Raw genomic sequence first — 55,912 nt, 5'->3', positions numbered from 1 at the left:
TGGCCCGACGCAACCCCGATCGCGTACGCGGTGATCGTCGCGGTGGCGGTCGCGCTGACGACGTTCTCGCTGCTCGGTACGGCGCGCCGTACCGTCCGGGGCCCGGCCGTCGCGGGCCTGTGACCGGCGCGCTCGGCCCCGCCGGGAGACCGGCGGGGCCCGGGCCGTCTACCAGGAGCCCGCGGTGGGGCCGGCGGAGCCGCCGCGGCGGCGCAGGTACTTCTCGAATTCGCTGGCTATCTCGTCGCCGGTCAGCGGCTTGATCCCCTCGTCGCCGACCCGTTCCTCCAGCTCACGCACGTAGTCGCCCAGCTCGGAATCCTGCTCGGCGGCGGCGCGGACCCGCTTCTCCCACTCGTCCGCCTCCTCGGCGAGGTCGGCCAGGGGCACGGGCAGGTCGAGGACGTCCTCGAGGCGGCTGAGCAGCGCAAGTGTCGCCTTCGGACACGGCGGGTTGTTCGCATAGTGCGGGACGTGCACCCAGAACGAGAGGGCGTCGACGTCCGCGCGGCCCGCCGCCTCCTGCAGCACGCCGACGATGCCGGTCGGGCCGTCGTAGCGGGTCGGGACGACCTTGTATCTCTCCGCGACCTCCTTCTCCGACGCGGTGCCGCTGATCGGCAGCGGCCGCGTGTAGGGGACGTCGGCGAGCAGGGCGCCCAGCAGCACGATCCGATTGACCTCGAGGCTGTGGCACACCTCGAGGATCTGCTCGCAGAACGTGCGCCAGCGCATGCTCGGCTCTATCCCGCGGATCAGCACCACGTCACGCTCGGTGCCGGGCGGGCTCGCCACGCTGAACCGGGTGGTCGGCCATTCGATCTTGCGGGCCTCGCCCTCGGCCATGGTGATGGTCGGCCGGCTGACCTGGAAGTCGTAGAACTCCTCCGGGTCGACGGTGGTGATCTCGCGGGCCTGCCACACCTGCTCGAGGTGCTCCACCGCGGCCGTCGACGCGTCGGCCGCGTCGTTCCACCCTTCGAAGGCGGCGATCGCCACGGGAGAGCGCAGCAGGGGAAGACCGTCGAACTCTGTCACGGTGCCAACCTTTCGTACCTCACGTACGCAAAGCCTACGTGCACGTCCGACATCGCACCCGGGGGCCGCGCCGTCGTGCGGCTTTGCGTGGAGAGCCCCGTCACAATGGGTCCACCCGCCGGATGCGGCCGCGGGGCGTCGGGGGGTGTCTGCTATTAGCCTTGGCAGGTGCTGAATTCCTTCCGTGACGCGCTGGCCCACCGCATCCTGGTCGCAGACGGGGCGATGGGGACGATGCTGCAGGCCGCGGACCTCGATGTGGACGCCGACTTCCAGGGTCTCGAGGGCTGCAACGAGATCCTCAACGTGACCCGGCCCGACGTGGTTGGCGGCGTGCACGAGGCCTACCTCGCCGCCGGCGCCGACTGCGTCGAGACGAATACGTTCGGCGCGAATCTCGGCAACCTGGGCGATTATGACATTCAAGACAGGATTCGCGAACTATCCGAGGCCGGCGCCCGGGTCGCCCGCGCCGCGGCCGACGCCCACTCGACCCCCGAGCAGCCCCGCTACGTCCTCGGCTCGATCGGCCCGGGCACCAAGCTGCCGACGCTGGGTCACACGCACTACACGACGCTGCGCGACGCCTACCACGAGAACGCGGCCGGGCTGATCCTCGGCGGCGCCGACGCGCTGATCATCGAGACCTGCCAGGACCTGCTGCAGACCAAGTCCGCGGTGGTCGGCGCGCACCGGGCGATGGCCGAGGCCGGGCGCGAAGTGCCGATCATCTGCCACGTGACCGTGGAGACCACCGGCACGATGCTGCTCGGCAGCGAGATCGGCGCCGCCCTGACCGCGCTCGAGCCGCTCGGCATCGACCTCATCGGACTGAACTGCGCCACCGGCCCCGCCGAGATGTCCGAGCACCTGCGCTACCTGTCACAGTCGGCGGGCGTCCCCGTCTCGGTCATGCCCAACGCGGGCCTGCCGGTCCTGGCCGCGGGCGGCGCCTACTACCCGCTCACCCCGGACGAGCTCGCCGAGGCCCTCGAACGCTTCGTCCGCGAATACGGCGTCTCGCTGGTCGGCGGCTGCTGCGGCACTACGCCCGCGCACATCGAGGCGGTCGTCGGCCGGCTCCGCGGCCTGCGGGCGGCACCGCGTACGGTCGCGCACGCCCCGGCCGTCGCCTCGATCTACCACGAGGTGCCGCTGCGGCAGGACGCCGGCGTGCTGATGGTCGGCGAGCGTACGAACGCGAACGGCTCGAAGGCCTTCCGCGAGCCGATGCTGGCCGGCGACTGGCAGGCCTGCGTGGAGATCGCCCGCGGCCAGGCCCGCGACGGCTCCCACCTGCTCGACCTCTGCGTCGACTACGTGGGCCGCGACGGCACCCAGGACATGCGGGAACTGGCCGGCCGCTTCGCCACCGCGTCCACCCTGCCGATCATGCTCGACTCGACCGAGCCGCAGGTGGTCGAGGCGGGCCTCGAGATGCTCGGCGGCCGCTGCGTGGTCAACTCGGTCAACTACGAGGACGGCGACGGCCCCGGCTCCCGCTTCGCGCGGATGATGCCGATCGTCAAGGAGCACGGCGCCGCGGTGGTCGCGCTGACCATCGACGAGCAGGGCCAGGCCCGCGACGCCGGCTGGAAGGTCCGGGTCGCCTCCCGGCTGATCGACGACCTCACCGGCAACTGGGGCCTGAACCGCGCCGACATCCTGGTCGACTGCCTGACCTTCCCGATCGCCACCGGCCAGGAGGAGACCCGCCGCGACGGCCTGGAGACGATCGAGGCAATCCGGCGGATCGCCGAGCTCTACCCGGGCGTCAACTTCACCCTCGGCGTCTCGAACATCTCGTTCGGCCTCAACCCGGCCGCCCGCCAGGTGCTCAACTCGGTCTTCCTGCACGAGTGCGTCCAGGCCGGCATGACCAGCGCCATCGTGCACGCCAGCAAGATCCTGCCGATGTCCAAGATCCAGGACGAGCAGCGCCGGGTCGCCCTGGACATGGTGTACGACCGGCGTAGCGAGGGCTACGACCCGCTGCAGAAGTTCCTGCAGCTCTTCGAGGGCGTCGACGTGAGGTCGGCCCGCGAGTCCCGCGCGCAGGAACTGGCCTCGCTGCCCCTGGACGAGCGCCTCAAGCGCCGCGTCATCGACGGCGAGCGCAACGGCCTGGAGGACGACCTCCTCGAGGCGCTGCGGGCCTCGTCGGCGCTGGCGATCGTCAACGACGTGCTGCTGGACGGCATGAAGACGGTGGGCGAGCTGTTCGGCTCCGGCCAGATGCAGCTCCCGTTCGTGCTGCAGTCCGCCGAGGTGATGAAGGCGGCCGTGGCGTTCCTCGAACCGCACATGGAGAAGAACGAGGACGAGGACGGCAAGGGCCGCATCGTGCTCGCCACGGTCAAGGGCGACGTGCACGACATCGGCAAGAACCTCGTCGACATCATCCTCAGCAACAACGGCTACGAGGTCGTCAACATCGGCATCAAGCAGCCGATCAACGCCATCATCGAGGCGGCCGAGCAGCACCAGGCCGACGCGATCGGCATGTCCGGCCTGCTGGTGAAGAGCACGGTCGTGATGAGGGAGAACCTGCTCGAGATGGCCGCCCGCGGCGTCGCCGCGCGATTCCCGGTCATGCTGGGCGGCGCGGCGCTCACCCGCGCGTACGTGGAGGACGACCTGCGCTCGCAGTACGAGGGCGAGGTCCACTACGCCAGGGACGCCTTCGAGGGCCTGGCCCTGATGGACCGGGTGATGACCGCCAAGCGCGGCGGCGCCCCCGTGATCGACCCCGACCGCGAGGCCGCCCTCGCCGCCCGCCGCGCCCGCCGCGAGAAGCAGCGCGCGATGGTCTCGGAGAACCTGCCGCCCCTCGACGACACCTCGGTCCGCTCGGACGTGTCCCCGGCCGCCGACGTCCCCGCGCCGCCGTTCTTCGGCACCCGGGTCGTCCGGGGCATCCCGCTGAACGACTACGCCGCGATGCTGGACGAGCGGGCCACGTTCCTCGGCCAGTGGGGCCTGAAGCCGGCCCGCGGCGGAAGCGGCCCGTCCTACGACGAACTCGTGGAGACGGAGGGCCGCCCCCGCCTGCGCTACTGGCTCGATCGGCTCGCCGCCGACCAGGTCCTGGAGGCGGCGGTCGTCTACGGCTACTTCCCGGCGTACTCGGAAGGCAACACCCTGGTGGTGCTGGACGAGAACGGCACCTCGGAGCGGGCCCGCTTCACGTTCCCCCGCCAGCGCCAGGAACGCCGCCTGTGCCTGGCCGACTTCTTCAAGCCCCGCGACGCCGGAGAACTGGACGTGGTGGGCCTGCAACTGGTGACGGTGGGCCAGCCGATCAGCGAGCACACGGCGAAGATGTTCGCCCGCAACGAGTACCGGGACTACCTCGAGGTGCACGGCCTGTCGGTGCAGCTGACCGAGGCGCTGGCGGAGTACTGGCACCGGCGGATCCGCGCGGAGCTCACCCTGCCGAACGGGTCGAACCTCGGCGCGGGCGACCCGGCGGACCTCGCGGGCATCCTGAAGAACGACTACCGGGGATGCCGTTACGCGTTCGGCTACCCGGCCTGCCCGGACCTGGAGGACCGCGCCAAGGTCGTGGACCTGCTGGACGCGGGCCGCATCGGGGTGACCCTGTCGGAGGAGTTCCAACTGGAGCCGGAGCAGTCGACAGACGCGATCATCGTCCACCACCCCGACGCCAACTATTTCAACGCCAAGTAGTTGGTAGACCCACGCTGAGCTGCGGATACGCTCCGAGAATCGGTCGATTTTCCTGATCAGGCCGTCTCCAGGCCGTCAGGCGTATCCGTGGCGTGGCCGAGCGCCCGATCGATGGCCCGCCGGGTGCGGTCCTCGCTGCTGGGCAGCAGGTGGGTGCAGACACGCGGCGTGAAACCCGGGTCAGCGTGCTCCGACCGGTTTGCATCGTCGATGCGATCAGCGGTCGTCCTGGTTGTCGAGCTGCTCGTGTGCGCTGCGGTCGAGCGTGGCGCGTTCTTCCGAACTCAGCTCGGCATGCCACATACGGAACCTTTTGATATCCGACATCTATCGCTTTCATTTCAGGCTAGCCGAGTCCCTGAAAAGGGTTGTCACATCCTTTGCTGCCGCGATCCTTCCGGTAAATCCTGGGTCAATAAGAGTAATAATCGAAACTGCTGCTAGCAGGGATGCGACAACGTAGACAGGCACGCTTACTGGGCCTTTTAGGATATTCATCGCATCCAACGCCACCACTAGTGAGATCGGAAGAACCGCTCCGACAATGACTCGCGAGAAGGCTATCGTAGCTTTGATCAATTGATTCTTAGCAGTTGGTTCCACCTCTGCACAGGGAAGGTGGTCATACTTGCCCGTGGCGATTATATTCAGCATGTCCAGACAAAATGCGAGAAGATCGCCTGCCGTTTGTTGTGCTGGCAGCGCGACCCAAACCTGCTTCTCCCTTATGGCAGTGGCCGAGCTTCTCATCCTGTGATGGACAATTGTGTTCATGTTCGCGGAGGGAAGAGAATAGGCTGGTTCAAGTCCTCGTTCGAGGCATCGCGCCGCCTCCTCAAGGTGTTGGATAGCTGCGCGACGCGACGAGTCCTTACGAAACTCAGCCTCGTCGTGCGATATTGCTGCGGCTTGGGCAATTGCAAAGAAGGCTGTCGTTCGCGGCGACGCCCTGACCTCTGCCGCGTTCACAATCGCCGACAGGCTGGCAACCACGACGGTTAATGTAGCGAGTAGAAGCAGCCACATGAGCGCAGAAATGGTTACTGCCTGCAGTAACTCTGCACTTTCTTGTAGGTTACTTATGACATCTGATGTCGACGACCCTGAGCCATCGAACACTTCCCCCGCCCTAATCTGTCCGAATGCTCTGTCCAACGCAATCCACAGGAGGGCCGACAGGAGCCCAACTGCCGCCAGTCCGACGACAATGAAGAACGTAATAAAGATTCGTTGAGTGAATCTCTGTATGATAACTGAGAACAACAGCATGGCGAACGCGGACGAAAAAAACACTTTCGGCTCACTGAAGAGTTCCGGCAGCGTGATTATATAGAATGCGGGAAGAAGCATAAGGATGCTGACGGTGGGGTACAGCAGAAAGAGAATCCACCGTTTGCGCATCAGTCGATATGCTATGACGGTGCAGATCTTGCGGAGTTCCGAGTTGGCTTCTGTCGAACCGTTCAGAGCTCCCATCTCAGCTAAGGTCTCTCGGTGCTCGCGCGCTCGTCCAGTGATCCGCCGCCTTGTAGCCCGACCTGGACGCTTGATAGACGGCCATTGCAACCGAGGTACCTTCATCAAATATCCTCGCAGTGTATTTCGCCAGGGCCGAGTTGAGCGCCACGCCCAGCCCACCAGCCTCCGGAACAGTGACAGGGACCGGCGCGAGCGACCTTCATGTCTACCGTTGAAGTGCGTGTGATGGCTTCGACCGAACGGGTGACAGCGATGGACAGGGGAGACGCAAAAAGTCGGATCATTGAGGGTCATATCGGCGTATCGCGCGTAGTCTTCTTCGGATCCAGGCCGTGCCAACTCGTTGAAAAACGAGAACTACCGCGCCTCTCACGTGCCGCTTCACGCTCATCCCGTCACCCTCGACCAGGCCTTCGTGGGGAGCGGGCCGCCTTGAGTACACACACACACCCGAAAACGATGAGAGCCAGGGACAACGTTGCAGCACGTCAACGGCTGATCAGGCCCCGTCGTACACGTCACTGCCCACACGTGATTGGTTCGAGATGTACTACAACGACCAGTGCCGTGACTACAACCGTCCGCCGGCCTGCGGGATAGTTGATCATCGCGTCTAGGCTGGGCGGGGCGTCGGCAGGAGGGACAGGAATGGACACCGTGGTGCTGGTCTTCGTCCTGGTTGCGCTGGGTGCTGCCCTGGTTACCGGCGTGGTGGTGACGGGATTGGTCCTGACCTTCAGCAGCGGTAGCCGAAGCCCTCTGCCAGCAGATCCAGCGCAGCCGGTGACCTTGCACGCCCGGGTGTCCCGTCCGACGTCGGGCTTGCTCGTCAGAGGAAATTTCGATTCGCGGCTCTACGGGCGGTTGTCCATGGCCGACGGCAAGCTTCACTGGGATCCGGATCAGGGCGAGTCCTGGGCGACCCCGGTCGAGTCCATCACAGTGCTCCGCACCGGCAGCGCCTGGCTGAATCAGCCGCACCTCGACATCGATATCGCCGGCTCCGGCCCCTGGCGGCTGGTCGTCTCGGACCGCAAGATCAACCGGTTCCTCGGTAACGACGCAAAGAACTTCCGAGAGGCACGGCGGGCTCGAGAGCTCGCCGACCGGCTGCTGCGAAGCGGCGCCAGAGCCGCCTAGCGGGCTATATAGCCAAACATCCAAGCCTTGCCAGGATCCTCTCCTCATCCGGGACGAAGAGGCCGCCGGTTCAACCCTCCCGATGCGGGCCACCTGGATGCCTGGGTCGATTCCTGTGCGGCCCGCATGGCTCGGGACAGGGGCGGTTGAAGTGGGGGATCCGGACCGGAGGTGTGGATGACGGGATGGCGAGACCTGCGGTCTTCCGATCACCTCGCCGGTTCGCCGGCGGCATATCGAATGGACGATCTACACGGCGGGGTGATCGAGTACGGCGGTGAGCCTGAGTGTGTACGTGTTCGTCTTCGGCCGGGACGGTGAGTGGACGCTGCTGGATGCCCCGTCGATGGGGGCGGAGCTTGCGGGCTTCGAGAGCTTCCGGGTGACCGTGTGGGGCTCTGACGCGGTCCGCGCGTTGGGTGCCCGGTTTTTCCCAATGCTGGCCAGTGGCGATCTCACGGTTGCCCCTGAAGACGTCGCGGCGTTTCTCGGCGAGTGCGCCGTGTTGCGGGCCAACCTCGACGCAATCGCGCCGCAGACCGGACCCCAGCATTCCCATGAGTGGTACTCGGACACGGTGTCGGATCGATTGGCGAACGTCGAAGCGGCGGCCCAGCGGGCTCTGGAAGTGGGCGGCGGAGTGCTGATCTGGTAGGCGCCAGAACGTGCGGTGACGGGCAGGAACACGGTCGGTTCGTTCACGACATCGCGAGCACGGAGGTGACGCCGGGTCCGCTCATCGGGATGCCTCCGACACCTGCCGCCGGGCGGTGATGAGGGCGCCGAAGCCGCGGATGGACAGCGACGTCAAGTGGTCGGCACATCCTCGCCGACCGGCCGGAGACGGGCATCGACCATTCCGTCCTGAACGCCCGGCTGGAGGAGGCCATCGCAAGCGCAGCCCATCGTCTCGACGTGCCTTAAACTTGATCACGAGGCCTGCCCAACGCGCGGGATCCCGGGTAACCGCGCGTCACTGAACTCAAGGATGGCTGCACGTTCGAGTCGGGCCAGGCTCCCGGGTATATCGATGGTCGCCGACGCGGCGGACCGGAACGCCCGCGTGGTCACCGGCGATGAGGCGGTGACGATCAATGCGACGCCGGATGGTCGGCAGACCCGGCCTTACCAGGAGGCGGCAGCCCGGGACGCGAACGCCACCGCCGCGTCCACGTCGTCCAGCACGGGGCTGAACGGGTGGCCGTAGACGTGGACCCGCCACCGTTCGTCGCCGTAGGAGTAGAGGGCCAGGCCGATTCTGGTCCCGCCGATGCGGTCATCCCGGTGGAGCAGGTGCAGGGTGCCGTGGCCGACCCAGGGCCGCAACCGCCGAAGCGTCGCGTCCCCCATGGCGGCCGAGGCGATGCGGACGAGGTCGTCGCCGTCGTAGCCCAGGACCAGCCGCCACAGCACCTCGAACGCCGCGGCCACGTCTGTCTCATCGACCCTGGTGAGGTGCTGGACGACGTCGAGCGATGAGCCGGCCTGCCAGCGTTGCATGGTCTCGACGATGGCGTCCGTGCTGTCCGTGTGTCCCCACGCGACCAGATCTTGCCGGTAATCCCACACCGTGGCGTCGTAGCCGTGGTCGGTGGTCGTCCGCACGCTCACGTGTCCGGCAGGGCAGAGCAGCAGAGCGGCGAGGGGGCCGTACCGGTCATTGCCGGCGCTGAGCCCGGCCAGCGGGCGGCCCGTGCTCTCGGCCTTCCGATTCAGCGTCGACACCAAGTCCACCCGCGAACCGTACTGCTCGGGGCGGGCTCCGCCTCGCCCGGGTCAGAGGCGGACCGTGACGGTCACCCGGCCCTTGGCGTCGCGGTGGGCCAGGCCGTGGCCGGGGCGGTCGGCGCCGTCAAGGTGGACGGTGAGCGGGGCGCCGTCGCCGGTGAAGTTGCGCCACCAGCTCTTGGCGTCGGGGAAGGCCACGCCGATCGTGACGACGTCGCCCGTCCTGCGGTAGCCGACCGGGATGCTGAACGTCGTGCCGGAGCGCCGCCCGGTGTAGGTGACGACGGTGAGGCTGCGGCTGACCACCTTCCCCAACCGGGGCGACGACCTCAGGGCGAGGACGCAGGCGTTGAATCGGTCGACGGCACGACGGGCACGGGTTCGCATGCGCGTAACGCTACGGCCGCCGTGCCCCGGACCGAAGGTAGATTGTCGATCATGGCGGACGTGCGGCTGGAGCCGATGACCGAGGACCAGTACCGGCCGTGGCGGGTCGACGCCGAGGCCCACTATGCGCAGAGCGTCGCCGCGTCGGGCCAGTCGGCGCAGGACGCGGCCCGCGACGCCGCCGACACCTACGCGCGGCTGCTTCCCGACGGGTTCACCACCCCCGACCACCATTTCTGGTACGCCTACGACGGCGAGCGCCGGGTCGGTTTCCTCTGGGTCAAGGTCACCCGCGACACCGCGTTCGTCTACAACGTCGCCGTCGAACCCGACCTGCGCCGCCGGGGCTACGGACGCGCGATCATGCTGGCCGCCGAGCGCTGGTGCCACCACAACGCGCTGACCAGAATCGGTCTGCACGTCTTCGCCCACAACACCGGCGCCCGGGCGCTCTACGAGCAGTTGGGCTTCACCGAGACGGGCCGCAACATGGCCAAAGACCTGTAACCACCGCGCCCGGCTCCCCGGCAGTCGCGTTCCTCGTCGGGGCGCCAGGTCCCGGGCCTGTCACTGCGGTACAAATTGAATTCCGCCTCGTTCTCAATGATGCCCAGGAGAGTCCTCACGCCATTTCCGAGGCTACGGTCCAGTTCGTCGTAGGCCGGGTCGATGGCTCCCAGAAGCATTGGGCACGCGGGTATTTCCATACCCGATCTGCAGGATTACCGGAGCGCCCGGGAATGCGATGTGGACCCGCCGTCACCGTGCCCCCGCACCGTACAAGAAGGCATGTGTGCCGCCGGGGTTCGGACGGTTCTGACGACACGACCGGTGTCCGGACGACAGAGATCGGGTGGACGTCGCGGCATGGTCATGCGGCAGTTTTCCTAGCCCGTAACCTGGCCAAACGGCGGGGCAGCGGGCTACCTGGGATGGCCGCTGGCGGGCGATCCCTACCTTGATCGGCGGCCGATCCGGATCACTTACTGGATCGCGACCGGCCGGAGGATCATCCTGTTGACGGTTTTCCACAAGACGCGCATGCGGGACGAGCGGGAGATCGGCCGGGCGCTCAGGGTGTAGGCGCGGTGTATCGACGAGGCGCACGAAGTTGTGGACGAGGGAGGTTAGGTCATGAGTGAAGGTGGCGGTTGGGTCGCGATGCGGGAGCGACGGCTGACCGAGCCGGGTGCCGTGAGGCCTACGACGCCGCGCGGTTGGCGTTTGAGCTCGGCCGCTCCGTTCGTGAGCGCCGGGACTGGACCCAGACGCAACTGGCGAAGGCCTCGGGAATGACGCAGTCCGCGGTCGCTCGGTTCGAGGCCGGCGGGACCGTTCCGACCTTGTTGGTGTTGGAGCGGCTGGCGACGGCGCTGGATGTGAGTCTCAAAGTGGGGTTCGAGCCGCGAGGCGAGGCCGCTTGAAGCACGGCCACGGTGCCGCAGGACGGTTGCCCGGCCTCGGTGGGTCGCTCGATCATCCATGCTCCGCGGCCGTGCTTGGCTGGAGCGGGCGAGATCGTCGTTGATAGCTTGACCGGCGTGACCTTGAGTCGTGCGCTGGAGGCCTGTCGCCTCGAAGTGGAGGGCCTCACGCGGGCGGTGGCGGGTCTTTCGGAGGCCGAGTGGGATCGTCCGACGAGGTGTGAACCCTGGTCCGTCCGGGAGTTGCTGGGGCATCTGCGGGTGGGGATCGCCTGGCTGCCGGGCATGCTCGCCGCTCCCGAGCCGGGCGGGGCCGAGGTGGCCGCGGCCGGGTACTACCGGCCGGACGCCCGTTTCGACCCGCAGACCAACACGGCCCGGATCGGCCTGGCGCGGGACTACGCGGCCGGGCAGGGCAGCGGTGCCGCGGTGGTGGAGGGTTTCACCGCGACGTGGCGGCTGGTGGACCGGCTGTGCGGCGCCGAGGGCGAGGACCGCGTCGTGCGCACCCGTCACGGAGATGCGATGCTCCTGTCGCAGTTCCTGGTCACCCGGGTGGTCGAGATCGCCGTCCACGGGCTGGACCTGGCGGACGCGCTGGACCGCGAGCCGTGGCTGACCCCGGAGGCCGCTGACGTCGTGATGGAACTGCTGCTCGGCCCGGGCTGGATGTCGGCGGTCCGCGAGCTGGGCTGGGACCGGCCGGGCCTGCTGCGCAGGGCCACCGGACGGCAGTCGCTGGAATCCGCGGAAGCCGCGCGGGTGGAACGCCTCGGCATCCGCTGGCTCACCCTGGGCTGAGGTGACTGTCCCGGATCTGCGAGTAGTGGTCCGGCGATCGGCCACGATCGCATTGTGGACGTGGGTTGTTAGCTTCGGAGGTCGTGACTGGGCGAGCCAGAACACCGCACGGCGGCGCCGGCGACGAGGTGGCGCGCGGGGAGCCTAGCGGCGCGCCCGCACGCCAGTCCGAGGGCGACCCCGCCGAGAATGATCAGGACGCCCGCCAGGTAGCCGACGTTGGCCGCCGCCGGGCCGGCGGTCGGGGCCGGCTCCTCCCGGCGCGGTGACGCTCACCGAGTTTTCAGCCTGCCGTCGCCGGCACGCGCGATGGTGGCCTCCTCGGCCAGCAGCGCGAGCAGCACCTCCTGCACCACGCCCAGTTGAATCCCGTGCGACGGCTCCGCTCCGACGCGGCCACGGCTCCCGGCATTGCTCACCCCTGACGGTTAGGGACAAGCTGAACCGTTAGGTGGGCGCGGGTCAGTGCGGGGGGAGCGCCGGGCGCGTCCGTGGGTAGCCTGAGCGGCCGAGGCGAGGAAAGGTGTCGTGGTGGAACCGCAGTCACCCAGTACGGCTCGCATGATCGACTATTGGCTGGGTGGAAAGGACCATCACCCGGTCGACGTGGCGGCGGCCGACGCGTTCGAGTCCGCCTACGGGCCGTGTGCCGCGATCTTCCGTTCGCTGCGGGCCTTCTCCGGCCGCGCGGTGCGCCACGTCGCCGGCGACGGGATCGACCGGTTCCTGGTGTTCGGCGCCGGCATACCCACACAGTCCAATGTGCACGAGAACGCTCCCGCGGCACGCGTTCTGTACACCGACGTCGACCCGGAGGTCGTCGCGGCCGGCCGGCAGCTGATCGCCGGGCTGGAGCGGGTGGACTACGTCCGCGGCGACGTCACGGACCTGGACAGCATCGACCGGGCCGTCCTGGACCGGGTGCTGGCGGAGCGCGAGAGCCGCCCGCTCGGCCTGGTGTTCCTCGGCCTCGCGGCGTTCCTCGACGATGCGACGCTCGCCCGGACCCTCGACGCCATGTATGACGCCGTGCCCGCCGGCAGCCGCCTGCTGTTCGACTTCGACGCCATGGAGCTGGCCGGCTATCCGCAGGCGCTGGCGATGATGGGCCCGGCGTTCCACATGCGGGAGCCCGCCCGCTTCGCCGAGCTGCTCGGCCGGTGGACACCCACCGCCGACGGCATCACGCCGGTCGCGGACTGGCGGCCCGACGGCACCCCGGAAGACGTACCGGATGCCTTCTGGGGTGGTGTAGCCGTCCGGCAGGCCTGACGGTTGCCAGGGTTCAAGGGGGAAAGGCGGGCGAGCCGTGCCGGAGAGCCTGCTCAGATTGTGCCGCGGCCCGCTGTGGCCGCCCCGGCGTGGGTGCGCGAGGCCAGCCAGCCCGCCATCGCGCGGACGCCGTGGCCGATCGCCCGCTCGTCCGGGTCGAAGGTGCCGAAGTGCGGGTAACTGGTCTCGATCGCGGCGCCGGGAGCGCGGACGCCGAGGTAGGCGTAGCTGCCGGGGATCCGGTTGAGGAACAGCGCGAAATCCTCGCCGCTGTAAGGAATCGCGGCGTACAACCGCTGGGTGCGGTCGCGGCCGACCGTCCGGTGCAGGAACTCCTGCAGTGCCAGGCCCTCGCGCAGCGGGGTGACCATCGCGGGGAACGGGTCGTTCGGGAAGCTCGCCGCCGCGCCGCCGGCCGACCCCGCGAGCCCGTTGATCGCCTCGCGCACCTCGGCGTACCGTTCCTGCGGCCAGCAGCGGTACGAGATCTGCACCTCGGCGCGGTCCTCGAACTCGGCGGCCCGGGCCTGCATGAAGATGAACCCGGCCAGCGGGCCGTCCGGCATCTGCAGCTCGGCCACCAGCCGTTCGAGGTCCGCGGGTGTGGCCGGCCGCGACACCGTGCCGAGGGCGGAGATCTCGTCGGCGAGCCGCCGGGCCCGAGCCGCCGCGTCCGCGCCGGTGACGGTGATCGTGCCGCGGTCCTGGCCGGGCAGCCCGGTCCCCGGCATGACGACGAAGTTGCCGACAGGGAACGGCCCGCAGTGCAGGGCGTGGATCTCCGCGGGGCGGGTACGGGCGAGGACGCCGTCGGCGAGCATCGCGGCGGCCCCGGTCAGCGCCTCCTCGGCGGGCTGGAAGACGAACACCACCCGGCCGGCGAGCCGTGCCCGCAGCCGGGCCAGGACCTGGGCCACCCCGACGCCGATGGTGGTGTGCAGGTCGTGCCCGCACAGGTGTGCCGCCTCCGTGCCGCCCGCGACCTGGTCCTTCGGCGCGACCGCGTCCATGTCGGCGCGGTAGGCGACCGTCCGGCCGGCGCGGGCGCCGTCCAGGACCGCCACCACCCCGTACCCGCCGACGCCCGTGGTGACGCGGAGGCCGGCCGCGCGCAGCCGTCGCGCCACCACCGCGGCGGTCCGCCGCTCCAGGCCGGCGGTCTCCGGGTGCCGGTGAATGCTCCGGCGCAACTCGATGAGCTCACGGTCCAGCGCCGATGCCACCGCGTCCACCGCCGTGGCCGCCGCGCCGGTGCCGGCCCGCGCCGCGGTCGCCGGCGCCAGCCAGACACCGGACGCCGCGGCGGCGGCTCCACTGAGCACGGCGCGCCTGCTGACGCCACGGTTTCCCCGATTCGACACGGTTGTCCTCCATCCGAGCGCGGCCGCCCCCCGGCGAACCGATCACGCTCAGCGTGTCGCGCCCGGCCATCGCGGCGCAGCCCGGTCAGCACCCCTTCGGTTGGGGGGTTATCCCTACCGGCCGGGGTGGCGCTCTCCACTTAAGATCACGTTCGATGAGGAACTGGGTGCGCACCGCGGGCCTCGTCGTCGCGTTGGTGCTGGGCTGCTGCGGACTGATCGTGATCAAGGCGGTCTACCCGCTCTGGTGGCTGCTCGGGTTCATCCTCTTTCTCGTCGGAGGCGTCGTAAGCGACAGGATCAGCGACCGGCGGACCCGGCGCCGGCTCGGGGCCGAGGGCTGGCAGAGCGTTCCCGCCGACCAGCCCTGGCCGTGGCTGCCGCTGATCGAGCCCCCCGGCAAGGCCACCGTGCGCGTCGCCTTGACCCGGACCGTCGACCGGCTCCCGGTCACCGTCGGTGAGATCGCCTGGGACGGCAACGCGCTGGCCGGCGCGGTCAAGGGCTACGGGGGACAGGGCGTGTTCGTCGTGGTCGAGCTGCCCGCGCCGACCGGGTCGATGGCGCTGCGCCGATCGGGCCGCACGATCGGCACCAGCCACCGGCTCGACTTTCCCGCGATGCGCGCGGCGTTCGAGGCCGGCGAGATTCCACCGTGGACGGCGGCGGGCGACCGCCTGTTCACCTTCACCGCGACCGGGGACCGGCTGCGTGTCGCCGCGGCGCAGGAGGCCGTGCGGCGGACGCTGCTGGTGGTCCCCCTGCTGGATCTGGGCCCCGACTGACCAGCGGCAAACCAAGATCGACGTACCACGATCGTGATGGCATACTGCCGCGCATGTTGTTGACGGGGGAGATCCAGGTCACCTATGGGGTGTACCGAAAGATGACGTTGATCACCAACGGCATCCGGTCCAACATCCTGCGCGCGCTTCCGCTGCTGTTCATCGTCATCGGGATCGGGCAGACGCTGTTCGTGGAGGACCCCGACCCCCCGTTTCTGCAGATGGGGTTCTTCTTCCTCGTCATACCGGCGTTCTTCGAGCTGATGGCGCTGCTGGGCTGGGCGGTGCGCCGCCGCTCGTTCAGCCGGCCGATCAGGTACGAGTTCACCGACAAGGGCATGACCCAGCTGACCGCCGCCCACCGGCTCGACCTGCCGTGGACCGACGTCACCCGGGTGGACCGCTGGCCGTCCACGTGGATCGTGAACATCGGCCGCGGGAAGTGCCTGCGCGTTCCCCGCAAGGCGCTCGCGCCCGCGGACCGGCGCACGCTCAACGACTTCTTCCTGGCCGACCCCGCGACCTTCGGATAGCGCCCGCCGCTACCGTGCGGCGTGCGGCGCCAGGACGGCGGCGCAGCGCAGGTTGCGGTAGCGCCCGCGGTAGTCCAGCCCGTACCCGACGATCAGGCCGGCCGGCACGTCGAAGCCGACGTACGTCGGCACCGCGAACTGCGGCGCGTTCGGCTTGCGCAGCAGCGCGCAGACCGCGATCGACGCCGGGCGGCGCTGGTTCAGGCTGGAGATCAGCCACGACATGGTCAGGCCCGTGTCGATCACGGTTTCCGCGATGATCACGTCCCGGCCCTCGATGTCGATATCAAGATCCTTGAGCAGGCGTACGGAGCCGGAGGCGCGGTTGCTCGTGGAGTACGACCGTATCGCCATCCAGCCGATCTCGACCTGACTCTCCAGGGCCCTCGCAAGGTCTACGGTGAAGGTGGCGGCACCGCCCAGTACGCCGATCATGACGAGGTCCCGGCCCGCGTGGTCCTTGCCGATCCCGGCCGCGAGCTCACCTACCCGGGCCAGGATCCGCACCTCGGTGAGCAGCACGGACTCGAGATCGTCCGCGACGTGGTCGGCGTCCACCGTCATCTCCCTGAAAGTCGCCCGGCCCCGCCCCGAGGTCACAACTTGAGCGTGACATGTGCGGCGGTGGGCGACACGGTCCGTACCCCCCGAGGAGGATCTTTATATGCCTTTTCGCCACGCAAGGGTTGCGGCGTTACGACCCGGCAATGCTCGTCGTGTTTGCTGGTAGTCACGTCCATCACGCAACGTATCCACGTCCGTCGCGCGCCGGGCCGCCCAGTCGAGAATCCTGGTCGTTTGTCCAGATTCTCGGCCTGGTTGATCAGTCGTGAGACAGGCTCCTGTAATGTCCGCGCGTCCCGATATTCATGTATTCATCACGACGGTGGAGTTGTGGCATGGCACAACGGTTCACGCTCGACGAGATCCGCACCCGCACCTACAAGGATCGCGACGCTTGGTGGACTGTCTGGCTCGTCGATCCCCTCGCCTCCCGGCTGGTCTGGCTCGTGGCACCGGTCCGGTGGATCACGCCGAACGTGCTGACGATGGGCGCCTTCCTGCTCGGTCTCGTCACCGCGTACTGCTTCGCGCAGGGTGAGTACCCGTGGCTGGCCGCCGGCGCGATCGTCTTCCACCTCAGCTTCGTGCTCGACTGCATGGACGGCAAGATCGCCCGGCTGAAGGGCACGGGCTCGGTCTTCGGCGCCTGGCTCGACTACGTCTTCGACCGGCTGCGCGTGCTGACCTGCGCGATCGCCCTGTTCGGCGGCCAGTACGCGAAGACCGACGACCTCCGCTACCTGTGGCTCGCCGCCGCCGTGATCTTCCTCGACATGTTCCGGTACCTGAACGCCCTGCAGATCGGCAAGGTCAAGAACGACATGCGGCGGCGGCTGGAGGCCGCCCGCGGCGAGAACCCGGGCCGCCTGATGTTCGTCGAGGAGACCGGCGCCGAGCACCCGGTCGGCGCGGCCGCGGACATCGTGACCGCCACCGACTCCACGGGCCAGGAGCGGCCCGTCGTCGACGTCTACGACGACTTCCGCACCAAGTTCAGCGCCTTCGTGAAGATCCGCAACGTGCTGATCCGGCAGCGCATCCGGGCACACGTGTTCAGCGGCATCGAGTTCCAGATGTTCATCTTCATCCTGGGCCCGCTGACCAACCAGATCATGTTCTTCACGACCCTGTCGGCCGCGCTGCTGGCGGCGTTCGAGCTGCTGCTCATCTACAAGCTCTGGACCGCGACCCGGAGCTACGCCCGGCAGCTTGCCAAGATCGGTTCGTCGGAGGCGGAGGCCGCCGCGGCCGCCGTCGCGACCGGGGCCGAGCCGGTCGAGGACGCCGACGACCCCGAGGCGTTCAGCACCCAGCGCACCTTCGCTTAGGCGGGATCCCACCGTCCGGCCGGTCGGCGTGGCAAGCTGACCGGCCATGGACGGACACATGGTGGCCGGGGCCCTGATCACCCGGGGAAGCCGGCACGGACGGCCGGCGGCCCGGTGAGCGCGCGCTTCGAGGAACTGGCCTGGCGTGAGACGCCGATCGGCGAGATCAGCCTGCGCCGCCGGCTCGACCCGCGGCTCAAGGTCGAGGTGTACGAGGTGAAGATCGACGACGAGTTCCTGATGTCCAGCCTCTTCACCGTTGCGGAGATCGAACTCGCCCGCCTGGGCCTGGCCGCGCTGCCCGCCGGTGCCCGCCCCGACGTGGTCGTCGGCGGCCTGGGGCTGGGCTACACCGCCCGGGCCGTCCTCGAGGACCAGCGGGTGGCGTCGCTGCTGGTCGTCGACGCGGTGGGGGAGGTCATCTCCTGGCACGAGCGCGGGCTGCTCCCGGAGGCCGCGGCGCTGACCACCGATCCGCGCAGCCGCCTCGTCGAGGGTGACTTCTTCGCGATGGCCGCGGGCGGGCCGGGCTTCGACCCGGACGCGCCCGGGCGCCTCTTCGACGCGATCCTGCTCGACGTCGACCACAGCCCCCGGCACGTGCTCGCCCCCGCCAACGCCGCGCTCTACACGGTGGGCGGGCTGCGCCGGCTCGCCGCGCACCTGCGCCCGGGCGGCGTCTTCGCGCTCTGGTCGGACGACCCGCCGGACGCCGAGTTCGAGGCGGCGCTGGCCGAGGTGTTCGACGACGCGGCGGCACACGTGGTGTCGTTCCCGAACCCGCTGACCGGCGGCGAGTCCGCCAATACGGTATACGTAGCAACATAACCGGGCATACTGGCGCTCGTGGAGGATCATCCGCTCGAGCCCGGCGAGGACGCCACGACGTTCTTCCAGCCGCGCGCCCTGGTCTTCGTGACCATGCTCTGGGTGGTCGCCCTGGTCTGGGGGATCTGCACCGGGGTGTACGTGTCGATCATGTTCCTGGCCGGGATCCTCCCGGACAGCGGCGACATCCTCATCATGGTCGAGAGCCTGCTGATCGTGCCGACGGTGACGGCCAGCCTGATCATGCTCATCACCTGGCGACGGCTGGGCTGGATGAAGAGCTCCGTGCTGGGCCTGGAGTTCGCGGCGACCGGCCGCCGCGGCGTGCACCTGCAGTGGTCCTCGATCGCCTCGGTCGGACTGCGGGGCTGGGGCCCGTTCACGGAGCTCGTGGTGACGCCCACCAGCATGGCGGCGGCCGTCGAGCTGCACGAGCGGGGGCGGCCTCCCCGGGTGCTGCGCCGCGAGTCCGGCTCGGCGTTCCTGATCGACGTGGGCCTGATGTCGCCGGGCCCGCGGACGCTGCTCGCCGAGCTGCACCGGCGCATCCCGTCCCGGGTCTGACGCGCCGCGAGTTGATGACGGCCGGTCCCCGGCCTATGTTTAACCCACACGTTAATTAACGAAGGCGTTAAACAAATGGCCACCGACCGGCTCAGCACGATCTTCGCGGCGCTGGCGGACCCGACCCGCCGGGCGATCCTCGCCCGGCTGGCCGAGGGCGACGCCACCGTCTCGGAGCTTGCCGAGCCGTTCGCCATCAGTCTCCCGGCGATCTCCCGTCATCTGAAGGTGCTGGAGCGGGCCGGTCTCATCACCCGCAGCCGTTCGGCGCAGTGGCGCTCCAGCAGCCTGCAGGCCGAGCCGCTGCGCGAGGCCACGGCCTGGATGGAGCGCTACCGCCGGTTTTGGGACGTGAACTTCGCGCGGCTCGACGCGCACCTGCAGCGGATCCGACAATCAGAGGAGAATCAGCCATGACCGGCAACACCGGCGAGCTCGTCATCACCCGCATCTTCGACGCGCCGCGCAGCCTGGTCTACCGCGCGTTCGTCGACCCCGATCAGCTCGCCGCGTGGTTCGGCCCGGTCGGCTTCAGCGTGCCCCGCGACACCGTCGACATCGATGCCAAGGTCGGCGGCCACCAGCGCTTCACCATGGTCAGCGACACCGACCCGACGCAGACCTCGCCGGTCGACGCCACCTTCGTCGAGGTGATCGAGAACGAGTTGCTGGTCGGCGAGGAGGACCTCTCGGCCATTCCGGAGTTCGCGGGCTCCGTCATGCGGATGCGCATCGAGTTCCACGACGAGCCCGGCGGCAGGACCCGGCTGGTGCTGACGCAGGGGCCCTACACGCCCGAATTCGGCGACATGGCGCGCGCGGGCTGGGAAAGCTCCTTCACCAAGCTCGACAAGATCCTCGGCTAGGGGGCTCTACGCCCCTGGCAGCGGCGCCGGCGCGCCGAAGACGACGGGCACGCCGGGGGAGTAGAGGACGCTGTCCGGCGGGCCCGCCGGTGCGGGCAGTCCGGCGGCGGTCAGCATGTCCTCGTCGAGGTCGAGCAACTCCGCGCGGTGCAGCGGCCAGCGCGGGTGCTCGTTCGGCAGGTGCAGGCTCCGGCCCCAGGCGCGGGTGTGCAGGCCCCAGCGGGCGGTCACGAAATGCTCCAGCGCGGACGGCCGCTCCAGGGGTGCTCCCACCCGTACCGCTATGGAGCCGGCCGTCCCGCGCGGGCCGGGCCAGCGCCGCCTGCTGGTGTAGCGCACGACGTCGCGGTCCTTCTCCAGCCGCATCCGCGACCACATGTACGGCAGCCGCAGCAGCGCCCGCGCCGTCAGCACCGGCAGCAGCCGCTCGGCGTCGAGGGAGAGGAAGACGACCGCCCGCCGGCCCTGGCCGTCGACGCTGTACAGCCGCACATTGGTCTCGCAGAAGGTGCCGAGGTACGGAATCCCCGGGCCGCGCAGCGCGCCGAGCCGCACCATCCGGAAGCCGATCAGGCCCACGTAGGCGACGCCGTCGAGGGTGTCGGGCACGGTGCCGCGCGGCAGGAACGGGGCGACCACCTCCGGCGGCACAGCCCAGTGCAGAAACGCCAGGTCGTGCCAGCTCTGCACCAGCCACGGGCGGCGCACCGGCCGTACCGTCTCCGGGGTCACGTCCTCGATGCGCACGTGCCCATTGTGCCCGCCGGGTCGCGGCCCCGGGCGCCCGCGTTGATCCTTTTGTGGCACTCCGTGCGTATCGTTGGTGCAACCCGGTAACGCCTGCCCCCGGAGGATCCGCATGCCGGTAACCCGCCGCCCCCGCCCGCTCCTGCTGGCATTCGTGACGGCGGCGCTGGTCGCGCTCGGCTGCGTCTCGGCGCCCGCCGACGACGACGCGGGCCGGCCGGCCCCGCCGGCGCCGACCGCCAAGCAGCGCACCACGCCCGCCGGGGAGGACCCGGACGGCACCGACACCCCCGAGGAGTTCGCGGCCGACATCGGCGACGCGACGGGGGTGGCGCAGGAGTACTGGAAGGCCGGATTCGCCGACTCCGGCCTCGACTTCCGGCCCGTCGCCCGGGTGATCCCGTACGAGCGGGAGGGTGAGGTCGAGTGCGGCGGGCAGCCGCTCGGGCTCAACAACGCCGCCTACTGCTCGGACGGCGACTTCATCGCGTACGACGTGAACTGGGCGTTCGCCGCGTTCCAGCAGATCGGCGACGCGTTCATCTTCTACCTGCTCGGCCACGAGTACGCGCACGCGATACAGAACCGGCTCGGCATCCAGCACGAGCTCTCGATCGACCAGGAGCTGCAGGCCGACTGCATGGCGGGCGCCTACATCGGCGACACCGAGCGCAAGGGCAGGCTGAAGCTCGACGACGGCGACCTGGACGAGCTCGCGGCGGGCCTCGAGGCGGTCGGCGACGACCCGGGCCAGCCCTGGTTCGCCGAGGGCGCGCACGGGTCGGCGGAGCAGCGCACCCGGGCCTTCGACCGCGGCTACAAGCAGTCGCTGAAGCCCTGCGACGTGTCGTAGCCGTCACAACGGCGGGCCCGGCGGGGCCGGGTTCGCAAGAATGGCCGGGAGACGACCCGATCGGCCCGGGAGGCCCGCCCTGACATCACGACTACCGGCTGCGGTGCTCTTCGACATGGACGGCACGCTTGTCGACAGCGAAAAGGTCTGGGAGGTCGCGCTGAACGAGCTCGCGGCGCACGCGGGCGGCGAGCTGTCGCCGGCGGCGCGGCGGGCGATGATCGGCACCAGCATGGCCAGCTCGATGCGGATCTTCCGCGAGGACCTGGGCCGGCCCGACCGCGGCGGCGCCGCCGACGTTGCCTGGCTGTTGCGGCGGGTCGAGGAGCTCTTCGCCGAGGGCCTGGTCTGGCGGCCCGGCGCGCTCGAGCTGCTGCTCGCGGTGCGGGCGGCGGGCCTGCCGACCGCGCTGGTCACCTCGACCGGACGCCGGCTGGTGGAGATCGCGCTGGACACCCTCGGCCGGGAGAACTTCGACGTCGTGGTCTGCGGCGACGAGGTCGCGGCGCCGAAACCCGACCCGGCGCCGTACCGGACCGCGGCCGACCTGCTGGGCGTGAACATCGCGGACTGCGTGGCGATCGAGGACTCGCCGCCCGGCCTGGCCAGCGCGGTGGCCTCGGGCGCCGCGGTGCTCGCCGTGCCGGCCGAGCTGGAGCTGCCGGCCACCGACGGCGTCCACCTGCGCGACTCCCTCGAGGACGTCGACCCGGCCTACCTGTCGAGCCTGCTGGCCTCGATACCCGGCTGAGCCGCACCGGCCCGTGAGGGGCCGGCGCGGCTCTGTGCCGCGGGTGGGAATCAGTCGTGGGCGATGGCGCCCAGGACGTTGAGGCGGGCGGCGCGGATCGCGGGCAGGACCGCCGCGATCACCCCGACCACGGCGGCGAGCAGCAGGTAGGTGCCCATCCGGCCCCACGGCAGCACCAGCTCGGTGATGCCGTCGCTCTTCAGGGCCCGGGTCACCGCGGTGCCCATCCCGGCGCCGACGACCACGCCGAGCAGCGCGCCGAAGACCGAGATCACCACCGCCTCGACGGTCACCATGCGCATGGTCTGCGCCCGGCCCAGGCCGACCGCGCGCAGCAGGCCCAGCTCGCGGGTCCGCTCCAGCACCGACAGCGCCAGCGTGTTGATCACGCCGAGCACGGCGATCAGGATCGCCAGCGCCAGCAGGATCTGGATCATCACGATGATCACGTCGAAGGTCGCCGCCTGCTCGTTGATGAACGCCTGCGCGTCCTGCGCCGACACCTCGGGGCTGTCCGCCAGCAGGGCCTTGACCTGCGGCAGGACCTGAGCGAGCGGTACGCCGTCGTCGAGCTTGACGAAGCCGATGACCGGCTGCGTGATGCCGAAGTCCTTCGTGGCGGCGCCCGGCAGCAGGATCGAGCCCGGCAGGGCGTCCTTCGCGAACGTCGCCGCGATCGTGTAGCCGCGCGGCTCGCCGCGGGACGCCTGGACCGTCACCCGGTCACCGACCTGCCAGTGGTGCCCCTCCGCCGTCGGCACGTCCACCAGGATCTGGTCGTCGCGCAACTTCGTCACCGTGCCGCCGTCCCCGTACGCCTGGGAGAGGGTGGCCGTGTCCTCGGTGGCGTTCACCCACTCCTTCACGCCGTTGATCAGGACCTGGTCGTCCCAGAGGCCGGCGGCCGCCCGTACCCCCGGAAGGGCCGCCGCCTCGCGCAGCACGGCGGGGTCGTAGGTCGCGGGCCGCGGGCCGTTGTCGTCCCCGCTGATGATCACCTCGGCCTTCAGGACGCTCGCCGCCTCGGCCTTCAGGCTGCTCTTGGCGGAGTCCATCACCACGGTGACGCCGGTGACCAGCGCGATGCCGACCATCAACGCGGCGGCGGTGATCGCCGTGCGGCGCGGGTTGCGGCCCGAGTTGAGCCGGCCCAGCCGGCCCGGCAGCGACCACGAGAAGAGCCGGCCCAGCACCGAGATGACCGGGCGGCTGATCAGCGGCGTGAGCAGCGCGATGCCGATGAACGACACCAGCACGCCGCCGAGGATCGTCCATAGGGTCGCGCCGCCTGAGTCCCCGAACAGCCCGATGCCCAGCGCCGTGGCGCCGGCCGCCGTGACGGCGCCGCCCGCGATGCTGATCCGGGTGAGCGGCCGGTCCGGGGTGGCGACGTCCTGCATCGCCGCGACCGGGGCGATCCGCGACGCCCGCAGCGCCGGCAGGACCGCGGCGACCACGGTGACGAGCACGCCGACGACGAACGAGCTGATGATCGCCGCGAGCGGCACGCCGATCGGTGCCAGCTGCAGCCCGCCGCCGCCGAACTCGCTGAACAGGTACGCCAGCCCGAATCCGACGCCGACGCCGGCCGCGAGGCCGAGCACCGCCGCCACCAGGCCGATCACCGTCGCCTCGACGAGCACCGAGCCGATGACCTGCCGGCGGCTCGCGCCGATCGCCCGCATCAGCGCCAGCTCCCGGGTGCGCTGGGCCACGATGATCGAGAAGGTGTTGAGGATGAGGAAGATGCCGACGAACAGGGCCACGCCGGCGAAGCCCAGCAGGATGTTGCTGAAGAAGCCGAGCCCCTGCTGGATGCCGGCGGCGCTCTCCGCGGCGAGCTGCTCGCCGGTACGGGTCTGGTAGCCGTCGCCGACGACGGCCGCGATCCGGTCCCGCAGCGCCTCCGGCGACACGCCGTCGGCCGCCTGCACCCGGACCGAGCTGTAGACGCCGGTCTCGCCGAGCATGAGCCGCTGGGCGACGGGCTCGGTGAAGGCGACCTCCTGCGCGCCGCCGATGCTGTCCCGGTTGCCGCTGTAGCCCCAGATCCCGACGAGGGTGAACTCCTTCTTCGGCTCCAGCGTGAGCACGCCGACCCGGTCACCGATCCTGATGCCGGCGGCCTTGGCCACAGCCGCGTTGACCGCGATCTCGGACGCCGCCGCCGGGCCACGGCCCTCGCGCAGCTGCACGAGGGAGTTGGTGCCGGTCCAGTTGGTGCCGAGCCGGGGCGGACCCATCGAGGTGAGCACCTTGCCGTCGCTGCCGATCACCCGGGCGCCGTCGGCGTCGACCTGCCCGGTCGCACTCTTGACCCCGGGTACGCCGCTGACCTGCTTGACGACCGAGGCGGACATCGGTGCCGCCACCTCCTCGCCCTCGAACTCGGAGACCTCGACCTTGGGCTTGGCGGACACGGAGACGTCGGTCGTGGCGTACGCGCTGGCGAACAGGGAGTCGAACGAGCGGTTCAGGGTGTCGGTGACCACGAACGCGCCGGCCACGAACATGACGCCGAGCACGACGGCGAGCCCGGAGAGGATGAGCCGCAGCTTGCGTGCCAGCAGACTCTTCAGGGTCGCGCGCAGCATCAGAGCATCACCGGCGCGGCGTGGGTGTCGAGGCGCTTCATCATGTCCAGCACCGACTCGGGGGTCGGCTCGAGCAGCTCGTCGACGATCTCGCCGTCGGCCAGGAACACGACGCGGTCGGCGTAGCTCGCCGCCACCGGATCGTGGGTGACCATGATGATGGTCTGGTGGTGCTCGCGGACGCTGGCCCGCAGGAACGAGAGCACCTCGGCGCCGGACCGCGAGTCCAGGTTGCCGGTCGGCTCGTCGGCGAAGATGACGTCGGGCCGGCCGACGAGGGCCCGGGCACACGCGACGCGCTGCTGCTGGCCGCCCGAGAGCTGGCTGGGCCGGTGGCTGAGCCGGTCCCGCAGGCCGACCGTGTCGATGACGACGTCCCACCACTGCGGATCGGGCTTGCGGCCGGCGATGTCCAGCGGCAGCCGGATGTTCTCCTGCGCGCTGAGCGTCGGCAGCAGGTTGAACTGCTGGAAGATGAAGCCGACCCGATCCCGGCGCAACCGGGTGAGCGCCTTGTCGCCCATGCCGGTGACCGCGGTGCCCCCGATGTGCACCTCACCGCGGTCGACCGTGTCCAGACCGGCCAGGCAGTGCATCAGGGTCGACTTGCCGCTTCCGGACGGGCCCATGATGGCGGTGAAGCGGCCCCGCTCGAACTCCGCGCTCACGCCGCGCAGCGCGACGACGCGTGCCTCTCCGGAGCCGTACACCTTCCAGACCTCGCTCGCGCGTGCGGCCACCGGATCATTGGCCTTCGTCGCTGTCACTTCGCCCCCTGGATGCATCTGCTGGACCGGCCGGGCATTGGCGCCCGGCCGGCCCGCCCAGTGTTTCGTCGAAATCGGGCCCGGGCGTCCGCCCACCGGCGTAGCGCAACGCGGAGATTTGCTCGGGGATTCCTCCAGCGAAGTCTCAGGGTTGTCCCTGACTCGCGTCCTCGAGCCGGGTTGACGTCGCTGTGACGGTTGACAGACGTCATCGATGACGTCACTATTGCGTCATGGACCTGACACCGTATCTGGAATCGCTGCGCGGAGACCTCTCCGCGGCCGCGGCGCCGGGCGGTCCGGAGACCGCCCGCGCGGCCGAACTGCTCAGCCACGCGATCGAGGCCTCGGCCCGGCTCGCGCTGCTGCAGGCGCTCTCCGACGCCGCGGCCGAGATCACCACGCGGCTGCACGGGCCCGTCGTCGACGTCCGGCTCCGCGGCCGCGAGGCGGACCTGGTGGTCAGCCACATCGACGCAGAGCCGGAGCCGCCGGCCGCGGCGCCGCTGCTCGACGGCGGCGACCTGGCCCGGCTCACCCTGCGGATGCCGGAGGCGCTGAAGAGCCACGTCGAGCAGGCCGCGGCGGCCGAGGGTGTCTCGGTCAACGCCTGGCTGGTCCGCGCCGTCACCGCGGCGGCGGGCCGGCCCACACCCGAACAGCCGCCGGGCCGGAACCGTTCCGGCAAACGCATCACCGGCTTCGCTCAAGCGTGAGCAGCAGACCCTCCCCGGAAAGGACACGACCATGCCCGAGTTCGATCACGCGACACCCGTCACGGTCTCCCTGCGCCTGCACCGCGGCGACGCGACGATCTTCGCCGAGCCGCGCCAGACGGTGCGGGTGGACATCACCGAGGCCGGCGTGGACGCGTCGGACAAATTCATCGTGCAGCTGGAGGGCGACGAGCTGATCGTCCACGCGGCGGAGTCCGCGCCGTGGCAGTGGCTCCGCCTCCCGAAGATCAAGATCGTCGTCCGGGTGCCGGAGGGCAGCTCGCTGACGGCGAAGTCGGCGGCCGCGGACATCCGCGCCGCGGGCCGCTACGCGGCGGTCCAGGCCACCCTGCAGTCGGCCGACGCCGTGGTGGAGCACGTCGACGGCGACGCCTACCTCAAGGCCGCCAGCGGCGACCTGAAGGTGACACACGTCGGCGGATCGCTGCGGGTGACCAGCCAGTCGGGCGACATCAGGGTCGGTGACGTCATCGGTGACGTCACCGCCAACACCGCGAGCGGCGACATCACCATCCGGGCGGCCGAGGCGTCGGTCAAGGCGGAGACCGCGTCGGGCGACGTCGAGGTCGGGCTGCTCCGGCGCGGCACGGCCCGGTTCAAGACCGCGTCGGGCGACGTCTCGGTCGGCGTGGCCGCGGGGACCGGCGTCTGGCTGGACCTCAACACCGCGGCCGGCTCGACGTCGAACAACCTGTCGATGGCCGCGACCCCGTCCGGGGACCAGCAGCAGGCGGCCCTGGAGCTGGGTATCCGCACGGCGAGCGGCGACATCGACGTGCACCGCGTCGTGAGCGGAACGCCCCTCGCGGCCTGAGCCGTCAGTCGCCCGGACCTGCGGTCGGTCGCTGCTGGGGCCGTCAGTCGCCGGGCCGGCGAACGGCCTGGGCCGTCAGTCGCCGAGCCGGCGGGTGGTCGCGACCGGGCCGTCCCCAGCGGGCCGGGTGGTCGCAGCTCCGGCCGTCAGCCGCCGGGCCGGACCAGGCCGGTCTCGTAGGCCAGGACGACGGCCTGCACGCGGTCGCGGAGGCCGAGCTTGGTCAGCAGGTGCCCGACGTGCGTCTTCACCGTGGTCTCGCTGACGGTGAGGGCGCGGGCGATCTCGGCGTTGGAATGCCCCTTGGCGATGTGCATGAAGACCTCGCGCTCGCGCTCGGTCAGGGCGCCGAGGGCGGGCGCGGCCGACATGGCCGCGGGTGCCGGCAGCGCCTCGGCGAGGCGGCCGAGCAGCCGGGCCAGGATGAGCGGGGCGACGACCGAGCCGCCGCCGGCGACCGCGCGGATGGCGGAAACCAGCTCCGCGGGCGGGACGTTCTTGCCCAGGTAGCCCGCCGCCCCGGCGGCGACCGCGGCGAGCACCTGCTCATCGGTGTCGGCCGCGGTCAGGATCAGCACGCGCACCGGCAGCCCGGAGTCGCTGATGGCCCTGGTGGCGGCGAGCCCGTCGAGGCGCGGCAGCCGCACATCCATCACCACCACGTCCGGCAGCAGGCGGCGGGAGAGGTCAAGGGCCTCGACCCCGTCGCCGGCCTCGCCCACGACGGCGAGGCCGGTGGCGCCGGCCAGGGCCATCCGCAGCCCGGACCTCAGCATGGGCTGGTCGTCGGCGAGCAGCACCCGGACCGGTCGGGTGGCCGCCGAGGCTGTCGCCGTCGCCCGGTCGCCTGCCGTCATCCGTGCGCCTCCAGTGAGCAAGTTTCGACCCGGACCGCCCGGGCGGATCGGCCCTGCACACAGTAGGTGATTGCCGCCGGGCATCCGGTCAGGGCAGGCGGGGCGGGGGCACCGCGGCGTCGTCAGCCGTCGCCGAGCCGGCGCCGGCCCCGGCCGGCGCCGGCTCGGGGTAGGGCGGGGGCGTGCCGCCGAACTCGGGGCAGAACCGCTGATGGCTGCACCACCCGCAGAGCTTGCTCGGCTTCGGCCGGAAGTCCCGGTCGGCCTTGGCCCGCTCGATCGCCTGCGACAGCGCCACCAGGGTGCGCTCGAAGCGCTCCAGCTCCGCCGCGTCGGGGCTGTAGTCGCAGACCTCGGCGTCCTTGAGGTAGAGCAGGCGCAGCACCCGGGGCACGACGCCGCGGGTGCGCCACAGCACCAGCGCGTAGAACTTCAGCTGGAACAGCGCGCGGCCCTCGAACGCCTCGCGTGGCGCGCCGCCGGTCTTGTAGTCGACCACCCGCAGGTCGCCGGCGGGGGAGACGTCGAGCCGGTCGATGTAGCCGCGGATCAGCAGCTCGTCGGCGACCAGCGTCGACACCAGGCTCTCGCGCTCGGCCGGCTCCAGCCGGCGCGGGTCCTCGACCGCGAAGTAGCCGGCGAGCAGATCGCCGGCGCCGCCCAGGAAGGCCGCGATCCGCTCGGCCTCGGCCGCCGCCGCGACACCGGGCAGCGGCTCCGCCCCGGCGGGCTCGGTGCCGGGGTCCTCCGTCCGGGCGAACAGCTCCGCCAGCAGCGGCTCCTGGCCGAGCAGCCGCTCCCACTCCGGCGCCACCAGCGCGGCCGCCGAGTCCGGCGTGCGCTCGGCCGCCGGAAGGTCGAACAACCGCTCCAGCACCGCGTGCACCAGCGTGCCGCGCACCTGATCGGCGGTCGGTTTCTCCGGAAGCCGGTCGATCGTGCGGAAACGGAACAGCAGGGGGCAGGTCTTGAAATCCGCGGCCCGCGACGGCGACAGCGACGGCCCGGCGGGCCGCTCGTCCGGGCCGGGCGCGCGCCCGGGCGACCGTCCGGGCACCGCGCCGGGAGGTGCGGCCGCGGAAGGAGACAAAACCGTTTCTGCCGTCATGGTGACCAGGCTATGGGAGGGGTACGACGAAACCGGATAGGCGGGGCTCTCAGGCGCGGTCCGTAGCATCGATGCGTGGACGAAGGCGCTCAGCAGACCGGCCGCGCGCGGCGGCCCGGCACGATGGTCGGCCGCGTGCTGGGCATTCCGCTCTACCTGCACCCCTCGATGCTGCTGCTCGCGCTCCTGGTCACCGTCGTGTACGGCGGTTACGCCGAGGCCGAGCTCGGCCTGGCCGGCCCGCTCGCGTACGCCGCCGGGTTCGGCTTCGTGGCCTGCCTGCTCGGCTCCCTGCTGTTGCACGAGCTCGGCCACGCCATGACCGCCCGGCGCTACGGCATCGGGGTGCGCGGCATCACCCTCGAGCTGCTCGGCGGCTGGACGGAGCTGGACCGCGACGCGCCGACACCCCGGGTCGACGCCCTGGTCGCGCTGGCCGGTCCCGCGGTCTCCTTCGTCATCGGCGGGCTCGCGACCGCCCTCGCGGTGGCGCTGCCCGACCGTACGGTCGCCGGCCAGATCGCGTTCCAGGTCGCCGCCGCCAACGTCCTCGTGGCGATCTTCAACGTGCTGCCGGGGCTTCCGCTCGACGGCGGCCGGGCGCTGCGGGCCGGCATCTGGGCGCTGATCAAGGACCGGAACCGGGCGACCGTGGTGGCCGCCTGGTCCGGGCGGTGCATCGCACTGGTCACCGGCATGGCCGTCTTCACCCTGTACCGGCTCAACCTGCTGACCCTCTTCGGCCTGCTCTTCATCCTGCTGGTGGTCTTCACGCTGTGGCAGGGCGCCGGACAGTCGATCAGGCTGGCCCGGATGACCCGGCGGTTCCCCCTCATCGACCTGGGCGCCCTCGCGCGGCCGCTCTTCGCCGTACCGTCGGGAACGCCGCTGGCCGAGGCGCAGCGCCGCGCCGACGCGGCCGACCGGGCTGCGGACACCCTTGCCGTCGCCGACTCCAGCGGCCGGGTGGTGGCGCTCGTCGACGCGGCCGGCTCGGCCGCGGTGCCGGCCGAGCGGCGGCCCTGGGTGTCGGTCGACACGGTCTCGCAGGAACTCGGCCGGCTGCCGGCCCTGTCGCTCGGATTGAGCGGCGAACAGGTGGTCCGGGCCGTGCAGGCGCACCCGGGTGCGCAGTACGTGGTCACCTCCGGGGAGGATGTCGTCGGCGTGCTGCACATCGCGGACCTGGCCGAGTTGCTGGAACCGCGCCGCGCCGCCCGCAGGCCGTCCGGCCGATGAAGTCTGGTACCGAGATGAGAGAGCGATCAGTGACTGTGCAACCCACCACCGTCGTCGACGAGCCAGTGCCCGCCCACCGCGGGCCGTTCCGCGAGGGCGACCGCGTGCAGCTCACGGATCCCAAGAACCGCATGCACACCATCGTGCTGGAGCCCGGCAAGGCCTTCCACACCCACCGTGGCGCCCTCGAGCACGACACCCTGATCGGCCTGCCCGAGGGCAGCGTCGTGGTCTCCAGCGGCGGCACGGCCTACCTCGCGCTGCGCCCGCTGCTCTCCGACTACGTGCTCTCCATGCCGCGCGGCGCCCAGGTGATCTACCCGAAGGACGCCGCGCAGATCGTCGCCATGGGTGACATCTTCCCGGGCGCCAAGGTCATGGAGGCGGGCGCCGGGTCGGGCGCGCTGACCTGCTCGCTGCTGCGGGCGGTCGGCAGCACCGGCGAGCTGCACTCTTACGAGCTGCGCGACGACTTCGCGGCGGTGGCGCGCAAGAACGTCGAGGCGTTCTTCGGCGGGCCGCACCCCGCCTGGCACCTGCACCGCGGCGACGTGGCGGAGGCCGAGGGCGAGGGCTTCGACCGGATCGTGCTCGACATGCTGACCCCCTGGGAGGCCCTCGGGATGGTCGAGCGCGCGCTGGTGCCCGGCGGCGTCTTCATCGGCTACGTTGCCACCACCCCGCAGCTCTCCGAGCTTGTCGAGGCGCTGCGCGAGCGCGGCGGCTGGACCGAGCCCCGGGCCTGGGAGTCGCTGGTCCGCGACTGGCACGCGGACGGCCTCGCCGTGCGCCCCGACCACCGGATGATCGCGCACACCGCGTTCCTGGTCTCGTCGCGCCGGCTGGCGCCCGGCGTGACCGCCCCGCCGCGGCGCCGCAAGCCGAGCAAGGGCGCCGAGGCGTACGCCCAGCGCAAGGCCGTACTGGCCGCCCTCGCGGCCGAGCGTACGGAGACGGCCGACGATACCGGGGTGTGACGGCCCGAGGCGGATCCGGTAGTTTCCGTCGCGGGTTTCGATGGGGTTTGGGAGCGGAGGGGACGGGTGGGCGCGATGAGTTCTCCGCCGTTCGGTGGCAGTAACGAGATGCCGGCGGTCTTCCCGGACTGGTCGCCTTACGAGGACCTGGACTCGGCCGCCCGGGCCTACCTGCGCGATCCCGAGGTGGCGCTCGACGCCCTCTTCGGCGTGCTGCGCGGCGCGTCCGTGCTGTGCTTCACGCTGGAGCGCTTCGTCAACGAGGTCAACGGCGTCTGGCAGGAGGTCGTCATCTGCGACGGCAGCCGGCTGGTGCTCTGGCACGGCGAGGACGTGGCGCCCGGCGACGGCCCGGTCGGCTCGATGACCTCGTCGCTGCGGGTGGTGCCGCTCTCGACGGTCACCGAGGTGGGCTGCCGCCGCCGGCTCACCCGTACGGCGACCGGGCAGGCCCGGGTCGACAGCATCGACGTCTATCTGCTGCTGAGCTCCGTGGACGACGCGGTGCCGCCGCCGGGGATGGCAGAGGACGAGGGCCGGACCGCGCTGCGGCACGACGCGCTGCGTTTCGGCAAGACGCTCGACGACGGCGGTCCGGGGCAAATCGCCCGATTGGAAGAATTTTCCCGAGTTGTCGCATCTTTGGTTGGTCGCCCAACCCTGTGACATTTTTCGCCCCGCCGGACGGGTACCGGTACGGTCTGGCGGGGCGGAATTCCGTGCCTCAGTCCGCGTCGGGCCCGGCGACCTCGACGTCGTCGCCGGTGCGCACGACGTGGATGCAATCGCCCGGGCATTCCTTGGCCGCGTCGATCACCTCGAGGCGCAGCCGGGCCGGCACCCCCGTGCGCACTCCGGGGTTCTGCAGCAGCTCACCCGCACTGTCCTTGACGTATGCGAGCCCGTCGATGTCGAACTCGAACACCTCGGGTGCGTACTGCACACACAGTCCGTCACCGGTGCACAGGTCCTGATCCACCCAGACCTCAAGCTCGTCCGTCTCGGTCTGTGCCGACACCATCTGCCTCCCCTGCCTCGCCCCGACCGACGTTACCCGACGGCTCTGACCACTCGGTGCGGGTACCTGGCCGAATCGATCAAGGTTCAGTGACGAGGGTGTTGCATGGGTCGAAAACCGCCACACAGCGGCTAGTGTTATCACCAAGACGTTCGAGCCCCCGGGGAGGTGGGACGTGGCACGTAGCGACGAAGCGTCAGGCGCCGCACGTTGGGAGAAAGAGGCCAACGATCTCTCCAGCCAGGTTGCGTTCCTGCAAGAGGAGCTGGCTCTGGTACGGCGCAAGTTGACCGAAAGCCCCCGACACGTCCGGCAGCTCGAGGAACGGCTCGCGGCAACGCAGTCGCAGCTCGCTCGACTGACCGAGAACAACGACCGGCTCGTGGCGACCCTCAAGGAAGCCCGTGCTCAGATCGTCACTCTCAAAGAGGAGATTGACCGGCTCGCCCAGCCGCCCAGCGGCTACGGCGTATTCCTTGCCGCCCACGAGGACGGCACAGTCGATGTCTTCACGGGCGGACGCAAGCTCCGGGTGGCGGTTTCCCCGTCGCTGGAGGTCGAGGAGCTCAGGCGGGGGCAGGAGGTCCTGCTCAACGACGCGCTCAACGTGGTCGACGCGTTCGGCTACGAGCGGGTCGGTGAGGTAGTCCTCCTCAAGGAGATTCTCGAGGATCCCGCCGGCGGTCCGGGCGACCGGGCGCTGGTGATCTCGCACGCCGACGAGGAGCGGATCGTCCACCTGGCCGATTCGCTGCTGGTGTCGAAGCTGCGTGCGGGCGACTCGCTCATGATCGAGCCGCGCTCTGCGTACGCGTACGAGCGCATCCCGAAGAGCGAGGTCGAGGAGCTCGTCCTCGAAGAGGTTCCCGACGTCGACTACACCGACATCGGCGGTCTGCACTCGCAGATCGAGCAGATCCGCGACGCGGTGGAGCTGCCGTTCCTGCACGCGGACCTGTTCCGGGAGCACCAGCTGCGCCCGCCGAAGGGCATTCTGCTCTACGGCCCGCCCGGCTGCGGCAAGACCCTGATCGCCAAGGCGGTCGCCAACTCGCTCGCGAAGAAGATCGCCGAGCGCCGCGGCGAGGAGAAGCACACCAGCTACTTCCTCAACATCAAGGGTCCCGAGCTGCTCAACAAGTACGTGGGTGAGACCGAGCGGCACATCCGCCTGGTCTTCCAGCGGGCCCGGGAGAAGGCCGGCGAGGGCACGCCGGTCATCGTGTTCTTCGACGAGATGGACTCGATATTCCGGACCCGTGGCTCCGGCGTCTCCTCCGATGTGGAGAACACCATCGTCCCGCAGCTGCTCAGCGAGATCGACGGCGTCGAGGGCCTGGAGAACGTCATCGTCATCGGCGCCTCCAACCGGGAAGACATGATCGACCCGGCGATCCTGCGCCCCGGCCGCCTCGATGTGAAGATCAAGATCGAGCGCCCGGACGCGGAGGCGGCGAAGGACATCTTCGCCAAGTACATCCTCAGCGGCCTGCCGCTGAGCAGCGACGACCTGACCGAGCACGGCGGCGACCGGGACATGACGGTCGCGGCCATGATCGAGGCGGTCGTCCTGCGGATGTATACGGAGTCCGAGGAGAACCGCTTCCTGGAGGTCACCTACGCCAACGGTGACAAGGAGGTCCTGTACTTCAAGGACTTCAACTCCGGCGCGATGATCCAGAACATCGTCGACCGCGGCAAGAAGATGGCGATCAAGGAGTTCCTCACCTCCGGCAAGAAGGGCCTCCGGCTGCAGCACCTGCTCGACAGCTGCGTCGACGAGTTCCGGGAGAACGAGGACCTGCCCAACACGACCAACCCCGACGACTGGGCCCGCATCTCCGGCAAGAAGGGCGAGCGGATCGTCTACATCCGCACGCTGGTCTCCGGTGGCAAGGGCGCAGAGGCCGGCCGCTCGATCGAGACGGCCAGCAACACCGGTCAGTACCTGTAGGAAGCCATAGCAACGCCCGACGCGGGCGGGGAGGCGCTACGAGGCGCCCCTCGTCCGCGTTGTGCATCTCTACTCTGCGTATCGTGGCGAGTACGGCCAAAGCGGAGAACCGGTACGGAAGCGTCTAGGCTCGATACATGGGCAACGGCAGCACAGTGGCGGGTCGGGTGGTCGGCATGAGCGAGCTCGCGAGCGAATCAACAACTCTGCGCTCGACGAATGTCATTCCCGGAGCGCCAGCGGAGGGAATGGCATGAGCGTTCGACGGATCATGGGTACCGAGGTCGAGTACGGCATTTCCGTGCCTGGGCAGCCCGGCGCCAACCCGATGGTCACCTCGTCCCAGGTGGTAAACGCCTACGGGGCGCGCCCGGAGCTGAACCGCGGCGGCCGGGCCCGGTGGGACTACGAGGAGGAGTCGCCGCTGCGCGACGCCCGCGGTTTCACCTACTCCGGTGCCGCGTACGACCCGGCCGACGCGCTCGCCGACGAGGACCTCGGCCTGGCCAACGTGATACTGACCAACGGCGCCCGGCTCTATGTGGACCACGCGCACCCGGAATACAGCACCCCCGAGTGCACCAACCCGCTGGACATCGTCCGCTGGGACAAGGCCGGCGAGCGGGTCATGGCCGAGGCGTCGCGACGGGCCGCAACGATCCCCGGCACGCACCGCATCCAGCTCTACAAGAACAACACCGACAACAAGGGCGCCTCGTACGGCGCGCACGAGAACTACCTGATGCGCCGGCAGACGCCGTTCGCCGACATCGTGGCGCACCTGACCCCGTTCTTCGTGACCCGGCAGATCTTCTGCGGCGCCGGCCGCGTCGGCATCGGCCAGGACGGCACCGGCGCCGGCTTCCAGATCTCCTCGCGCGCCGACTTCTTCGAGGTCGAGGTGGGTCTCGAGACCACCCTGAAGCGGCCGATCATCAACACCCGCGACGAGCCGCACTCGGACGCCGACAAGTACCGCCGCCTGCACGTGATCATCGGCGACGCGAACCTCTCGGAGATCTCGACCTACCTCAAGGTCGGCACGACGGCGCTGATCCTCAACATGATCGAGGAGAAGGTCTTCACCGGCGACCTGGGCGTGGCCGACCCCGTCTCCGAGCTCAAGGCGGTCAGCCACGACCCGTCGCTCCAGCACCTGATGCGCCTGCGCGACGGGCGCCGGCTCACCGCCCTCGACCTGCAGTGGGCGTACTACGAACGGGCGAAGAACTTCTGCGACGAGCGTTACGGCGCGGACACCGACGAGCAGACCGTCGACGTGCTGCAGCGCTGGGAGGACATCCTGGACCAGCTCGGCCGGGACCCGATGCAGCTCTCCGACCAGCTCGACTGGGTCGCCAAGCTGCGCCTGCTCGAGGGCTACCGCGACCGGGAGAACCTGACCTGGTCGTCGCCGAAGCTCCAGCTGGTCGACCTGCAGTATTCGGACGTACGCCCGGAGAAGGGCCTGTACCACCGCCTGGTCGCCCGTGGCTCGATGAAGACGCTGCTGGACGACGAGGAGACCCATCGCGCGATGGTGAAGCCGCCCGAGGACACCAGGGCCTATTTCCGCGGTGAGTGCCTGGCCCGCTACGCGTCCGAAGTGGTCGCGGCGAGCTGGGATTCGGTGATCTTCGACGTGGGGCGCGAATCGCTCGTGCGCGTCCCGATGATGGAGCCGGAGCGGGGCACGAAGAAGCACGTCGGCGCCCTGTTCGACAAGTGCGACACCGCGAAGGACCTACTCGAAGTGATCACGAGCCGCTGACGGCCGCGCGGGCGAGAAACACCCGTGACGACGGGCGTTTTCGTCGTACCCGCGAGGTAAGTTTTTCCCAACCCGAACCAGTTGGGTCATGAAGGGGGACAGCCATGGCAACGCGAGACACCGGCGGTCAGTCGCAGTCCGGCAAGGGCAAGCGCGACGAGGAGATCGAGGACGTCACCACCGAGGCCAACCCTGAGGTTGCCGAACGCCACGCAGAGATCACCGAGGACGTCGACGACCTGCTCGACGAGATCGACTCCGTGCTGGAGGAGAACGCCGAGGAGTTCGTGCGAGGTTACGTCCAAAAGGGCGGCGAGTAGCGCCAGAGGGGGCGAAGCGGACATGCCACGGGGGCTTGATGACCGCAACGGCCACAGCTCGGTCGAGTTCGACGAGATGCTGCTGGCTCAGGAAGGCCGCTGCGCCATCTGTGGCGCAGCCGATCCCCAACACCTCGACCACGATCATCGCACCGGATGGGTGCGCGGGATATTGTGCTTCAACTGCGACGGCGGCCTCGGGCAGTTCCGGGACAGCCCGGAACTCCTCGCCGAAGCGATCACGTATCTGAAAGGAACCACGTGGCAGCGGGTTTTGATCCATCCGGGCGTCTTCCAGATGTGTTCACCAATGCGGGGACGTCCTCCTTCACGCAGTTCCTGAGCCATGCGGCCCCCGAGCTGCTGCCGGGTCGCCGGCCGCTGCCGCCGGGGATGTCCGCCGACATAGCGCCGCACGGCACGACCATCGTCGCCATCGCGAGTGCCGAGGGTGTCGTGATGGCGGGCGACCGGCGCGCCACCATGGGCAACCTCATCGCCAGCCGGGACATCGAAAAGGTGCACCCGGCGGACGCCTACTCGCTGATCGGCATCGCCGGCACGGCGGGCATCGGCATCGAGCTGATGCGCCTGTTCCAGGTCGAGCTGGAGCACTACGAGAAGATCGAGGGCGCGATGCTGTCCCTCGACGGCAAGGCCAACCGGCTCGCCGCGATGGTGCGCGGCAACCTCGGTGCGGCCATGCAGGGCCTGGCCGTGGTCCCGCTCTTCGCGGGCTTCGACCTGTCCCCGTCCGACCCGTCACGGGCCGGGCGCATCTTCAGCTTCGACGTCGCGGGCGGCCTCTACGAGGAGACCGGCTACGACGCGATCGGCTCCGGTTCGCTGTTCGCCAAGTCGGCGCTGAAAAAGAAGTACCGCCCGGGTGTCAGCACCTCCGACGCGATCCACCTGGCGGTGGAGGCGCTCTACGACGCCGCCGACGACGACACGGCGACCGGTGGGCCCGACCTGACCCGCAAGATCTACCCGGTGGTGATGACCGCGACGGCGGACAGCACCCACCGGCTCACCGAGGCCGAGATCAGCGCGGTGGCCGAGGCAGTGGTCGCCGGACGGATGGAGAACCCGGGCGGCTGATCTCGCCCGGCAGTCCTCGAGCCAGAGCCCGTCATCCGGTCATTGAAGGAGTAGCCACCCGTGGCCATGCAGTTCTACGCCTCACCCGAGCAGGTCCAGCGCGACCGCTCGGAGTACGCCCGCAAGGGCATCGCCCGCGGCCGCTCCGCCGTCGTCCTCACCTACGAGGGCGGCGTACTGCTGGTCGCCGAGAATCTCACCTCGCTGCGCAAGATCAGCGAGCTCTACGACAGGATCGGCTTCGCGGCAGTCGGCCGCTACAACGAGTTCGAGAGCCTGCGCCGGGCCGGCGTGCGGATGGCAGACCTCAACGGGCTGGCCTACGACCGCCGGGACGTGACCGGCCGGGCGCTCGCCAACGCATACACCCAGACGCTCGGTGCGATCTTCTCGGAGACGCAGAAGCCCTACGAGGTGGAGATCTGCGTTGCGCAGGTCGGCACCTCGCCGGACGCCGACGAGCTCTACCGGATCACCTACGACGGTTCCGTGCAGGACGAGCCGGGCTTCATGGCCATGGGCGGCTCGGCCGAGGCCATCTCGACGGTGCTCAAGTCCCGGCACGACGTCGCCGCGGACCTGCCGACCGCGCTGGCGCTGGCCGTCGAGGGCCTGGCCAGCGTCGGCGGCGAGAACGGCGCACCGCGCACGCTGGGCGCGTCCCAGCTCGAGGTGGCGGTGCTGGACCGCCGCCGGATGGGCCGCGCCTTCCGCCGGATCTCCGGCGCGGCGCTGACCACGCTGCTCGAGGGCGGCAAGGACCAGCCCGAGAAGGAGATCGGCGAGGCCGGCGACGTGGCCCCGCCGGTACCCGGCGAGGCCAAGCCGACCGTGTCGGCCGCATCGACGGACCTCGAGGGCAAGGAGCAGCCCGGCAAAGACGGCTCCTGACGCGCGGCCCGCATCGCAGGCCCACCCCGCCCGCCGCCGCGGCCGGGTCGGGGTGGCGCCGCATGCGGTCGCGCCGAGGGCACCAGCTCCGGCGCCGGCCTTCCGTGCTGGTCTGCCGTGCCGTGCCGTGCCGGCCTGCCGCGCAGGCGGGACCGCGATTCGGAGGCGGTCTCCCGGGGCACCACTGCGGACCCCGCGCCCGGCCTGACGGCATGGGTCAGTCGGTGACCAGGGGGCGCCACCAGTCGCGATGGTCGCGGTACCACCGCACCGTCTCGGCCAGGCCGGCGGCGAAGTCCACCCGGGGCCGGTATCCGAGTTCGCGGCGGATCCGGTCGTCGTCGAGGGCGTAGCGCTGGTCGTGGCCCTTGCGGTCCTCGGTCGTCACGACCCGGTCCCAGCCCGCGCCGCACGCCTTCAGCAGCAACGCGGTCAGGTCCCGGTTCGACAGTTCCTCGCTGCCGCCGACGTGGTAGATCTCGCCGGCCCGCCCCCGCAGCAGCACCAGCGCGAGACCCCGGCAGTGGTCGTCCACGTGGACCCAGTCGCGCACCTGGCTCCCGTCGCCGTACAGCGGCACCGTGCGGCCGTCGAGGAGGTTCGTGACGAAGCGGGGGATCACCTTCTCCGGGTGCTGGTAGGGCCCGTAGTTGTTGGCGCAGCGGGTCACCACGACCGGCAGCCCGTGGGTGCGGTGGTAGGCCAGCGCCAGCAGGTCCGAGCCGGCCTTGGTGGCGGCGTACGGGGAGTTGGGCGCCACCGGCGACGCCTCGGTCCAGGCGCCCTCGGCGATCGAGCCGTAGACCTCGTCGGTGGAGACGTGCACGAAGCGGGACGTGCCGTGCCGCAGGGCCGCGTCCAGCAGCACCTGGGTGCCGACCACGTTGGTCGTGGCGAACTCCGCCGCGCCCGCGATCGACCGGTCGACGTGCGACTCGGCGGCGAAGTGCACGACCGCGTCGTGTCGTGGCAGGACCGATTCGACCAGGGCCGCGTCGCAGATGTCACCGGGTACGAAATCGAGGCGCGGGCTGCCGTGCACCGGGCCCAGGTTGGCCGGGTTGCCGGCGTAGGTGAGCTTGTCCAGCACGGTGATCCGGGCGCCCTCGAGCCCGGGCAGCGCGTCGGCGAGCACGGTGCGGACGAAGTGGGAGCCGATGAAGCCGGCGCCGCCGGTGATCAGAAGATTCATCAGGCGAGAGTGTATCCGCAGGTCGCGGGCCTGAAAGTTGATCTACGGCGGGCGAGAACACGCTGTGCATCGGTGAAACGGCGCGTTGTCACTGCCGCTCGTGGCACTTGTGAGGCTAGTGTTTCGTCATGGAACGGCGAATTTTCGGCCTCGAAACCGAGTACGGAGTCACGTGCACCTACCGGGGGCAGCGGCGGCTGTCGCCCGACGAGGTGGCCCGCTACCTGTTCCGCCGAGTGGTGTCCTGGGGACGCTCCAGCAATGTCTTCCTCCGCAACGGTGCCCGCCTCTACCTCGATGTCGGCTCCCACCCCGAATACGCGACGCCCGAGTGCGACTCCGTCACCGACCTGGTCGCCCACGACCGCGCCGGCGAGCGGATCCTCGAGGGCCTGCTGGTCGACGCCGAGAAGCGGCTGCACGACGAGGGCATCGCCGGTGAGATCTACCTGTTCAAGAACAACACCGACTCGGCCGGCAACTCCTACGGCTGCCACGAGAACTATCTCGTGAGCCGCCACGGGGAGTTCGGCCGTCTCGCCGACGTCCTCATCCCGTTCCTCGTCACCCGCCAGCTCATCTGCGGCGCCGGCAAGGTGCTGCAGACGCCGCGCGGCGCGGTGTTCTGTCTCTCGCAGCGCGCCGAGCACATCTGGGAGGGCGTCTCCAGCGCGACGACGCGCAGCCGCCCGATCATCAACACCCGCGACGAGCCGCACGCCGACGCCGAGCGCTACCGGCGCCTGCACGTCATCGTCGGCGACTCCAACATGAACGAGGTCACGACGCTGCTCAAGGTCGGCAGCGCCGACATCGTGCTGCGGATGATCGAGGCCGGCGTGGTGATGCGCGACCTGTCGCTCGAGAACCCGATCCGGGCGATCCGCGAGGTCTCGCACGACATCACCGGCCGCCGCAAGATCCGTCTGGCCAACAACAAGGAGGTCAGCGCCCTCGAGATCCAGCAGGAATACCTGGCGAAGGCGACCGAGTTCGTCGAGCGCCGTGGCGGCGACCCGACCGCCAAGCGCGTCGTCGAGCTGTGGGGCCGGGTGCTCAACGCGATCGAGGACGGCGACCTCAACCCGGTCTCCCGCGAGATCGACTGGGTGTCGAAGTACAAGCTGATCGAGCGCTACCAGGCCAAGCACGAGATCCCGATGAGCCACCCGCGGATCGCGCAGCTCGACCTGGCGTACCACGACGTGCGCCGCGGTCGCGGCCTGTACGCGCTGATGGAGAAGCGCAGGCAGGTCGACCGGATCTCCAACGACCTCGAGATCTTCGAGGCGAAGGAGACCCCGCCGCAGACGACCCGGGCCCGGCTGCGCGGCGAGTTCATCCGGCACGCGCAGGAGAAGCGCCGCGACTTCACGGTCGACTGGGTCCATCTCAAGCTCAACGACCAGGCGCAGCGCACGGTCCTGTGCAAGGACCCGTTCCGGGCCTACGACGAGCGGGTGGAGCGCCTGATCGCCAGCATGTGAGAGGTGGCGCTACGCTGGTCGGGCCATGACTACGCCAGCATACGAGCCCGACCAGCAGCCGCCCACCCGCAAACCGCACCGGACGGTCGAGGGCATCCTGTGGGCGCGCGTCGACCGGCGGCGTGAGCGCATTCGCGCCCAGGTGGTGCAGGCCCGCAGCGGCAAGCACTGGATGCCGACCTGGCTCATGGCGACCCTGCTGGGCCTGATCCTGCTCGGCTGGCTCTGCATCATCTTCTTCGGCTGACCGATCAGGGGATGAGCGTGGCGGCGTGCCGGCCCGCCGCGGCGGCCGCGATGAAATAGGCGTGGTCCTGCGCCAGGCCCCGCCCCATCGTGGACAGCCGCACCGGGCTCGCCTGCAGCGCCGCGTCCAGCCCGGCCGTCGGCACGTGCACCAGGCGGTGCCGGTCCGCCAGCGGCCCCAGGGCCGCCTCGACCTCCTTCGCCAGGTCCGCCGGCAGGTCGTCCGGGATCACCAGGTCCGCCGGCACCAGCGCCACCCTCCCGTACGCGGTCAGGCTGTGATGTGAGACACCGCGGTGCCGGGGGCGGGCGTCGCCGTCCGAAATGCGCAGCGATCCGACCGGCGCGCCCCGCAGGGCCACCACCGCGTTGATCGCCTCGCCCAGCGCGACGCCCGAGAAGCCCCAGGCGGTGCCCGTGCCGAGGTTGCCCGGGCCCTGCGCGACGATCGTCAGGTCCGCGCCCAGGACGTGCCGCGCCGCCAGCAGGCCGGTGTGCACCGTGCTCGCCTCAAGATCGCCGCCGAAGGCCTGGCCGGTCGTCACCGTTCCGGCCAGCCGGTCGCGCAGGCCGTCCAGCGTGCGGGAGAACCAGGCCGGCAGGGCGCCGCCGTCCGTCATCACGTACGCCACCCGGGCGTCCGGGCGGTCCGCGTGCACGCCCGCCAGGATCGCGGGCAGTGCCGAGTGCAGGTCGGCGGTCACCACGGGCATGCCCTCGAGGCTGTCCGCCCGCTCCATCACCTCGCGGTGCGGTGAGGCCTCCTCGTCCACGCCCAGCAGGATCGCCTGCAACGGCGTGTACCTGGCCTTGACCAGGTGGCCCGAGTCGCGGTCGGCGCCGGATTCCGGCGGGTCGCCGGGCAGGCGGTCGGGGAGGGCGACCACCAGGGCGTAACCGCCGGTGCCCAGGCCCATCACCAGCGCGCCCACGTTCAGCAGCACCCGGTCGCCGGCCTCCGGCGCCCCGGTCAGCTCCGGGTACGCGAGCGCGCGCACCGTGCCCTCCCGCGTCGTCACGTCCAGTTCGAGGGCGCCGTGCCACTCACGCCGTACCGTCGTGACCGTTCCTGATCGCCAGCGCACCATGACCGCGACCCTACCGGGCGCTTTAGGGTGATTCGACGGAAGGAGGCGCGCGCCGGGTTACCCGCGCGGGGCCTGCGCATACCGCCTTCGGGCGTCGTTGCTGCTAGCGTTTCGGTCGTGTCGCGGACCCGCACCGAGCGCCTGGTTAACCTGGTGATCTGCCTGCTGTCCACGCGACGGTTCCTGACCGCCGCGCAGATCGCCGCGACCGTGCCCGGCTACGAGCACGACCCCGAGGATCCGCGGGACCACGAGGCGTTCCAGCGCAAGTTCGAGCGGGACAAGGCCGAGCTTCGTGAGCTGGGCGTTCCGCTCGAAACCGGCCTGTCGAGCGCCTTCGACACCGAGGCCGGCTACCGCATCGCCCACCGGGAGTACGCGCTACCCGAGATCCCCCTCGAGCCGGACGAGGCGGCCGCCGTCGGCATCGCCGCCCGGCTCTGGCAGCACGCCGGCCTCGCCGCCGCGGCGTCCTCCGGGCTGGCCAAGCTGCGCGCCGCCGGCGTCGAGGTCGACCCGCAGGCCACCCTCGGGGTGGAGCCGGTCGTCACGGTCGACCCGGCGTTCGGCCCGCTCACCGGCGCGGCCCGGTCCCGCCGGGCGGTCACCTTCTCCTACCGCGTGCCCGAGGTCGACGAGCCGTCCACCCGCCGCCTGCAGCCGTGGGGCGTCGTCTGCTGGCAGGGCCGGTGGTATGTGGTCGGCCACGACCGGGACCGCGAGGCCACCCGCTGCTTCCGGCTGTCGCGCATCGTCGGGCCGGTCCGCGCGGTCGGCCCCGAGGGCGCATACACCCCGCCGGCGGACGTCGACCTGATCAGCCACGTCGCGCGCTGGTCCGGCCCGATCGAGCGGAACGGGCGCGCCACGGTGCTCGTGCGCCCCGGCCGGGCCGCCGGATTGCGCCGCCTCGCGACGGAGACCGTGCCCGGCCCCGACGGCGATCGCCTCACCATTGCGTACTCCGACGTCGAGTGGCTGGCCTCGCGGCTGGTCGGCTACGGCGCGGACGTGCGCGCGGACGGTCCGCCGGAGCTTCGCGAGGCGGTCATCCAGCAGCTCAAGGAGGTCGTGGCGCGCCACGAGCGGGTGCTTCCCGCGGTGCTTCGATGACGTCGGCACCGCGTACCAGGGAGAACAAGGCCTCGGCCGACCGACTGGGCCGGCTGCTCAACCTCGTGCCCTACCTGCTCGCCCGCCCGGGGATTCTGGTCGCCGAGGCGGCGGCCGCCTTCGGGATCACCGAGCGCCAGTTGCGCGAGGATCTCGAGCTGCTGTGGGTCTGCGGCCTGCCGGGTTACGGCCCGGGCGACCTGATCGACATGGCGCTCGACGGCGACCGGGTGACCATCACCTACGACGCCGGCATCGACCGGCCGCTGCGGCTCAACCCGGACGAGGCCCTGGCCCTGGTGGTGGCGCTGCGGATGCTGGCCGAGACGCCGGGGATCGGGTCGCGGGACGCGATCGAGCGGGCCCTCGCCAAGATCGAGAATGCGACCGGCGACCTCGTCGACACCCCGGTCGCGGTGCGGCTGCCCGCGAACGCCGAGAAGGTCGACGCGATCCGCGGCGCGGTCGAGCGCCGGCATGCGCTGCGGCTCACCTACTACACGGCCGCCCGGGACGAGACCAGCGATCGGGTCGTGGACCCGATGCGGATGCTGATGGTCGGGCCGCGCGCCTACCTGGAGGCGTGGTGCCGCCGCGCCGAGGCCACCCGGCTCTTCCGGGTGGACCGCATCGACGCGTTCACCGAGCTGGACGAGCCCTCTGCGCCGCCGGCCAGGGCGGTGCCGCACGACGTCAGCGACGGCGTGTTCCACCCGACGCCGGATCTTCCGCTGGTCACGCTCCGCGTCGGCCGGGGCAGCCGGTGGATCACCGAGTACTACCCGTGTGAGGAGGTTCGCCGCGACGGGGACGAGTGGATCGTGACGATGCGGGTCACGGACCTGGGCTGGGCGCAGCGGCTGCTGCTCGGCCTCGGGCCGGACGTGACGGTGGTCGGCCCGGTGGAGCTGGTCGACCGGATCCGCGAACAGGCCACGACCGCGCTGGACCAGTACGCGGCGCCGGCGCCCGCCACCGCCTAAGATTTCCGCCATGGTGATGTGGATCGTGATCGCGGTGGTGGTGCTAGCCCTGATCATCCTGGTGGCCGCCGTGCTGTCCGTGCTGGGCCGGCTTCCGGCCCTGGAACGCGCCGGGCGCAAGCTGGACCGGCGCCAGCAGGAGGCGTTGAAACTGCAGCGTCGCGCGGCCGTGCTGGAACGGTCGGCCGCCGGGGTGCAGGAGCGGGCCGAGATCATGCAGGAACGGCTGGCGATGATCCGCCCGGGCCACCCATTGAACGGGAAACACTCCTTATAGAAGTGGTGTTTGCCGTGGTAGCGTGCGGCGTTCTCGGGTGGTTGTCGTAATTCCTCGAGGCCGGAGCCCAAACAAACCCCTCCGGCAGGGGTTTCTCACAACAACCACACGTACGATGGACCCGCATCACTCGTCAGGACCCTGATCGATCGACTGGAGTTACCCATGGGCGCCCTCAGGCCGTGGCACATCGCCATTTTCGTAGTCGTCCTCGTGCTGTTGTTCGGCGCGAAGCGGCTGCCGGACGCGGCCCGGTCGCTCGGCCGGTCGCTGCGGATTATCAAGGCCGAAACCAAGGGCCTCATCGACGACAACGACAACGTCGCCGAGAAGGCCGAGCCGCAATACTCGCGCGAGCCGCTGGAGCCCAACGAGATCCAGCAGCCCCGCCAGCAGAGCTCCCAGCCGCCGCCGGCTCAGCCCTACGTCGACCCGGTGCAGCGCACCAACGACCGCTGACCCACCGTGGCTCTTTCCCTGCGCCGTCGGGGGCCGAGCAAGTTCGAGCAGGCCTCCGACGGCTCGATGACCCTGATCGAGCACGTCCGGGAGCTGCGTAACCGCCTCTTCTGGGCGTCGCTCGGCATCCTCGCCGGCCTGGTCGTCGGCTTCTTCATCTCCGGCTGGGTGTTCGACATCCTCAAGGCGCCGTACTGCGCGCTGGAGAGCTCGTGGGTCATCAACGCCGAGGGTGAGCGGGTCTGCAACTTCGTCGTCCTCGGCGTGATCGACCCCCTCATCATCAAGCTGAAGATCGCCCTGTGGATCGGCCTGATCCTCGGTGCGCCCGTCTGGCTTTACCAGCTGTGGGCCTTCATCGCGCCGGGCCTGCACCGGCACGAGCGCAAGTGGGCGTACGTCTTCGTGGCGATCGCGGCGCCGCTGTTCGTCGGCGGTGCGGTGCTGGCGTACTTCGTCGTCAAGCACAGCCTGGCCTTCATCCAGGAAGCCGGCATCCTGGGCGTCACGTCCCAGCTTGAGATCGGGTCCTACCTCGGCTTCGTGACGAACATGATCCTGCTGTTCGGCGTGGCTTTCGAGTTCCCGCTGATCCTGCTGATGCTCAACTTCACCGGCGTGGTCTCCGCGCGCAAGCTGATGAGCTGGTGGCGCATCGTCGTCTTCCTGTCCTTCGGTTTCGCCGCCCTCGCCACGCCGGACCCGGGCCCGTTCGGCATGACCCTGCTCGCGTTCTGCATGGTGGTGCTCTATCTGATCGCCGTCGGCGTGTCCGCGATCAACGACAAGCGCAAGGGCCGCGGCAAGGAGCTCTACGCCGACCTGGACGACGACACGATCTCGCCGCTCGAGGACGACCGGGAGCCGGTCGCCGCGGGCGACCGGGTCGAGGCGCCGTCGCCGGTCGAGGCGCCGGAGCCCGTGTCGAAACCGCTGCCGCTAGAGGGCCGATTCGACGATATGACCTGACGGGCGGGCCGGGTACCCTCCCGGCTGTGACGAGCGACGACATCGCGGTGCTGGCCAACCCACATGCGGGGAGGGGCCGGCACCGCGGTCTGCTTTCGAAGGTTCTCGATCGGCTCGGCGCCTCCGGCCGCACCGTGCGGCTGCTGAGCGCGGCCGGCCCCGAGGAGGCCGAGAAGGCCTGTCACCGCGCGGTCGCCGAGGGCGTCGGCGCGCTGGTCGCCGTCGGCGGGGACGGCACGCTGCACCGGGCGGTGCAGGCGGTGGCCGGCACCACCGTCGGCTTCGGCATGGTCCCGGCGGGCACCGGCAACGACTTCGCGGCCGGCGCCGGCGTGCCGGGGGACCCGCTGGCCGCCGCCGACGCGATCGCCGAGGCGGTCCGCGCCGGGCGCGCCACCGCGATCGACCTGGCCCGGGTGACCACCTCCGAGGGCGACGTGCGCTGGTTCGGTGCCGTCCTGGCGGCGGGCTTCGACGCGATCGTCAACGAGCGCGCCAACCGGATGCGCTGGCCGCGTGGCCCGCGCCGCTACGACCTGGCCATCCTGCTCGAGCTGGCCCGGCTGCGGCCGCGCGGCTATTCGCTGGTGCTCGACGGCGTCGATCGCAGCCTCAGCGGCGTGCTCGTCGCCATCGGCAACTGCCCGAGCTACGGCGGCGGCATGCTGATCTGCCCGGACGCCGACCCGGCGGACGGCCTGCTCGACGTCGTGGTGGCCGGCCCGCTCGGGCGCGGCGCGGTGGCGCGGCTCAAGCCGCGCCTGCGCCGCGGCACGCATGTCACCGATCCGGCGGTCTCCAGCTACCGCGCCCGGGAGATCAAAATCACTTCCAAGGGCATTTTCGCGTACGCGGACGGCGAGCGCGTCGCCGCGCTGGACCTGGTCGTGTCGTGTGTCCCCGGAGCGCTGCGGCTGCTGCGCTGAGCCGCCGCGGGTGCGGTCCGGTTGCCGTCGTGGCCTCGGGGTCAGCGCCACCGCGGCGGGGCCGAACGGACCGGTGAAGCCGTACACCAGGGAGGCATCATGTCGATCGGTTCGCTGAGCTCGAGCACCGTCTCCACCGCGACCCTTGCGTCGGCCGACGCCGCCGCGAACGCCGCGAAGACGCGCGAGCCGGCCGCGCTCACGATCGCGGATCACGTCGCGGCCGCCGCCGATCAGGAGCCGGTCAGCGTCGCCTCGGCCACGCTCGGCACGCTCGTCGACACGTACCTCTGATCCTTTGCCTCAGGTCGCGCAGCCGGCCAGGGCGAGTGTCGCGCTCAGGCCGTTGGCCAGTCCCGGCTCGGCGGCCGGGAGCACCAGCGCCGCGCAGCCGGCCCGCACGGCGCCCGCGTCGGCCGGGCTGTCGCCGACCATGAGCGTGCGCGCCGGGTCGGCGCCGAGCATGCCGCAGGCGCGCAGGAAGATCGCCGGGTCCGGCTTGGTGCGGCCCACCTCGAACGACAGCGCGTAGGCGTCGACCAGGCCGTCGAGCCCCCAGGCCGCGAAGTGCGGCCGGATGTCGAAGCCGATGTTGCTCACCACCCCGACCTTGATCCCCGCGTCGTGCAGGGTGCGCAGGGTGGACTCGGTGTCCGCGTAGGGCAGCCAGCCGGCCGGGCCGAGCAGCCGGTCGTAGAGGGCGTCGGCCAGCCCCTCCACGTCGGTGCTGACCGTCTCGGCCAGGCCCGTGAATGCCGCCCGGTGGCTGTGTTCGTAGAGGTCACGGTCGGCCCAGTGCTCCGCGAGGTGCAGCGGGACGCGGTAGGGCAGGGGCCCGCCGGCGCGGCCGGCGGTGACCAGGCGGTCGGCCAGGATCGTGGCCTTGCCCCGCTCCAGCTCGCGCCCGCAGGCCGCGGCGGCGGCGACGACCCAGGTCACCGGCTCCTCCACCTGCGCGAGGGTGCCGTGGAAGTCGAAGAGCACGGCATCGACCTGGCGGCGCGAGGGGTGGTTGGTCGATTCGGCGGCATCCGGCACGCCGTGCACCATACCCAGCGCCTGTGACGCGGCTGTCGGCACCGCCCGGCAAGCCATGACCTTCGTTGTGTCAGAGGTAAGCACTAGCCTTGTGTTCATGACGAGCCCTGCCGACGATGTGAGCCCCGCCGAACGGTATGCGGCTTCGAAGCGGCGGGCGGCCCGCGCGGCCGAGTTCCCGGCCCTCGACGACTTCATGCTCGATGTCGGATTCGACCTCGACGACTTTCAGCGCCAGGCCTGCGAGGTCCTCGAGCACGGCAGCGGCGTGCTGGTCTGCGCACCCACCGGCGCCGGCAAGACGGTGGTGGGTGAGTTCGCGGTGCACCTGGTGCTGCGTGCCGCCGCGACCGGCGTGCGCAGCAAGTGCTTCTACACGACACCGATCAAGGCACTCTCCAACCAGAAATACCACGACCTGGTGGAGCGCTACGGCGCCGACCAGGTCGGCCTGCTGACCGGCGACAACGTCATCAACGGCGACGCGCCCGTGGTGGTCATGACCACCGAGGTGCTGCGCAACATGCTCTACTCGGGCTCGACCAGCCTGCAGGGCCTGGCCTACGTGGTGATGGACGAGGTGCACTACCTGGCCGACCGGTTCCGCGGCGCGGTCTGGGAAGAGGTGATCATCCACCTCCCGTCGTCGGTGACGCTGGTGTCGCTGTCCGCCACGGTCAGCAACTACGAGGAGTTCGCCGACTGGCTGGTCACCGTCCGGGGCCACACCGAGGTGGTGGTCAGCGAGCACCGGCCGGTGCCGCTGTGGCAGCACATGCTGGTCGGCAAGCGGATGTTCGACCTGTTCCACGACGCCGACGCGGCCCGCAAGCACGACGTGCACCCCGAGCTGCTGCGCTACACCCGCGAGATGCTGCGCCGGCTCGAGCTGACGGACCGCACCGCGGGCCCGGGCTGGCAGTCGCGCGGCAGCCGGTCGCGCCGCTGGCAGCCGCCGCCGCGCGCCGAGATCGTCGACCGGCTCGACCGGGCCGACCTGCTCCCGGCGATCCTGTTCATCTTCAGCCGCGCGGGCTGCGACGCCGCCGTGCAGCAGTGCCTGGCCGGCGGGCTGCGGCTCACCAACGTCGACGAGCGCGCCGAGATCCGCCGCATCGCCCAGGCCAAGGTCGCGAGCATCCCGGCCGAGGACCTGACGGTCCTGGGCTACTGGGAGTGGCTGGACGGGCTCGAGCGCGGCGTCGCCGCGCACCACGCCGGCATGCTGCCCGCGTTCAAGGAGGCCGTCGAGGAGTGCTTCGTCCGCGGCCTGGTGAAGGCCGTGTTCGCCACCGAGACCCTGGCGCTGGGCATCAACATGCCGGCCCGGTGCGTGGTGCTCGAGCGCCTGGTCAAGTTCAACGGCGAGGCGCACGTCGACCTGACCCCGGGGGAATACACCCAGCTCACCGGGCGGGCCGGCCGGCGCGGCATCGACGTCGAGGGCCACGCGGTCGTGCTGTGGGGCCCGGAGGTCGACCCGCGGCACGTGGCCGGCCTCGCCTCCACCCGCACCTATCCGCTGCGCTCCAGCTTCCGCCCGTCCTACAACATGGCGGTCAACCTGGTCGGCACGGTCGGCGCCGACAAGTCCCGCGACCTGCTCGAGTCGTCGTTCGCCCAGTTCCAGGCGGACCGCTCGGTGGTCGGCCTGGCCCGGCAGGTGCAGCGCAACGTCGAGACCATGCAGACCTACGGCGACGACGGCGCCTGCCACCACGGCGACTTCGACGAATACTTCGCGATCCGGGTCGCCATCGCCGACCGCGAGCGGGCCATCGCCCGGCAGGGCGCCACCCAGCGCCGCGCGGCCACCCTGTCCTCGCTGGAGAAGCTGCGCGTCGGCGACGTCATCCGGGTGCCGCAGGGCCGCCGGGCCGGCCTCGCCGTGGTGCTCGAGCCGGTCACCGGCGGCTTCGGCGAGCCGCGCCCGCTGGTGCTCACCCAGGACCGCTGGGCCGGGCGGGTCAGCCCGGCCGACTTCCCCGGCGCGGTCGACGTGCTCGAGCGCATCAGGGTGCCCAAGCACTTCAACCACCGTTCCCCCGGGGCCCGGCGTGACCTGGCGGCCACGGTCAGCGCCACCGGCCTGGACCGGCACGTCGGCGCCAACGGCCGCCGCGGCCGCAAGGGGGCCGTGCCGGGCGAGGACGCGGAGATCGCCCTGCTCAAGGTGCAGATGCGCCAGCACCCCTGCCACGCCTGCCCCGAGCGCGAGGACCACGCCCGCTGGGCCGAGCGCCGGCACCGCCTGGCCCGCGACACCGACGCCCTGCGTGACAAGGTCGCCGGGCGCACCGGCTCGCTCGCGCGCACCTTCGACCAGGTCTGCGCGGTGCTCGCCGGCCGCGGCTACCTGACCGACGACGGCGAGGTGACCGACGCCGGCCGGATGCTGGGCCGGATCTGGACGGAGGCCGACCTGCTGGTCGCCGAGTGCCTGCGCCGCGGCGTCTGGGAGGGCCTCGCCCCGGAGGAGCTGGCGGCGGCGGTGTCCATGGTGCTCTACGAGTCGCGCCGCGAGGGCGACGAGCGGGCCTCGGTGCCCAAGGGCGCGACGACCGCCGCGGTCGACGCCTGCCAGAAGCTGTGGGCCGAGATCGAGTCCGACGAGGCCGCGCACGGGCTCTCGCTGACCCGCGAGCCCGACCCGGGCTTCGTCTGGCCGATCTACCGGTGGGCCCGCGGCGAGCCGCTGGCCCGGGTGCTGGCGAGCGGGCACAACTACGAGTCCGACATGCCGGCCGGCGACTTCGTCCGCTGGGCGCGCCAGGTGCTGGACCTGCTCACCCAGCTCAGGGACGCGTCGGCCGCGACGCCCGGCATCCGCGACACCGCCCGCAAGGCGATCACCGCGGTCAACAGGGGAGTGCTCGCCTACCAGACGGTGCTCTGACCCGGCACCGAGCGTCCGAGATCTGCTTTCGCCGCCCGGCGGCCCGGCCTAGCGTCGAGGAATGCCCGCAGCACAGGACCACATCAATCCGGCCAACCCGATGGGCGCCGACCTGATCGGCGGCGGCGTCACGATGCGCTTCTGGGCGCCCGCCGCCGAGCGCGTCCACGTGGCCTTCGGCGGCATCGACGGCTACCGCCCCGACCCCGCCGACGAGCTGGTCAAGGACCCGGCCACCGGGCACTGGACCGGATTCTTCCCCGGGATCGGCCCGGGCACGAAGTACCGGTTCCTGGTGCACGGCCCCGGCGGCACCAGCTTCAAGCGTGACCCGCGCGCCTACGAACTGGAGCTCTACGGATACCCCGATTGCGACGCGCTGGTGGTCGACCACGACGCCTATCCGTGGCACGACGCGGACTTCCGGACCCCGGAGCTCGCCGACCTGATCGTCTACCAGTTCCACGTCGGCGTCTTCCACGCGATCGACGGCGACGGGAACGACCGGCGGCCCAAGCGGGTCGCGAAGCTGCTGGACGCGGTGCAGCGGGTGCCGTACCTCGCGGACCTCGGGGTCAACGCGGTGCAGCCGCTGCCCGTTGTCGAGTTCCAGGGCGCGTGGAGCCTCGGCTACAACGGGACCGACCTCTTCTCGCCCGAGATGGACTACTGCGTCGCGCCCGAGGACCTGCCGCCGTACCTGGAACTCCTCAACGCCCTGCTGAGCGCGCGCGGCGCCGAGCCGCTCGCCGAGGCGGAGCTGGCCGGCCAGGTCAACCAGCTCAAGGCGTTCGTGGACATCTGCCACCTGTACGGCATCGCGGTCCTGATCGACGTGGTCTACAACCACGCGGGCGGCGGGCTCGACCCGCAGAGCATCGACTACATCGACCTGCCCGCCGAGCCGGGCCCGGACAACAACGCCTACTTCACGCGGGACGGCTGGGCCGGCGGCCGCGTGTTCGACTACGCCGGCCCGGAGGTGCGCCGCTATCTGATCGACAACGCCCGGATGTTCCTGGAGCACTACCACGCGGACGGGCTGCGCTTCGACGAGGTGTCGGTCATCGACGCCAAGGGCGGCTGGTTCTTCTGCCAGGAGCTGACCGCGGAACTGCGCCGGCACAAGCCGTCCGCCGTGCAGATCGCCGAGTACTGGGGCGAGCAGCGCCGGCTCGCCGTGCAGCGCCCGCCCGAGGGGATGGGCTTCGACATCGGCTACAGCGACGGGATCCGCGACGCGGTGCGGAGCACCCTGGCCGAGGCCGCGCGCGGCGCCGGCGCGACCGTCCACATCGGCCGGATCGGCGCCGGCCTGCGGCAGGCCTCGGAACACGGGTGGCGGTCCTACCACTGCCTGGAGAACCACGACCTCGTCCTGGACGCGGACGACCACCGCGAGCCGCGCATCGCCCGGCTCGCCGACGCCGCCGACCCCCGATCCTGGTACGCCCGCAGCCGGGCGCGCGCGGCGACCGGTGTGCTCCTGACTGCGCCGGGCGTGCCGATGCTGTTCATGGGCGAGGAGTTCCTCGAGGACAAGCTCTGGTCCGACAGCCCGGACCGCGCCGACCGGCTGATCTGGTGGGACGGTGCGCAGGGTGCGGACCGGCACATGGCGGACTTCCTGCGCTTCACCCGTGACCTGATCCACCTGCGGCGCCGGCATCCGGCGCTGCGCGCGGACCCGATCACCGTGTGGCAGCCGGCGGACCGGGTGCTGGCCTGGCAGCGCTGGGTGCCGGGGGCCGGGCGGGACGTGGTGGTGGTGCTGAGCCTGTCGGAGTCCACCTTCTACGACGGGAGCCTCCGGGTCGGCCTGCCGCTGCCCGGCCGGTGGCACGAGGTCTTCAACAGCGACGCCTACGACAACTTCCCGAACCCGTGGGTCAGCGGCAACGGCGGCGCGGTGGAGGCGTCGGGGCCGGGGCTGCACGGGTTCGCGCAGTCGGCGGGCCTGACCGTTCCGGCGAACGGCATCCTGGTCCTCACCCGGGACCCGGCCTGAGCGACCGGTGTGATCGGCGGCCGGCAATGCGACGCGCCGTGATCCGCGCCGTGCCGGCGTGATCGGCGGCCGGCCATGGCGGCGGTCGAGGACGGTGATGTGGTGCCGGCGGATGCGACGCGCCGTGATCCGCGTCGTCCCGGGTGATTGGCGGCCGGCAATGCGGCGGGCCGTGATCGCTTCGTCTCGGGGTGCTACCTTCGGCCGTGTCCCCGGGATCCGTGGTCCGGTCGGCCGGCGGTTTGGTTTACCTCCCCGGCCAGGCCGATCCCGGTGCGCTCAGGTGTCCGAAGTGGACCGGAAGGTCCGATGAGCCGATGGGGGATGAGTATGTCCGAGACGGCCGGCCGGGTGCTTCCGGTCTATCTGGTTGCCGACGAGTCGCGATCGATGACGCCCGTCGTCGACGAGCTGAACGCCGGGCTGCGCTCGTTGCACGACGCGCTGCTGCGCGAGCCGATGGCCGCCGCCAAGGTCCGCTTCTCGATCCTGGGCTTCTCCGACGACGTGATCGTCCACTCGGCACTCGCGGATCTGCGCAACATGCCGGCGCTTCCGCAGCTCTCCGTGCGCAGCGGCACCGCGTACGGTGTCGCGTTCTCCCTGCTGCTCGACCGGATCCCGGCGGATGTGCGCGCGCTGAAGCGGGAGGGTTTCGCCGTGCACCGGCCGGCGGTGTTCTTCCTCAGCGACGGCCAGCCGACGGACCCGGGGGAGTGGCAGCGGCCGTACGATCAGCTCACCGACCGGGAGCGGACGCCGACCGCGCCGAACATCATCGCCTGCGGCATCGGGGAGGCCCGCGCGGAGACCATCCTGCGGGTGGCCACCCGGCCGGAGTTCGCCTTCGTCGCGATGCCCGGGGTGGAGGTCGGCCTGGCCATCGCGGAGTTCTGCTCCGCACTGACCAAGAGCGTCATCCAGTCCGGGCAGGCCGTCGGCGGGCCCGACGCGGAGCTGGTCGTCGAGCGGCCGGACAGCTTCCGGATGGCCGTGGACGTGGTGTGACCGGATGCCGCGCGGGGACACGGTGAACGGGGCCTTCGACTGGGTGCCCCCGGCCCTCGGTGCCACCGGCCCGGCGACGCCCGTGGTCGCCCCGGCGACGCAGCCGTACCGGCCGGACACGGTGATCGACGGATGGGCGTCGGCGGCGTTCGAGGTGCGCGCCGCGGCGGTGCGTGGCCGGGCGCACCGGGCACAGGGCGTGCCGCGCCAGGACGAGTGCGCGGTCGTCCTGCACGCGGACACCGGGGCGGTGATCGCGGTGGTCGCCGACGGGGTCTCCAACGCGGGGCTGTCGCACCTCGGTGCCACGATGGTGTGCCGCACCGCGGTCGACTACCTGCTGCGCGCCCTGGACGCCGGTGCCGAGGTCGACTGGCTCGACCTGCTGCGCTGCGCCGGGTGGTCCCTGGTGGAATACGCGGCCAACCAGCTCGCCGCGGTCCGGGCCGCTCCGGCCGGGGCCGCGGACGCCCAACCGGCCGCGGCGCCGCTCGGTCCGGCCGGGGCCGTGGTTGGTCCGGGTGGGGCCGCGGACACCCAACCGGCCGCGGCGCCGGTCGGTCCGGCCGGGGCCGTGGGTGGTCCGGGTGGGGGCGCGGCCGCCCGGCCGGCCGGGGTCGCGGTCGGATCGCTCGGGCCGGACCCGCGCCGGGCCGAACAGTTGCTGGCCAGCACCGTCGTCGTGGCTCTGGTCCGGCCGGCGGGACCCGGCCGGGCCGCCGCCCAGCTCGTCCGGATAGGTGATTCGGCCGCCTGGCGGCTGCGTGCCGGGCGGTGGACGCCGCTGTTCGCACCGCTGTCCGCGCCGCAGGACGAGCTGCTCCCGGACGGCGTCGCCGCCCTGCCCCGGGTGCCCGCCGCGATCGAACCGGTGGAGCTGGAGCTCGACGGCGAGGACGTGCTGGTGCTGGGCACGGACGGCTTCGCCGAGCCGCTCGGGGACGGCGCCGGGGAGCTGGGCGCGCTGTTCGGTGCCGGGCTGGTCGCACCGCCGCCGATGGCGCGGCTGTCCTGGATGCTCGACTTCGACGGCGGCGCGCACGACGACGACCGCACCGTGCTGGCGGTGTGGCCGGCCGGGGGCGACCGGCACCCCCGGGCGGACGGGTGAGCGACCCGCCGGTGCCCGAGGTGAGCCTGGCCGACCTGGGACCGCGCACGCGCATCGGCTCCGGCGGCCAGGGCACCGTCTTCGCCCTGGCCGAGGAGCCCGGGCTGGTCTACAAGGAGTACGCCACCCGCTTCGTCGACGACCTCGACGTGGTGGCGCTGACCCGGTTCATCCGGCTGGCCGCGCCGGGTGGGCCGGATGCGGACGCCCTGCTCGGGCTGGCCGCCTGGCCGACGGCGATCGTCCGCAAGGACGGGGTGGTGCGCGGCTTCCTCATGCCGCGGGTTCCCGAGCGGTTCACCGTCCGGATCTCCCTGCCGGCCGGCCCCGCCACCGTGCTGGCGCAGCTGCAGTACCTGCTGAACGACGAGGCGTACCTGCGCTCGCGGGGGCTGGCGGTCGACGACCGGCTGCGGCTGGAGCTGCTGCACGACACCGGCGAGGCGCTGACCCTGCTGCACCGCCTCGGCGTCTGCGTCGGTGACCTGTCCCCGAACAACCTGTTGTTCAGCGCCGCCGGCCGGCCGCGCTGCTACTTCCTCGACTGCGACGCGATGCGCCTGGACGGCGATTCGGTGCTGGCGCAGGCCGAGACGCCCGAGTGGCAGCTTCCGGGCCGCGACGGGACCGCCGAGGAGCTCGCGACCAGGGCCGCCGACGCGTACAAGTTCGGGTTGCTCGCGGTCCGCCTCTTCGCGGGCGACCAGCAGGTGCGCGACGTCCGCGCCGCCGGCCGCCGGCTGCGCGGCGGACTGCGGGGGCTCGCCGAGCGCAGTCTCGACGCCGACCCGGCCCGCCGGCCGGCGCCCGGGCAGTGGCTCGAC

Annotated in this window: 57 protein-coding genes and 1 pseudogene (1 of these 58 cut by a window edge); 42 read left to right on the top strand and 16 right to left on the bottom strand. The window is 70.9% G+C overall.

Features of this window, described 5'->3' with window-relative positions; translation table 11 throughout:
- The coding region annotated (locus AB0F10_RS14505; RefSeq protein ID WP_360623799.1) for an ABC transporter permease crosses the window boundary (this coding region is incomplete at its 5' end): on the top strand, positions 1–123 show 123 of its 743 nt. The annotated region extends 620 nt beyond the left edge of the window.
- A gap of 45 nt (positions 124–168) precedes the next feature.
- On the opposite strand, the gene AB0F10_RS14500 is transcribed toward AB0F10_RS14505, so the two are convergent.
- Positions 169–1,038, bottom strand: coding sequence for a PAC2 family protein (locus tag AB0F10_RS14500; protein WP_184993294.1), 870 nt, complete (start codon positions 1,036–1,038; stop codon positions 169–171).
- Positions 1,039–1,206: 168 nt separating this feature from the next.
- Here AB0F10_RS14500 and metH point away from each other — a divergent pair, with 168 nt between their 5' ends.
- Positions 1,207–4,728 (top strand): methionine synthase, encoded by a 3,522-nt coding sequence (metH, locus tag AB0F10_RS14495; RefSeq protein WP_360623797.1) that lies wholly within the window; start codon positions 1,207–1,209, stop codon positions 4,726–4,728.
- Positions 4,729–5,064: 336 nt separating this feature from the next.
- Here metH and AB0F10_RS14490 read toward each other — a convergent pair whose 3' ends face one another.
- Positions 5,065–6,204, bottom strand: coding sequence for a hypothetical protein (locus tag AB0F10_RS14490; RefSeq protein WP_360623795.1), 1,140 nt, complete (start codon positions 6,202–6,204; stop codon positions 5,065–5,067).
- 651 nt (positions 6,205–6,855) lie between these two features.
- Here AB0F10_RS14490 and AB0F10_RS14485 point away from each other — a divergent pair.
- Positions 6,856–7,347, top strand: coding sequence for a hypothetical protein (locus tag AB0F10_RS14485; protein WP_360623793.1), 492 nt, complete (start codon positions 6,856–6,858; stop codon positions 7,345–7,347).
- A gap of 277 nt (positions 7,348–7,624) precedes the next feature.
- A complete protein-coding gene (locus AB0F10_RS14480; protein ID WP_360623791.1) occupies positions 7,625–8,002 on the top strand; it encodes a hypothetical protein in 378 nt (125 codons plus the stop codon).
- 470 nt (positions 8,003–8,472) lie between these two features.
- Here AB0F10_RS14480 and AB0F10_RS14475 read toward each other — a convergent pair whose 3' ends face one another.
- Both AB0F10_RS14475 and AB0F10_RS14470 read right to left on the bottom strand, forming a co-directional pair.
- On the bottom strand, positions 8,473–9,081 hold the full coding sequence (locus AB0F10_RS14475; protein ID WP_360623789.1) for a hypothetical protein: 609 nt from the start codon (positions 9,079–9,081) through the stop codon (positions 8,473–8,475).
- Positions 9,082–9,123: 42 nt separating this feature from the next.
- Positions 9,124–9,462, bottom strand: coding sequence for a hypothetical protein (locus AB0F10_RS14470; RefSeq protein ID WP_360623787.1), 339 nt, complete (start codon positions 9,460–9,462; stop codon positions 9,124–9,126).
- Between the two features lie 51 nt (positions 9,463–9,513).
- Here AB0F10_RS14470 and AB0F10_RS14465 point away from each other — a divergent pair, with 51 nt between their 5' ends.
- The 3 genes from AB0F10_RS14465 to AB0F10_RS14455 all read left to right on the top strand — a co-directional run bounded on the left by AB0F10_RS14465 (position 9,514) and on the right by AB0F10_RS14455 (position 11,687).
- Positions 9,514–9,969: a GNAT family N-acetyltransferase gene (locus tag AB0F10_RS14465; protein WP_360623785.1), complete on the top strand. Its 456-nt coding sequence runs from the start codon at positions 9,514–9,516 to the stop codon at positions 9,967–9,969.
- Positions 9,970–10,754: 785 nt separating this feature from the next.
- Positions 10,755–10,886 (top strand): helix-turn-helix transcriptional regulator, encoded by a 132-nt coding sequence (locus AB0F10_RS14460; protein WP_360623806.1) that lies wholly within the window; start codon positions 10,755–10,757, stop codon positions 10,884–10,886.
- A 117-nt stretch (positions 10,887–11,003) separates the two neighbouring features.
- The gene (locus AB0F10_RS14455; RefSeq protein WP_360623783.1) at positions 11,004–11,687 is read left to right on the top strand and encodes a maleylpyruvate isomerase N-terminal domain-containing protein; all 684 of its coding nucleotides are present in this window, start codon (positions 11,004–11,006) and stop codon (positions 11,685–11,687) included.
- A 272-nt stretch (positions 11,688–11,959) separates the two neighbouring features.
- Here the strand turns inward: AB0F10_RS14455 and AB0F10_RS14450 are convergent, their stop codons facing one another.
- Complete coding sequence (locus tag AB0F10_RS14450; protein WP_360623781.1) at positions 11,960–12,106, bottom strand: hypothetical protein; 147 nt, start codon at positions 12,104–12,106, stop codon at positions 11,960–11,962.
- Between the two features lie 109 nt (positions 12,107–12,215).
- Between AB0F10_RS14450 and AB0F10_RS14445 the strand changes: the two genes are divergently transcribed.
- Positions 12,216–12,959 (top strand): SAM-dependent methyltransferase, encoded by a 744-nt coding sequence (locus AB0F10_RS14445; protein WP_360623779.1) that lies wholly within the window; start codon positions 12,216–12,218, stop codon positions 12,957–12,959.
- A 53-nt stretch (positions 12,960–13,012) separates the two neighbouring features.
- On the opposite strand, the gene AB0F10_RS14440 is transcribed toward AB0F10_RS14445, so the two are convergent.
- Positions 13,013–14,320: a M20/M25/M40 family metallo-hydrolase gene (locus tag AB0F10_RS14440; RefSeq protein WP_360623777.1), complete on the bottom strand. Its 1,308-nt coding sequence runs from the start codon at positions 14,318–14,320 to the stop codon at positions 13,013–13,015.
- A gap of 155 nt (positions 14,321–14,475) precedes the next feature.
- Here AB0F10_RS14440 and AB0F10_RS14435 point away from each other — a divergent pair, with 155 nt between their 5' ends.
- Positions 14,476–15,105 (top strand): hypothetical protein, encoded by a 630-nt coding sequence (locus AB0F10_RS14435; RefSeq protein ID WP_360623775.1) that lies wholly within the window; start codon positions 14,476–14,478, stop codon positions 15,103–15,105.
- Positions 15,106–15,158: 53 nt separating this feature from the next.
- Positions 15,159–15,638, top strand: a complete 480-nt coding sequence (locus AB0F10_RS14430) for a YcxB family protein (RefSeq protein ID WP_360623773.1) — start codon at positions 15,159–15,161, stop codon at positions 15,636–15,638.
- A gap of 9 nt (positions 15,639–15,647) precedes the next feature.
- Here the strand turns inward: AB0F10_RS14430 and hpt are convergent, their stop codons facing one another.
- Positions 15,648–16,202 carry a hypoxanthine phosphoribosyltransferase gene (gene hpt, locus AB0F10_RS14425; protein WP_360623771.1) on the bottom strand — a complete coding sequence of 185 codons (555 nt, stop codon included), beginning with the start codon at positions 16,200–16,202 and terminating at the stop codon, positions 15,648–15,650.
- Positions 16,203–16,537: 335 nt separating this feature from the next.
- On the opposite strand from hpt, the gene AB0F10_RS14420 reads away from it, so the two are divergent.
- The 5 genes from AB0F10_RS14420 to AB0F10_RS14400 all read left to right on the top strand — a co-directional run bounded on the left by AB0F10_RS14420 (position 16,538) and on the right by AB0F10_RS14400 (position 19,788).
- Positions 16,538–17,530 (top strand): CDP-alcohol phosphatidyltransferase family protein, encoded by a 993-nt coding sequence (locus AB0F10_RS14420; RefSeq protein ID WP_360623769.1) that lies wholly within the window; start codon positions 16,538–16,540, stop codon positions 17,528–17,530.
- Positions 17,531–17,644: 114 nt separating this feature from the next.
- Positions 17,645–18,358, top strand: a complete 714-nt coding sequence (locus tag AB0F10_RS14415; RefSeq protein ID WP_360623767.1) for a spermidine synthase — start codon at positions 17,645–17,647, stop codon at positions 18,356–18,358.
- Between the two features lie 18 nt (positions 18,359–18,376).
- Positions 18,377–18,922, top strand: coding sequence for a hypothetical protein (locus AB0F10_RS14410; protein WP_360623765.1), 546 nt, complete (start codon positions 18,377–18,379; stop codon positions 18,920–18,922).
- A gap of 75 nt (positions 18,923–18,997) precedes the next feature.
- Positions 18,998–19,339 (top strand): metalloregulator ArsR/SmtB family transcription factor, encoded by a 342-nt coding sequence (locus AB0F10_RS14405; protein WP_360623763.1) that lies wholly within the window; start codon positions 18,998–19,000, stop codon positions 19,337–19,339.
- Complete coding sequence (locus AB0F10_RS14400; RefSeq protein WP_360623761.1) at positions 19,336–19,788, top strand: SRPBCC domain-containing protein; 453 nt, start codon at positions 19,336–19,338, stop codon at positions 19,786–19,788. The genes AB0F10_RS14405 and AB0F10_RS14400 overlap by 4 nt, the downstream gene beginning before the upstream one ends.
- Positions 19,789–19,794: 6 nt before the next feature.
- On the opposite strand, the gene AB0F10_RS14395 is transcribed toward AB0F10_RS14400, so the two are convergent.
- On the bottom strand, positions 19,795–20,535 hold the full coding sequence (locus AB0F10_RS14395; RefSeq protein ID WP_360623759.1) for a DUF2071 domain-containing protein: 741 nt from the start codon (positions 20,533–20,535) through the stop codon (positions 19,795–19,797).
- A 112-nt stretch (positions 20,536–20,647) separates the two neighbouring features.
- On the opposite strand from AB0F10_RS14395, the gene AB0F10_RS14390 reads away from it, so the two are divergent.
- Both AB0F10_RS14390 and AB0F10_RS14385 read left to right on the top strand, forming a co-directional pair.
- Positions 20,648–21,388: a neutral zinc metallopeptidase gene (locus tag AB0F10_RS14390; protein ID WP_360623757.1), complete on the top strand. Its 741-nt coding sequence runs from the start codon at positions 20,648–20,650 to the stop codon at positions 21,386–21,388.
- Between the two features lie 103 nt (positions 21,389–21,491).
- Entirely contained in the window at positions 21,492–22,139 is a 648-nt protein-coding gene (locus AB0F10_RS14385; RefSeq protein ID WP_360623755.1) for an HAD family phosphatase, read from the top strand.
- Between the two features lie 50 nt (positions 22,140–22,189).
- Here the strand turns inward: AB0F10_RS14385 and AB0F10_RS14380 are convergent, their stop codons facing one another.
- Together AB0F10_RS14380 and AB0F10_RS14375 are read right to left on the bottom strand one after the other, a co-directional pair.
- Positions 22,190–24,733, bottom strand: a complete 2,544-nt coding sequence (locus AB0F10_RS14380; RefSeq protein WP_360623753.1) for an ABC transporter permease — start codon at positions 24,731–24,733, stop codon at positions 22,190–22,192.
- A complete protein-coding gene (locus AB0F10_RS14375) occupies positions 24,733–25,518 on the bottom strand; it encodes an ABC transporter ATP-binding protein (RefSeq protein WP_360623751.1) in 786 nt (261 codons plus the stop codon). The genes AB0F10_RS14380 and AB0F10_RS14375 overlap by 1 nt, the downstream gene beginning before the upstream one ends.
- A 215-nt stretch (positions 25,519–25,733) precedes the next feature.
- On the opposite strand from AB0F10_RS14375, the gene AB0F10_RS14370 reads away from it, so the two are divergent.
- Positions 25,734–26,216 carry a toxin-antitoxin system HicB family antitoxin gene (locus AB0F10_RS14370; protein WP_360623749.1) on the top strand — a complete coding sequence of 161 codons (483 nt, stop codon included), beginning with the start codon at positions 25,734–25,736 and terminating at the stop codon, positions 26,214–26,216.
- A gap of 31 nt (positions 26,217–26,247) precedes the next feature.
- Positions 26,248–27,051 carry a DUF4097 family beta strand repeat-containing protein gene (locus AB0F10_RS14365; RefSeq protein WP_360623747.1) on the top strand — a complete coding sequence of 268 codons (804 nt, stop codon included), beginning with the start codon at positions 26,248–26,250 and terminating at the stop codon, positions 27,049–27,051.
- A 146-nt stretch (positions 27,052–27,197) separates the two neighbouring features.
- Here AB0F10_RS14365 and AB0F10_RS14360 read toward each other — a convergent pair whose 3' ends face one another.
- Together AB0F10_RS14360 and AB0F10_RS14355 are read right to left on the bottom strand one after the other, a co-directional pair.
- Positions 27,198–27,908: a response regulator transcription factor gene (locus AB0F10_RS14360; RefSeq protein ID WP_360623745.1), complete on the bottom strand. Its 711-nt coding sequence runs from the start codon at positions 27,906–27,908 to the stop codon at positions 27,198–27,200.
- Between the two features lie 88 nt (positions 27,909–27,996).
- Entirely contained in the window at positions 27,997–29,016 is a 1,020-nt protein-coding gene (locus AB0F10_RS14355; protein ID WP_360623743.1) for a PD-(D/E)XK nuclease family protein, read from the bottom strand.
- A gap of 123 nt (positions 29,017–29,139) precedes the next feature.
- Here AB0F10_RS14355 and AB0F10_RS14350 point away from each other — a divergent pair, with 123 nt between their 5' ends.
- The 3 genes from AB0F10_RS14350 (at position 29,140) to AB0F10_RS14340 (ending at position 31,898) form a co-directional block, all read left to right on the top strand.
- The gene (locus AB0F10_RS14350; protein ID WP_360623803.1) at positions 29,140–30,255 is read left to right on the top strand and encodes a site-2 protease family protein; all 1,116 of its coding nucleotides are present in this window, start codon (positions 29,140–29,142) and stop codon (positions 30,253–30,255) included.
- Positions 30,256–30,284: 29 nt separating this feature from the next.
- The gene (locus AB0F10_RS14345; protein WP_360623741.1) at positions 30,285–31,232 is read left to right on the top strand and encodes a tRNA (adenine-N1)-methyltransferase; all 948 of its coding nucleotides are present in this window, start codon (positions 30,285–30,287) and stop codon (positions 31,230–31,232) included.
- Between the two features lie 75 nt (positions 31,233–31,307).
- The gene (locus AB0F10_RS14340) at positions 31,308–31,898 is read left to right on the top strand and encodes a hypothetical protein (RefSeq protein ID WP_360623739.1); all 591 of its coding nucleotides are present in this window, start codon (positions 31,308–31,310) and stop codon (positions 31,896–31,898) included.
- A gap of 58 nt (positions 31,899–31,956) precedes the next feature.
- Here the strand turns inward: AB0F10_RS14340 and AB0F10_RS14335 are convergent, their stop codons facing one another.
- On the bottom strand, positions 31,957–32,253 hold the full coding sequence (locus AB0F10_RS14335; protein WP_360623737.1) for a ferredoxin: 297 nt from the start codon (positions 32,251–32,253) through the stop codon (positions 31,957–31,959).
- A 172-nt stretch (positions 32,254–32,425) separates the two neighbouring features.
- Between AB0F10_RS14335 and arc the strand changes: the two genes are divergently transcribed.
- From arc to prcA, 6 genes are all read left to right on the top strand, one after another.
- Positions 32,426–34,204 (top strand): proteasome ATPase, encoded by a 1,779-nt coding sequence (arc, locus tag AB0F10_RS14330; protein ID WP_360623735.1) that lies wholly within the window; start codon positions 32,426–32,428, stop codon positions 34,202–34,204.
- A 253-nt stretch (positions 34,205–34,457) separates the two neighbouring features.
- Complete coding sequence (gene dop / locus AB0F10_RS14325; RefSeq protein WP_360623733.1) at positions 34,458–35,975, top strand: depupylase/deamidase Dop; 1,518 nt, start codon at positions 34,458–34,460, stop codon at positions 35,973–35,975.
- A 104-nt stretch (positions 35,976–36,079) separates the two neighbouring features.
- Positions 36,080–36,295 (top strand): ubiquitin-like protein Pup, encoded by a 216-nt coding sequence (locus tag AB0F10_RS14320; RefSeq protein ID WP_023364349.1) that lies wholly within the window; start codon positions 36,080–36,082, stop codon positions 36,293–36,295.
- 22 nt (positions 36,296–36,317) lie between these two features.
- Entirely contained in the window at positions 36,318–36,638 is a 321-nt protein-coding gene (locus AB0F10_RS14315; protein WP_360623731.1) for an endonuclease VII domain-containing protein, read from the top strand.
- A complete protein-coding gene (gene prcB, locus AB0F10_RS14310; RefSeq protein ID WP_360623729.1) occupies positions 36,557–37,396 on the top strand; it encodes a proteasome subunit beta in 840 nt (279 codons plus the stop codon). Before AB0F10_RS14315 ends, prcB begins: the two co-directional genes overlap by 82 nt.
- Before the next feature lie 60 nt (positions 37,397–37,456).
- On the top strand, positions 37,457–38,287 hold the full coding sequence (gene prcA / locus AB0F10_RS14305) for a proteasome subunit alpha (RefSeq protein ID WP_360623727.1): 831 nt from the start codon (positions 37,457–37,459) through the stop codon (positions 38,285–38,287).
- Positions 38,288–38,504: 217 nt separating this feature from the next.
- Here prcA and rfbB read toward each other — a convergent pair whose 3' ends face one another.
- Positions 38,505–39,479, bottom strand: coding sequence for a dTDP-glucose 4,6-dehydratase (rfbB, locus tag AB0F10_RS14300; protein ID WP_360623725.1), 975 nt, complete (start codon positions 39,477–39,479; stop codon positions 38,505–38,507).
- 128 nt (positions 39,480–39,607) lie between these two features.
- On the opposite strand from rfbB, the gene pafA reads away from it, so the two are divergent.
- Together pafA and AB0F10_RS14290 are read left to right on the top strand one after the other, a co-directional pair.
- Positions 39,608–40,966 (top strand): Pup--protein ligase, encoded by a 1,359-nt coding sequence (pafA, locus tag AB0F10_RS14295; protein ID WP_360623723.1) that lies wholly within the window; start codon positions 39,608–39,610, stop codon positions 40,964–40,966.
- 25 nt (positions 40,967–40,991) lie between these two features.
- Positions 40,992–41,213, top strand: coding sequence for a hypothetical protein (locus AB0F10_RS14290; protein ID WP_360623721.1), 222 nt, complete (start codon positions 40,992–40,994; stop codon positions 41,211–41,213).
- 4 nt (positions 41,214–41,217) lie between these two features.
- Here the strand turns inward: AB0F10_RS14290 and AB0F10_RS14285 are convergent, their stop codons facing one another.
- Entirely contained in the window at positions 41,218–42,300 is a 1,083-nt protein-coding gene (locus AB0F10_RS14285; protein ID WP_360623719.1) for a DUF3866 family protein, read from the bottom strand.
- Between the two features lie 117 nt (positions 42,301–42,417).
- Here AB0F10_RS14285 and AB0F10_RS14280 point away from each other — a divergent pair, with 117 nt between their 5' ends.
- The 7 genes from AB0F10_RS14280 (at position 42,418) to AB0F10_RS14250 (ending at position 47,321) form a co-directional block, all read left to right on the top strand.
- Complete coding sequence (locus tag AB0F10_RS14280; RefSeq protein ID WP_360623717.1) at positions 42,418–43,413, top strand: WYL domain-containing protein; 996 nt, start codon at positions 42,418–42,420, stop codon at positions 43,411–43,413.
- Positions 43,410–44,396: a YafY family protein gene (locus tag AB0F10_RS14275; RefSeq protein ID WP_360623715.1), complete on the top strand. Its 987-nt coding sequence runs from the start codon at positions 43,410–43,412 to the stop codon at positions 44,394–44,396. The genes AB0F10_RS14280 and AB0F10_RS14275 overlap by 4 nt, the downstream gene beginning before the upstream one ends.
- A gap of 10 nt (positions 44,397–44,406) precedes the next feature.
- Positions 44,407–44,673: a hypothetical protein gene (locus AB0F10_RS14270; protein ID WP_360623713.1), complete on the top strand. Its 267-nt coding sequence runs from the start codon at positions 44,407–44,409 to the stop codon at positions 44,671–44,673.
- A gap of 165 nt (positions 44,674–44,838) precedes the next feature.
- A complete protein-coding gene (gene tatA, locus AB0F10_RS14265; RefSeq protein WP_360623711.1) occupies positions 44,839–45,132 on the top strand; it encodes a Sec-independent protein translocase subunit TatA in 294 nt (97 codons plus the stop codon).
- A gap of 6 nt (positions 45,133–45,138) precedes the next feature.
- Positions 45,139–46,101 (top strand): twin-arginine translocase subunit TatC, encoded by a 963-nt coding sequence (tatC, locus tag AB0F10_RS14260; RefSeq protein ID WP_360623709.1) that lies wholly within the window; start codon positions 45,139–45,141, stop codon positions 46,099–46,101.
- A gap of 26 nt (positions 46,102–46,127) precedes the next feature.
- Complete coding sequence (locus AB0F10_RS14255; RefSeq protein WP_360623707.1) at positions 46,128–47,027, top strand: diacylglycerol kinase family protein; 900 nt, start codon at positions 46,128–46,130, stop codon at positions 47,025–47,027.
- A 99-nt stretch (positions 47,028–47,126) separates the two neighbouring features.
- Positions 47,127–47,321 (top strand): hypothetical protein, encoded by a 195-nt coding sequence (locus AB0F10_RS14250; RefSeq protein ID WP_360623705.1) that lies wholly within the window; start codon positions 47,127–47,129, stop codon positions 47,319–47,321.
- A gap of 9 nt (positions 47,322–47,330) precedes the next feature.
- Here the strand turns inward: AB0F10_RS14250 and AB0F10_RS14245 are convergent, their stop codons facing one another.
- Positions 47,331–48,077 (bottom strand): HAD-IA family hydrolase, encoded by a 747-nt coding sequence (locus tag AB0F10_RS14245; RefSeq protein WP_360623801.1) that lies wholly within the window; start codon positions 48,075–48,077, stop codon positions 47,331–47,333.
- A gap of 85 nt (positions 48,078–48,162) precedes the next feature.
- On the opposite strand from AB0F10_RS14245, the gene AB0F10_RS14240 reads away from it, so the two are divergent.
- The 5 genes and pseudogenes from AB0F10_RS14240 to AB0F10_RS14220 form a co-directional block, all read left to right on the top strand.
- Entirely contained in the window at positions 48,163–50,961 is a 2,799-nt protein-coding gene (locus tag AB0F10_RS14240; RefSeq protein WP_360623703.1) for a DEAD/DEAH box helicase, read from the top strand.
- 61 nt (positions 50,962–51,022) lie between these two features.
- A complete protein-coding gene (locus AB0F10_RS14235) occupies positions 51,023–52,969 on the top strand; it encodes an alpha amylase C-terminal domain-containing protein (protein ID WP_360623701.1) in 1,947 nt (648 codons plus the stop codon).
- Positions 52,970–53,299: 330 nt separating this feature from the next.
- Positions 53,300–53,977 (top strand): hypothetical protein, encoded by a 678-nt coding sequence (locus AB0F10_RS14230; RefSeq protein WP_360623699.1) that lies wholly within the window; start codon positions 53,300–53,302, stop codon positions 53,975–53,977.
- A 4-nt stretch (positions 53,978–53,981) separates the two neighbouring features.
- A complete protein-coding gene (locus AB0F10_RS14225) occupies positions 53,982–55,088 on the top strand; it encodes a protein phosphatase 2C domain-containing protein (protein WP_360623697.1) in 1,107 nt (368 codons plus the stop codon).
- Positions 55,085–55,912, top strand: a pseudogene (locus AB0F10_RS14220) (hypothetical protein); the annotation flags it as partial. The gene AB0F10_RS14225 and the pseudogene AB0F10_RS14220, both read left to right, overlap by 4 nt.

It is taken from the genome of Actinoplanes sp. NPDC026623 (genome assembly GCF_040638275.1).
GTDB lineage: Bacteria > Actinomycetota > Actinomycetes > Mycobacteriales > Micromonosporaceae > Actinoplanes.
The sequence above is the reverse complement of the archived record's forward strand: the minus strand, read 5'-3'. Positions and strand labels throughout refer to the sequence as shown.

Coding starts and splice junctions, on each gene's coding strand:
- AB0F10_RS14335 (WP_360623737.1), bottom strand. CDS start 32,253: ATGGTGTCGGCACAGACCGAGACGGACGAGCTTGAGGTCTGGGTGGAT.
- AB0F10_RS14340 (WP_360623739.1), top strand. CDS start 31,308: ATGAGTTCTCCGCCGTTCGGTGGCAGTAACGAGATGCCGGCGGTCTTC.
- AB0F10_RS14380 (WP_360623753.1), bottom strand. CDS start 24,733: ATGCTGCGCGCGACCCTGAAGAGTCTGCTGGCACGCAAGCTGCGGCTC.
- AB0F10_RS14420 (WP_360623769.1), top strand. CDS start 16,538: ATGGCACAACGGTTCACGCTCGACGAGATCCGCACCCGCACCTACAAG.
- AB0F10_RS14435 (WP_360623775.1), top strand. CDS start 14,476: ATGAGGAACTGGGTGCGCACCGCGGGCCTCGTCGTCGCGTTGGTGCTG.
- AB0F10_RS14235 (WP_360623701.1), top strand. CDS start 51,023: ATGCCCGCAGCACAGGACCACATCAATCCGGCCAACCCGATGGGCGCC.
- AB0F10_RS14225 (WP_360623697.1), top strand. CDS start 53,982: ATGCCGCGCGGGGACACGGTGAACGGGGCCTTCGACTGGGTGCCCCCG.
- AB0F10_RS14360 (WP_360623745.1), bottom strand. CDS start 27,908: ATGACGGCAGGCGACCGGGCGACGGCGACAGCCTCGGCGGCCACCCGA.
- AB0F10_RS14315 (WP_360623731.1), top strand. CDS start 36,318: ATGCCACGGGGGCTTGATGACCGCAACGGCCACAGCTCGGTCGAGTTC.
- AB0F10_RS14430 (WP_360623773.1), top strand. CDS start 15,159: ATGTTGTTGACGGGGGAGATCCAGGTCACCTATGGGGTGTACCGAAAG.
- AB0F10_RS14365 (WP_360623747.1), top strand. CDS start 26,248: ATGCCCGAGTTCGATCACGCGACACCCGTCACGGTCTCCCTGCGCCTG.
- AB0F10_RS14245 (WP_360623801.1), bottom strand. CDS start 48,077: ATGGTGCACGGCGTGCCGGATGCCGCCGAATCGACCAACCACCCCTCG.
- AB0F10_RS14375 (WP_360623751.1), bottom strand. CDS start 25,518: ATGCATCCAGGGGGCGAAGTGACAGCGACGAAGGCCAATGATCCGGTG.
- AB0F10_RS14240 (WP_360623703.1), top strand. CDS start 48,163: ATGACGAGCCCTGCCGACGATGTGAGCCCCGCCGAACGGTATGCGGCT.
- AB0F10_RS14250 (WP_360623705.1), top strand. CDS start 47,127: ATGTCGATCGGTTCGCTGAGCTCGAGCACCGTCTCCACCGCGACCCTT.
- tatA (WP_360623711.1), top strand. CDS start 44,839: ATGGGCGCCCTCAGGCCGTGGCACATCGCCATTTTCGTAGTCGTCCTC.
- hpt (WP_360623771.1), bottom strand. CDS start 16,202: ATGACGGTGGACGCCGACCACGTCGCGGACGATCTCGAGTCCGTGCTG.
- AB0F10_RS14290 (WP_360623721.1), top strand. CDS start 40,992: ATGACTACGCCAGCATACGAGCCCGACCAGCAGCCGCCCACCCGCAAA.
- AB0F10_RS14230 (WP_360623699.1), top strand. CDS start 53,300: ATGTCCGAGACGGCCGGCCGGGTGCTTCCGGTCTATCTGGTTGCCGAC.
- AB0F10_RS14355 (WP_360623743.1), bottom strand. CDS start 29,016: ATGACGGCAGAAACGGTTTTGTCTCCTTCCGCGGCCGCACCTCCCGGC.
- pafA (WP_360623723.1), top strand. CDS start 39,608: ATGGAACGGCGAATTTTCGGCCTCGAAACCGAGTACGGAGTCACGTGC.
- AB0F10_RS14390 (WP_360623757.1), top strand. CDS start 20,648: ATGCCGGTAACCCGCCGCCCCCGCCCGCTCCTGCTGGCATTCGTGACG.
- AB0F10_RS14270 (WP_360623713.1), top strand. CDS start 44,407: ATGGTGATGTGGATCGTGATCGCGGTGGTGGTGCTAGCCCTGATCATC.
- AB0F10_RS14350 (WP_360623803.1), top strand. CDS start 29,140: ATGGTCGGCCGCGTGCTGGGCATTCCGCTCTACCTGCACCCCTCGATG.
- AB0F10_RS14460 (WP_360623806.1), top strand. CDS start 10,755: ATGACGCAGTCCGCGGTCGCTCGGTTCGAGGCCGGCGGGACCGTTCCG.
- dop (WP_360623733.1), top strand. CDS start 34,458: ATGAGCGTTCGACGGATCATGGGTACCGAGGTCGAGTACGGCATTTCC.
- AB0F10_RS14285 (WP_360623719.1), bottom strand. CDS start 42,300: ATGGTGCGCTGGCGATCAGGAACGGTCACGACGGTACGGCGTGAGTGG.
- AB0F10_RS14320 (WP_023364349.1), top strand. CDS start 36,080: ATGGCAACGCGAGACACCGGCGGTCAGTCGCAGTCCGGCAAGGGCAAG.
- AB0F10_RS14275 (WP_360623715.1), top strand. CDS start 43,410: ATGACGTCGGCACCGCGTACCAGGGAGAACAAGGCCTCGGCCGACCGA.
- AB0F10_RS14405 (WP_360623763.1), top strand. CDS start 18,998: ATGGCCACCGACCGGCTCAGCACGATCTTCGCGGCGCTGGCGGACCCG.
- AB0F10_RS14485 (WP_360623793.1), top strand. CDS start 6,856: ATGGACACCGTGGTGCTGGTCTTCGTCCTGGTTGCGCTGGGTGCTGCC.
- AB0F10_RS14490 (WP_360623795.1), bottom strand. CDS start 6,204: ATGGGAGCTCTGAACGGTTCGACAGAAGCCAACTCGGAACTCCGCAAG.
- rfbB (WP_360623725.1), bottom strand. CDS start 39,479: ATGAATCTTCTGATCACCGGCGGCGCCGGCTTCATCGGCTCCCACTTC.
- AB0F10_RS14465 (WP_360623785.1), top strand. CDS start 9,514: ATGGCGGACGTGCGGCTGGAGCCGATGACCGAGGACCAGTACCGGCCG.
- AB0F10_RS14370 (WP_360623749.1), top strand. CDS start 25,734: ATGGACCTGACACCGTATCTGGAATCGCTGCGCGGAGACCTCTCCGCG.
- AB0F10_RS14470 (WP_360623787.1), bottom strand. CDS start 9,462: ATGCGAACCCGTGCCCGTCGTGCCGTCGACCGATTCAACGCCTGCGTC.
- AB0F10_RS14400 (WP_360623761.1), top strand. CDS start 19,336: ATGACCGGCAACACCGGCGAGCTCGTCATCACCCGCATCTTCGACGCG.